Source organism: Cognatiluteimonas profundi (assembly GCF_009792795.1).
Lineage (GTDB): Bacteria > Pseudomonadota > Gammaproteobacteria > Xanthomonadales > Xanthomonadaceae > Cognatiluteimonas > Cognatiluteimonas profundi.
Genome location: NZ_VKHQ01000005.1, coordinates 170,117 through 227,787, shown reverse-complemented (window position 1 = coordinate 227,787; position 57,671 = coordinate 170,117). Strand labels below are relative to the sequence as shown.

At 65.9% G+C, this 57,671-nt stretch carries 47 protein-coding genes (2 of these 47 running past the window's edge); 25 read left to right on the top strand and 22 right to left on the bottom strand.

The annotated features are described in order from the left end of the window. The 3 genes from ftsA to lpxC form a co-directional block, all read left to right on the top strand. On the top strand, window positions 1-1,080 hold the 3' portion of the coding sequence (gene ftsA, locus GST15_RS10905; RefSeq protein ID WP_159017316.1) for a cell division protein FtsA. It extends 156 nt beyond the left edge of the window; only the last 1,080 of its 1,236 coding nucleotides appear in the window; its start codon lies beyond the left edge, outside the window; it ends in the stop codon at window positions 1,078-1,080. 122 nt (window positions 1,081-1,202) lie between these two features. After that, window positions 1,203-2,447, top strand: a complete 1,245-nt coding sequence (ftsZ, locus tag GST15_RS10900; RefSeq protein WP_159017315.1) for a cell division protein FtsZ — start codon at window positions 1,203-1,205, stop codon at window positions 2,445-2,447. Window positions 2,448-2,678: 231 nt separating this feature from the next. Beyond that, window positions 2,679-3,587: a UDP-3-O-acyl-N-acetylglucosamine deacetylase gene (gene lpxC, locus GST15_RS10895; RefSeq protein ID WP_159017314.1), complete on the top strand. Its 909-nt coding sequence runs from the start codon at window positions 2,679-2,681 to the stop codon at window positions 3,585-3,587. 157 nt (window positions 3,588-3,744) lie between these two features. On the opposite strand, the gene GST15_RS10890 is transcribed toward lpxC, so the two are convergent. Next, a complete protein-coding gene (locus GST15_RS10890) occupies window positions 3,745-4,215 on the bottom strand; it encodes a DciA family protein (protein ID WP_159017313.1) in 471 nt (156 codons plus the stop codon). Window positions 4,216-4,234: 19 nt separating this feature from the next. Between GST15_RS10890 and GST15_RS10885 the strand changes: the two genes are divergently transcribed. The 3 genes from GST15_RS10885 to GST15_RS10875 all read left to right on the top strand — a co-directional run bounded on the left by GST15_RS10885 (window position 4,235) and on the right by GST15_RS10875 (window position 9,358). Then, complete coding sequence (locus GST15_RS10885) at window positions 4,235-5,188, top strand: M23 family metallopeptidase (protein ID WP_425482238.1); 954 nt, start codon at window positions 4,235-4,237, stop codon at window positions 5,186-5,188. A gap of 260 nt (window positions 5,189-5,448) precedes the next feature. Next, window positions 5,449-8,187, top strand: coding sequence for a preprotein translocase subunit SecA (gene secA / locus GST15_RS10880; RefSeq protein ID WP_159017312.1), 2,739 nt, complete (start codon window positions 5,449-5,451; stop codon window positions 8,185-8,187). 208 nt (window positions 8,188-8,395) lie between these two features. Beyond that, a complete protein-coding gene (locus tag GST15_RS10875; RefSeq protein WP_159017311.1) occupies window positions 8,396-9,358 on the top strand; it encodes a Nudix family hydrolase in 963 nt (320 codons plus the stop codon). Between the two features lie 42 nt (window positions 9,359-9,400). Here the strand turns inward: GST15_RS10875 and coaE are convergent, their stop codons facing one another. The 4 genes from coaE to pilB all read right to left on the bottom strand — a co-directional run bounded on the left by coaE (window position 9,401) and on the right by pilB (window position 14,073). Then, window positions 9,401-10,024 carry a dephospho-CoA kinase gene (coaE, locus tag GST15_RS10870; RefSeq protein WP_159017310.1) on the bottom strand — a complete coding sequence of 208 codons (624 nt, stop codon included), beginning with the start codon at window positions 10,022-10,024 and terminating at the stop codon, window positions 9,401-9,403. Window positions 10,025-10,129: 105 nt separating this feature from the next. After that, the gene (locus tag GST15_RS10865; protein ID WP_159017309.1) at window positions 10,130-10,993 is read right to left on the bottom strand and encodes a prepilin peptidase; all 864 of its coding nucleotides are present in this window, start codon (window positions 10,991-10,993) and stop codon (window positions 10,130-10,132) included. A gap of 98 nt (window positions 10,994-11,091) precedes the next feature. Continuing rightward, on the bottom strand, window positions 11,092-12,342 hold the full coding sequence (locus GST15_RS10860) for a type II secretion system F family protein (protein WP_159017308.1): 1,251 nt from the start codon (window positions 12,340-12,342) through the stop codon (window positions 11,092-11,094). Window positions 12,343-12,345: 3 nt separating this feature from the next. Beyond that, window positions 12,346-14,073 (bottom strand): type IV-A pilus assembly ATPase PilB, encoded by a 1,728-nt coding sequence (gene pilB, locus GST15_RS10855; RefSeq protein WP_159017307.1) that lies wholly within the window; start codon window positions 14,071-14,073, stop codon window positions 12,346-12,348. A gap of 309 nt (window positions 14,074-14,382) precedes the next feature. Here pilB and GST15_RS10850 point away from each other — a divergent pair, with 309 nt between their 5' ends. Both GST15_RS10850 and GST15_RS10845 read left to right on the top strand, forming a co-directional pair. Further along, window positions 14,383-15,237, top strand: coding sequence for a glycosyltransferase family 2 protein (locus tag GST15_RS10850; protein ID WP_159017306.1), 855 nt, complete (start codon window positions 14,383-14,385; stop codon window positions 15,235-15,237). A 64-nt stretch (window positions 15,238-15,301) separates the two neighbouring features. Next, window positions 15,302-16,396 carry a glycosyltransferase family 4 protein gene (locus tag GST15_RS10845; protein WP_159017305.1) on the top strand — a complete coding sequence of 365 codons (1,095 nt, stop codon included), beginning with the start codon at window positions 15,302-15,304 and terminating at the stop codon, window positions 16,394-16,396. Between the two features lie 523 nt (window positions 16,397-16,919). Here GST15_RS10845 and GST15_RS10840 read toward each other — a convergent pair. The 11 genes from GST15_RS10840 to GST15_RS10790 all read right to left on the bottom strand — a co-directional run bounded on the left by GST15_RS10840 (window position 16,920) and on the right by GST15_RS10790 (window position 31,710). Continuing rightward, window positions 16,920-18,056, bottom strand: coding sequence for a glycosyltransferase (locus tag GST15_RS10840; protein ID WP_159017304.1), 1,137 nt, complete (start codon window positions 18,054-18,056; stop codon window positions 16,920-16,922). Further along, window positions 18,014-18,799, bottom strand: coding sequence for a glycosyltransferase family 2 protein (locus GST15_RS10835; protein WP_159017303.1), 786 nt, complete (start codon window positions 18,797-18,799; stop codon window positions 18,014-18,016). The genes GST15_RS10840 and GST15_RS10835 overlap by 43 nt, the downstream gene beginning before the upstream one ends. Before the next feature lie 6 nt (window positions 18,800-18,805). After that, complete coding sequence (locus tag GST15_RS10830; RefSeq protein WP_159017302.1) at window positions 18,806-19,537, bottom strand: FkbM family methyltransferase; 732 nt, start codon at window positions 19,535-19,537, stop codon at window positions 18,806-18,808. A 175-nt stretch (window positions 19,538-19,712) separates the two neighbouring features. Next, on the bottom strand, window positions 19,713-21,032 hold the full coding sequence (locus GST15_RS10825; RefSeq protein WP_159017301.1) for a lipopolysaccharide biosynthesis protein: 1,320 nt from the start codon (window positions 21,030-21,032) through the stop codon (window positions 19,713-19,715). 262 nt (window positions 21,033-21,294) lie between these two features. Continuing rightward, entirely contained in the window at window positions 21,295-22,404 is a 1,110-nt protein-coding gene (gmd, locus tag GST15_RS10820; protein WP_159017300.1) for a GDP-mannose 4,6-dehydratase, read from the bottom strand. Further along, window positions 22,401-24,368 carry a hypothetical protein gene (locus tag GST15_RS10815; protein WP_159017299.1) on the bottom strand — a complete coding sequence of 656 codons (1,968 nt, stop codon included), beginning with the start codon at window positions 24,366-24,368 and terminating at the stop codon, window positions 22,401-22,403. The genes gmd and GST15_RS10815 overlap by 4 nt, the downstream gene beginning before the upstream one ends. A gap of 68 nt (window positions 24,369-24,436) precedes the next feature. Further along, window positions 24,437-26,446, bottom strand: coding sequence for a tetratricopeptide repeat protein (locus GST15_RS10810; protein ID WP_159017298.1), 2,010 nt, complete (start codon window positions 26,444-26,446; stop codon window positions 24,437-24,439). Between the two features lie 99 nt (window positions 26,447-26,545). Then, window positions 26,546-26,980 (bottom strand): pilin, encoded by a 435-nt coding sequence (locus GST15_RS10805; RefSeq protein WP_325064774.1) that lies wholly within the window; start codon window positions 26,978-26,980, stop codon window positions 26,546-26,548. A gap of 248 nt (window positions 26,981-27,228) precedes the next feature. Next, window positions 27,229-28,512, bottom strand: a complete 1,284-nt coding sequence (locus GST15_RS10800; RefSeq protein WP_159017297.1) for a glycosyltransferase family 39 protein — start codon at window positions 28,510-28,512, stop codon at window positions 27,229-27,231. A gap of 100 nt (window positions 28,513-28,612) precedes the next feature. Then, complete coding sequence (locus tag GST15_RS10795; RefSeq protein WP_159017296.1) at window positions 28,613-30,028, bottom strand: sigma-54-dependent transcriptional regulator; 1,416 nt, start codon at window positions 30,026-30,028, stop codon at window positions 28,613-28,615. 68 nt (window positions 30,029-30,096) lie between these two features. After that, complete coding sequence (locus tag GST15_RS10790; RefSeq protein WP_233263161.1) at window positions 30,097-31,710, bottom strand: sensor histidine kinase; 1,614 nt, start codon at window positions 31,708-31,710, stop codon at window positions 30,097-30,099. A gap of 225 nt (window positions 31,711-31,935) precedes the next feature. Between GST15_RS10790 and sucC the strand changes: the two genes are divergently transcribed. The 4 genes from sucC to GST15_RS10770 all read left to right on the top strand — a co-directional run bounded on the left by sucC (window position 31,936) and on the right by GST15_RS10770 (window position 36,489). Beyond that, window positions 31,936-33,102 (top strand): ADP-forming succinate--CoA ligase subunit beta, encoded by a 1,167-nt coding sequence (gene sucC / locus GST15_RS10785; protein WP_159017295.1) that lies wholly within the window; start codon window positions 31,936-31,938, stop codon window positions 33,100-33,102. Window positions 33,103-33,199: 97 nt separating this feature from the next. Beyond that, a complete protein-coding gene (gene sucD, locus GST15_RS10780; protein ID WP_159017294.1) occupies window positions 33,200-34,075 on the top strand; it encodes a succinate--CoA ligase subunit alpha in 876 nt (291 codons plus the stop codon). Window positions 34,076-34,399: 324 nt separating this feature from the next. Continuing rightward, the gene (locus GST15_RS10775) at window positions 34,400-34,828 is read left to right on the top strand and encodes an endonuclease domain-containing protein (RefSeq protein ID WP_159017526.1); all 429 of its coding nucleotides are present in this window, start codon (window positions 34,400-34,402) and stop codon (window positions 34,826-34,828) included. Beyond that, window positions 34,825-36,489, top strand: a complete 1,665-nt coding sequence (locus tag GST15_RS10770) for an NAD+ synthase (RefSeq protein ID WP_159017293.1) — start codon at window positions 34,825-34,827, stop codon at window positions 36,487-36,489. Before GST15_RS10775 ends, GST15_RS10770 begins: the two co-directional genes overlap by 4 nt. 71 nt (window positions 36,490-36,560) lie before the next feature. Here GST15_RS10770 and GST15_RS10765 read toward each other — a convergent pair whose 3' ends face one another. After that, entirely contained in the window at window positions 36,561-37,427 is an 867-nt protein-coding gene (locus GST15_RS10765) for an outer membrane protein assembly factor BamD (RefSeq protein ID WP_159017292.1), read from the bottom strand. A gap of 121 nt (window positions 37,428-37,548) precedes the next feature. Between GST15_RS10765 and rluD the strand changes: the two genes are divergently transcribed. Next, complete coding sequence (gene rluD / locus GST15_RS10760) at window positions 37,549-38,532, top strand: 23S rRNA pseudouridine(1911/1915/1917) synthase RluD (RefSeq protein WP_159017291.1); 984 nt, start codon at window positions 37,549-37,551, stop codon at window positions 38,530-38,532. A 29-nt stretch (window positions 38,533-38,561) separates the two neighbouring features. Next, window positions 38,562-39,299, top strand: a complete 738-nt coding sequence (gene pgeF, locus GST15_RS10755) for a peptidoglycan editing factor PgeF (protein WP_159017290.1) — start codon at window positions 38,562-38,564, stop codon at window positions 39,297-39,299. 10 nt (window positions 39,300-39,309) lie between these two features. On the opposite strand, the gene otsA is transcribed toward pgeF, so the two are convergent. Genes otsA through otsB form a run of 3 tightly spaced genes read right to left on the bottom strand, consistent with a single transcriptional unit; the run spans window position 39,310 to window position 43,272 of the window. Continuing rightward, window positions 39,310-40,680, bottom strand: coding sequence for an alpha,alpha-trehalose-phosphate synthase (UDP-forming) (gene otsA, locus GST15_RS10750; protein WP_159017289.1), 1,371 nt, complete (start codon window positions 40,678-40,680; stop codon window positions 39,310-39,312). Window positions 40,681-40,726: 46 nt separating this feature from the next. Continuing rightward, a complete protein-coding gene (locus tag GST15_RS10745) occupies window positions 40,727-42,514 on the bottom strand; it encodes a glycoside hydrolase family 15 protein (RefSeq protein WP_159017288.1) in 1,788 nt (595 codons plus the stop codon). Between the two features lie 8 nt (window positions 42,515-42,522). Continuing rightward, on the bottom strand, window positions 42,523-43,272 hold the full coding sequence (gene otsB / locus GST15_RS10740) for a trehalose-phosphatase (protein ID WP_159017287.1): 750 nt from the start codon (window positions 43,270-43,272) through the stop codon (window positions 42,523-42,525). Window positions 43,273-43,436: 164 nt separating this feature from the next. On the opposite strand from otsB, the gene clpB reads away from it, so the two are divergent. After that, complete coding sequence (gene clpB / locus GST15_RS10735) at window positions 43,437-46,037, top strand: ATP-dependent chaperone ClpB (RefSeq protein ID WP_159017286.1); 2,601 nt, start codon at window positions 43,437-43,439, stop codon at window positions 46,035-46,037. Between the two features lie 31 nt (window positions 46,038-46,068). Here the strand turns inward: clpB and GST15_RS10730 are convergent, their stop codons facing one another. After that, window positions 46,069-46,317: a hypothetical protein gene (locus tag GST15_RS10730; protein WP_159017285.1), complete on the bottom strand. Its 249-nt coding sequence runs from the start codon at window positions 46,315-46,317 to the stop codon at window positions 46,069-46,071. 141 nt (window positions 46,318-46,458) lie between these two features. Between GST15_RS10730 and GST15_RS10725 the strand changes: the two genes are divergently transcribed. Then, window positions 46,459-48,339: an ABC-F family ATP-binding cassette domain-containing protein gene (locus GST15_RS10725; RefSeq protein WP_159017284.1), complete on the top strand. Its 1,881-nt coding sequence runs from the start codon at window positions 46,459-46,461 to the stop codon at window positions 48,337-48,339. 15 nt (window positions 48,340-48,354) lie between these two features. Here the strand turns inward: GST15_RS10725 and GST15_RS10720 are convergent, their stop codons facing one another. Beyond that, window positions 48,355-49,074, bottom strand: coding sequence for an SIMPL domain-containing protein (locus GST15_RS10720; protein WP_159017283.1), 720 nt, complete (start codon window positions 49,072-49,074; stop codon window positions 48,355-48,357). A 108-nt stretch (window positions 49,075-49,182) separates the two neighbouring features. Between GST15_RS10720 and GST15_RS10715 the strand changes: the two genes are divergently transcribed. The 9 genes from GST15_RS10715 to ruvB all read left to right on the top strand — a co-directional run. Further along, on the top strand, window positions 49,183-49,551 hold the full coding sequence (locus GST15_RS10715) for an FmdB family zinc ribbon protein (RefSeq protein WP_159017282.1): 369 nt from the start codon (window positions 49,183-49,185) through the stop codon (window positions 49,549-49,551). 75 nt (window positions 49,552-49,626) lie between these two features. Continuing rightward, complete coding sequence (gene aspS, locus GST15_RS10710) at window positions 49,627-51,414, top strand: aspartate--tRNA ligase (RefSeq protein WP_159017281.1); 1,788 nt, start codon at window positions 49,627-49,629, stop codon at window positions 51,412-51,414. 71 nt (window positions 51,415-51,485) lie between these two features. Beyond that, window positions 51,486-51,995, top strand: a complete 510-nt coding sequence (locus tag GST15_RS10705) for a GNAT family N-acetyltransferase (protein WP_233263178.1) — start codon at window positions 51,486-51,488, stop codon at window positions 51,993-51,995. Further along, entirely contained in the window at window positions 51,965-52,609 is a 645-nt protein-coding gene (locus tag GST15_RS10700) for an alpha/beta fold hydrolase (RefSeq protein ID WP_425482244.1), read from the top strand. Before GST15_RS10705 ends, GST15_RS10700 begins: the two co-directional genes overlap by 31 nt. Window positions 52,610-52,819: 210 nt before the next feature. Next, a complete protein-coding gene (locus GST15_RS10695) occupies window positions 52,820-53,551 on the top strand; it encodes a YebC/PmpR family DNA-binding transcriptional regulator (protein WP_159017278.1) in 732 nt (243 codons plus the stop codon). A 17-nt stretch (window positions 53,552-53,568) separates the two neighbouring features. Beyond that, the gene (gene ruvC / locus GST15_RS10690) at window positions 53,569-54,096 is read left to right on the top strand and encodes a crossover junction endodeoxyribonuclease RuvC (protein ID WP_159017277.1); all 528 of its coding nucleotides are present in this window, start codon (window positions 53,569-53,571) and stop codon (window positions 54,094-54,096) included. A 7-nt stretch (window positions 54,097-54,103) separates the two neighbouring features. Then, entirely contained in the window at window positions 54,104-54,688 is a 585-nt protein-coding gene (ruvA, locus tag GST15_RS10685) for a Holliday junction branch migration protein RuvA (protein ID WP_159017276.1), read from the top strand. Between the two features lie 23 nt (window positions 54,689-54,711). Continuing rightward, complete coding sequence (locus GST15_RS10680; RefSeq protein WP_159017275.1) at window positions 54,712-56,625, top strand: potassium transporter Kup; 1,914 nt, start codon at window positions 54,712-54,714, stop codon at window positions 56,623-56,625. Between the two features lie 781 nt (window positions 56,626-57,406). After that, window positions 57,407-57,671, top strand: the 5' portion of a protein-coding gene (ruvB, locus tag GST15_RS10675) for a Holliday junction branch migration DNA helicase RuvB (protein WP_159017274.1). The gene runs 788 nt beyond the window's last position; the window shows 265 of its 1,053 coding nt (coding positions 1-265); it begins with the start codon at window positions 57,407-57,409; its stop codon lies beyond the right edge, outside the window.

Sequence of the window (57,671 nt, the reverse complement as noted above, 5' to 3'; positions counted from 1 at the left end):
GACATCGAGTCGACCGTGCAGTCGATCCAGCGTGCCGTCGAGGAAGCCGAGCTCATGGCCGGTTGCGAGATCCGCTCGGTCTACGCGTCGATCTCGGGCAACCACGTGCAGTGCCGCAACTCGCCTGGCATCGTCCCGATCCGCGATGGCGAGGTGACGTGGTCGGACCTGGATCGGGTGCTGGAGGCGGCGAAGGCCGTCGCCATCCCCGCCGACCAGAAGATCCTGCACGCCATCCCGCGCGAGTACGTCCTGGATGATTCGCAGGAAGGCATCCGCAACCCGGTCGGCATGACCGGCGTGCGGCTCGAGGTGCACGCGCACCTGGTCGTGTGCGCGCAATCGGCCGCGGCCAACATCAGCAAGTGCGTGCAGCGCTGCGGCCTGCAGGTCGACGACCTGATCCTGTCGTCGCTGGCCTCGGCGACCGCGGTGCTGACGGCCGACGAGCGCGAACTCGGCGTGGTGCTGGTGGATATCGGGGCGGGCACGACCGACCTTGCGGTGTTCGTGCAGGGCTCGATCAGCCATACGGCGTCGTTGCCGATCGCCGGCGACCATGTCACCAACGACATCGCGCACATGCTGCGCACGCCGACGCCGGAGGCCGAGCAGATCAAGGTGCGCTACGCCTGCGCGCTGGCGCAGCTGGCGACGGCGGAGGAATCGATCCAGGTGCCGAGCGTCGGCGATCGCCCGCCACGTCGGTTGCCGCGGCACGCGCTGGCGCAGGCGGTGCAGGGCCGCTACGAGGAAATCTTCGAGATGGTGCAGGCCGAATTGCGCCGCTCGGGATTCGAGGAGCTCGTGCGCGCCGGCATGGTGCTGACCGGCGGCGCCTCGAAGATGGAGGGCGTGGTCGAGCTGGCCGAAGAGATGCTGCAGATGCCGGTGCGCATCGGCATCCCGCAGCACGTCACGGGCCTGGGTGAAGTGGTCGGCAACCCGGTGCATGCCACCGGCGTGGGCCTGCTGCTGATGGGCAGCCAGATCGAGCATCCGCGCCGCCCGGTGATCCCGGCCGGCCGCGCGGGAAGTTTCTTCAACAAGGTGAAGAACTGGTATCGCGGCGAATTTTGAGCTGATGAGGGCGACGTTGCGATGGCGCAACGGACGCTGCAGGCAGGCGAGGGACGGCGATTGTTGGCAACACAGAACCGACAACGAAGCGGCACATAGCAATTCATAACGGAGGACGTGTCATGGCGCATTTCGAACTCGTGGAAAAGATGGCCCCGAATGCGGTCATCAAGGTAATCGGCGTGGGCGGCGGAGGCGGCAACGCCGTCGCGCACATGGTCAACGGCAGCGTGGACGGGGTGGAGTTCATCACCGCCAACACCGACGCGCAGGCCATCAAGAACTGCGGCGCCAAGCTGCAGTTGCAGCTCGGCAGCAATGTCACCAAGGGGCTGGGCGCGGGCGCGAATCCCGAAGTCGGCCGCCAGGCGGCGCTGGAAGATCGCGAACGCATCATGGACGCGCTCAGTGGCGCGGACATGGTGTTCATCACCGCGGGCATGGGCGGCGGCACCGGCACCGGTGCGGCGCCCGTCGTCGCGCAGTTGGCCAAGGAGATGGGCATCCTCACGGTGGCCGTCGTCACCAAGCCATTCCCGTTCGAAGGCCGCCGGCGAATGCAGGTCGCGCTCAAGGGCATCGAGGAGCTGAGCCAGCATTGCGATTCGCTGATCACGATCCCCAATGAAAAACTGATCACGGTGCTCGGCCGCAACGCGACCATGATCCAGGCGTTCCGCGCCGCCAACGACGTGCTGCTCGGCGCCGTGCAGGGCATCGCCGACCTGATCGTGCGTCCGGGCCTGATCAACGTCGACTTCGCCGACGTGCGCACCGTGATGTCGGAAATGGGCCTGGCGATGATGGGCACCGGCAGTGCGCGTGGCGACGACCGCGCGTCCGCCGCCGCGGAATCCGCGATCCAGAACCCGCTGCTCGACGACGTCAACCTGTCCGGCGCCAACGGCATCCTGGTCAACATCACCGCGGGTCCGGATTTCACGATGGCCGAGTTCGACGAAGTCGGTCGCACCATCGAGAACTTCGCCGCCGAGGATGCGACCGTGGTCATCGGCACCGTGCTGGACCCGGACATGCAGGACGAGGTCCGCGTCACCGTGGTCGCGACCGGACTCAACCGTGCCGTCACCCGTCAGTCGATCCGTGGCAGCGAGCGCGACCATGGCCACGAGCCGATCCGCAAGCCGCAGGTGCAGCTGATCCACACCCAGGGTCGTCGCGACGGCACCACCGGGATGTTGATCGACGAAGTCGTCGATGCCTATGCGCCGTCGCCCAACCAGGGCATCGGAGCCAGCCTGCGCGGCCGCGGCGGCAGCGATGCCGCCACTCCTGCCGTCGCCGATTTCGGCAACGACAGCAGTTACCTGGATATCCCGGCGTTCCTGCGCCGGCAGGCCGACTGACCCGGCCAGGCACGTCCTCACCCGCCGGCCTGCGCCGGCATGGCGGGATTTGGGTCGGCTGGCTGCCTTGGCAGCCAGTCGGCCGTTTTATCGTTGTTCCAGCCGTGGAACGGGGTGTCACTTCCGTTCAGGTTCAGCCGGTCACGTGTTAATCTCACCGGTCTTCATGACCGCTACGGAGTCAACGGCAGGCGTCCATTGCCGGAGACCCGACGCATCCGACGACACCGAATGCCCAGGCAACGCACCCTCAAGAATGTGATCCGTGCGACCGGCGTCGGCCTGCACAGCGGCGAGAAGGTGTTTCTCACCCTGCGTCCGGCCGCCATCGATACCGGGATCGTATTCCGCCGCGTGGACCTGGATCCGGTCGTCGAGATTCCCGCCAGTGCCGAACTGGTGACCGAGACCATGCTGTGCACCGGGCTCTCGCGCGACGGCGGCAAGGTCATGACGGTCGAGCACCTGATGTCCGCGTGTGCGGGCCTGGGCATCGACAACGCCTACGTCGAACTGTCTGCGCCCGAAGTGCCGATCATGGATGGCTCTGCGGGTCCGTTCGTGTTCCTGCTGCAGTCGGCGGGCATCGTCGAGCAGGCGGCGCCCAAGCGATTCATCCGCATCAAGCGCGCGCTTGAAGTCCGCGACGGCGACAAGATCGCGCGCTTCGAGCCCTACAACGGCTTCAAGCTGGGCTTCACCATCCAGTTCGACCATCCGATGATCCCGTCCACGCTGTCGCGCGCCGAGGTGGAGTTCTCGACGGCCGCATACATCCGCGAGCTCAGCCGCGCCCGCACGTTCGGATTCATGCGCGACCTGGAGTTCATGCGCGAGCGCAATCTCGGCCTGGGCGGCTCGATGGACAATGCCATCGTGCTCGACGAGTTCCGCGTGCTCAATGACGACGGCCTGCGCTACGGCGATGAATTCGTGCGCCACAAGCTGCTTGACGCCGTCGGCGACCTGTACCTGGCCGGCCACCCGATCCTGGGGGCTTTCGAGGGCCACAAGTCCGGCCATGCGCTCAACAACAGACTGGTCCGCGCCCTGCTCGCCGACCAGACTGCCTGGGAAGAAGTGACCTTTCCCGAGGACGAGCGTCCGCCAATCGGCTATGGCGCCCCTTACCTGGCCTGAAAGCAGGCAGCGTTTCCCGAGTGAAACGTTGGTGAATCCTTCACGCGGATTTAACGAATTCTTTCGGTCTGCCTAGCGGACCCTTAACCCTTGGCCCGGAAGGCGTCGTTAGGATGCCTCTCCCCTCGGGGAGCCCGGCCGTGGCCAGGCTGCTCGATCAGGGAGCTTCGCCCTTTGGCTTGCGTGCCCCCGCCGCAGGTTCGATGGCCAGCGACGCCAATGCAGCCTGCAGGGCATCGCGCGAGGCGGCCGACATCGGTTTGGGTGGTCGCGGCGCGGGTGCCGGCGTTTCCGGCGGCCGGGTCGTCGTCCTGACAGCCACATCGGTGACCGCCAGACCGACGCGACGAGCGGCTTCGAGCAGCTCCGGCGCGGCAAGCCGCAAGCGGGCACGCCATACCGGTGAGTCCACGACGAACACCAGCTCCGCTCCATTCACGTTAGCCAGCCGCGCGTGCGCGGCCAGTGAAGGAGGCAAGTGCGATCGCAGTCGCTGTTCCAGCGCGTCGAGCCACAGGGCACGACGGACCGGATCGGCGGCAGTGCCCTCCATCAGCGCGTCCAGCGCAACACGTGGTCCCTTCGGAGCCTTCGGGCGCGGCGGACCGGATGAACGCAAACCAGACATTGCAGGACCTTTCCATCGCATGACTGCCTACAGCATGAGCTTCCGCGACAATCCCTTCCACCGCCTGCTCAGTCACGCGCGCGCACGCGTCAGCCATCTGGCGCGGCAGGCGGCGGCATCGGCGACCCAGCGGCCGACCAAAACCGCAGCAATGATCCTGGGCGTCGGCATGGCGCTGGGTGCAATGCTCTGCGCCGGTGCCGGTTATGCCGGGATGGCGCACCTGCGGACCCAGGCGGCAACCCAGCAGGCGCAGCTCGATGCGACCCGCGACCAGGCCCAGCGCGAAGTCAACGCACTGGCCGCGCGCCTGGGCGAATTGCAGGCCGAGGCCAACCGCCTCAATGCCCTCGGTGAGCGCCTGACCCGCACCGGCCAGCTGGCCGATGGCGAATTCGACTTCGACCAGCCCGTCGGCATCGGCGGCGCCGGGCCGGTCCACGACATGCCGCCGGCGCAGCTGCGCAGCGGCCTGGATCGCCTGGAGTCACAGTTCAAGGCCTCGGGCGAGCAGCTCTCGGTGCTCGAGTCGCTGCTGTTCAACCGCAAGCTCGACGCCGAGGCCACGCCCTCGCGCACCCCGATCGCCAACAGCTACATCACGTCCGGATTCGGCGGGCGCGCCGATCCGTTCGGCGGCGGCGCGGCCTTCCACAAGGGCATCGACTTCCACGCCGCGATGGGTGACCCGGTACTTGCGGTCGCCGACGGCGTGGTCAGTTATGCCGGCACGCGCTCGGGCTACGGCAACGTGGTCGAGATCGACCACGGCAACGGCTATGTCACCCGGTATGCGCACAATTCCCGCCTGCTGGTCCAGGTCGGCGACCTGGTCCGCAGCGGCCAGCAGGTTGCCAGGGCCGGCTCGACCGGGCGCTCCACCGGCGCGCACGTGCATTTCGAGGTCTGGGCCGACGGACGGGTGGTGAATCCGTCGAAGTTCCTGGGGCGGGCGGCGGTGACGCGCGGCTGAGGGTGTCGCTCCCGCACGGCGGGGAGGCGAGGCGCGTTGATTCACGACTGGTGATCCGGCCCTGCGCGGCGCAGCCGCTACGGGCGTTCGCCCCCGCACAAGGCGGTGCCTTGTGAGCGCGGGGGCTCACCCCCACGCTACAATGCGTGTTGCCAACAAAAAGGGCGCCCAGCGCCCTTTTTCATTGCTGGAGCCCGGCTTCGCCATTCCGATCCTGGCAAACCGCTCCGGCAATCCCATTACCCAGCTCCGGACCCTCAATGCTCAATCGTTTGCTCACCAGCGTTTTCGGCAGCCGCAACGAACGCCTGCTTCGCCAGCTCGGCGGCCTCGTCAAGAAGATCAACGCGCTCGAGCCACAGATGCAGGCGCTCAGCGACGCCGAGCTGCAGGCCAGGACCCCGGAGTTCCAGCAACGCATCGCCAAGGGCGAATCGCTGGACAAGATCCTCCCCGAAGCCTTCGCCGTCTGTCGCGAAGCCAGCAACCGCGTCCTTGGCATGCGCCATTACGACGTGCAGCTGATCGGCGGAATGATCCTGCACATGGGCAAGATCGCCGAGATGCGCACCGGCGAGGGCAAGACGCTCGTGGCCACGCTGCCGGTGTACCTCAATGCGCTCGAGGGCAAGGGCGTCCACGTCGTCACCGTCAACGACTATCTCGCGCGGCGCGATGCCGCGTGGATGGGCAAGCTCTACACCTGGCTCGGCCTGAGCGTCGGCGTGGTCTACCCGGGCATGCCGCATTCGGACAAGCACGAGGCCTACGGCAGCGATATCACCTATGCCACCAACAACGAGATCGGCTTCGACTACCTGCGCGACAACATGGCGCTGGCGAAGGAAGACCGCTTCCAGCGCGGTCTGAACTACGCGATCGTCGATGAAGTCGACTCGATCCTGATCGACGAGGCGCGCACGCCGCTGATCATTTCCGGCCCAGCCGACGAGTCGCCGGAGCTGTACATCAAGGTCAACCGCATCGTCCCGCAGCTCACCCGCCAGAAGGAAGAAGAAGGCGAGGGCGATTACTGGGTCGACGAGAAGGGCAAGCAGGTGCACCTGTCCGAAGCCGGCCAGCAGCACGCCGAGGACCTGCTGCGCGCCGCCGGGATCCTGGAAGGCGACGACAGCCTGTACGCCGCCCACAACATCCACGTCGTCCACCATCTCAACGCCGGGCTGCGCGCGCACGGCATCTACCAGCGCGACGTCGATTACATCGTGCGCGATGGCGAAGTCATCATCGTGGACGAGTTCACCGGGCGCACGCTCGCCGGACGGCGCTGGTCCGATGGCCTGCACCAGGCGGTCGAGGCGAAGGAAGGCGTGCCGGTGCAGCGCGAGAACCAGACGCTCGCCAGCATCACCTTCCAGAACCTGTTCCGCATGTACAAGAAGCTGTCGGGCATGACCGGCACCGCGGACACCGAGGCCTACGAATTCCAGTCCATCTACGGCCTGGAAGTCATCGTGATCCCGACCAACAAGCCGATGGTGCGCAAGGACCACTCCGACCAGGTGTTCCTCAACCGCGCCGGCAAGTACCGCGCGGTCGTCAACGAGATCAAGGACGCGCACGCGCGGATGCAGCCGGTGCTGGTCGGCACCACGTCGATCGAAGTGTCGGAAATGCTCAGCGACCAGCTGCGCGAGGCCGGCGTTCCGCACGAAGTCCTCAACGCCAAGCAGCACGAGCGCGAGGCGACCATCGTCGCCCAGGCCGGTCGCCCGGGCGCGGTCACCATCGCCACCAACATGGCCGGTCGCGGTACCGACATCGTGCTCGGCGGCTCGCTGGAATCCGAACTCGCCGCGCTGGAAGCCGAAACCGGCGCCCCGGTCGACGAAGTCACCAAAGCGCGCATGAAAGCCGACTGGCAGCAGCGCCACGATGCGGTCAAGGCCGCGGGCGGCCTGCACATCGTCGGCACCGAGCGCCATGAGTCGCGCCGCATCGACAACCAGCTGCGCGGTCGTTCCGGACGCCAGGGCGACCCGGGTTCGTCGCGTTTCTACCTGTCGCTCGAAGACAACCTGATGCGCATTTTCGCGGCCGACTGGGTGCAGCGCGTCATGGCGCGCATGGGCCTGAAGGAAGACGACATCATCGAAAGCCCGCTGGTGACCAAGCAGATCGCCAACGCGCAACGCAAGGTCGAGGCGCACAACTTCGACATCCGCAAGAACCTGCTCGATTTCGACGACGTCAACAACGACCAGCGCAAGGTGATCTACCAGCAGCGCGACGAGCTGCTCGAGGCCGAGTCGGTGCATGACAACATCGAGGGCATCCGCGACGACGTCGTCGCCGACATCGTCGCGCGCCACGTGCCGCTGAACTCCATCGACGAGCAGTGGGACCTGCAGGGACTCGACGCCGAGCTCGGCAGCGAGTTCGGGGTGCAGACTTCGGTCGCCGAGATGGTCAAGCAGAAGACCGAGATCGACGCCGAACAGATCGCCGCCGAGGTGCAGAAGCAGGTCGCGCGGCTGTTCGAGGAGAAGGAGGAGCAGGTCGGCGGCGAAACGATGCGCATGCTCGAGAAGCACATCATGCTCAACGTGCTCGACGACAACTGGAAGCAGCACCTGGCGCGCATGGACTACCTGCGCCAGGGCATTCACCTGCGCGGCTACGCACAGAAGCAGCCCAAGCAGGAATACAAGAGCGAGGCCTTCGAGTTGTTCGGCGAGATGCTGGACAAGGTCAAGCGCGAAGTGGTGACGCTGCTCGCGCGCGTGCGCATCCGCAACGAGGCCGAAGTCGCGGCGATGGAAGCCGAAGAGCGGCGCCAGGCGCAGGCGATCGCCGGCCAGCTGCAGTTCCAGCACGCCAACGTCGGCGGGCTCGGTGCCGACGAGGAAGCCGCGGAAGTCCAGGCGGCGGCGATGGCGACCGCACTGCAATCGAACATGCCCAAGGTCGGTCGCAACGATCCCTGCCCCTGCGGCAGCGGCAAGAAGTACAAGCACTGCCATGGGCAGCTTGCGTAGCTCTTTGCGCTGTTATCCCCTCTCCCGCTTGCGGGAGAGAGTTGGGGTGAGGCCAGCGGCAGGTAAGAGCGCCCTCGTTCGCCTTCGGCACCCCGCTCCGCGCCCCGGCCTTCGCGCCAGCGCCCAGGCGTTCATCGTCGCGCGAGCCGGTGGCTCGCGAGCGCTCCTCTTCACCCCGTAAACGGGAGAAGGGACGGCGTGCGCTGACGTGACTGCAACGGATGCCAAACCCGTCGACGTCGTCGCCGGCGTCCTGCAGGACGCGCGCGGCCGCATCCTCCTCGCGCGTCGCACCAAGGGCCGCGACCTGGCCGGCTTGTGGGAATTTCCCGGCGGCAAGCGCGAGCCCGGAGAAACATCCGAAGCAGCGTTGGCCCGTGAGCTGCACGAAGAACTCGGCATCGACGTCGAAGTCGGCGCGCCGCTGATCAGCGTTCCGCAGCAGTACCCGCACAAGCGATTGCGCCTGGACGTGCGCCGCATCGCCTCGTGGCACGGGACACCGCGCGGCCACGAGGGACAGGCCCTGGCCTGGGCGCCGCCGCACATGCTCGCCAGCTACGCGATGCCGCCGGCGGACCGCCCGGTCGTCGCCGCGCTGGTGCAGCCGGACCGTTACCTGGTGACGCCGGACCCTGGGCGGGATACCGCGTCCTGGCTGTCCACGCTGCAGGTCGCGCTGGACAGCGGCATCCGCCGCATCCAGCTGCGGCCGGCGCCGGCGCATGACCGTGAGTCGTTCCGCGCATTGGCGCGCATCGCGGTGGGGCGCTGCCGCATTGCCGGTGTCGACGTCCTGCTCAATGCCGATATCGAACTTGCGCTGGAACTGGGTGCTGGCGTGCACCTGCGCGACGCGCAGTTGCGCGAGCTGAGTCAGCGACCGCTGCCCGAAGGGCTTCCCGTGGCCGCGTCATGCCATGACGTCGAAGGCCTGTCGCGCGCGGAACGACTGCGCTGCGATTTCGTGGTGCTCGGACCGGTCGCCGCGACCACCACCCATCCGGGTGTTCCCGGCATGGGCTGGAACGCTTTTTCCGCGCTGCGGGAATCCGTCTCGCTGCCGATCTACGCCATCGGCGGCATGACATCCGACGACATCGCCATCGCACGGACGCATGGCGGGCAGGGCATCGCCGCGATCCGTGCGCTGTGGACGCAATCGCTGTAGGAGCGGGTTCAGCCGCGACCGCGTGCCAAGGACGAGCCGCTCTTACAAGGAGCCGATCGCGGAAGCGAGCAGGCGATATTGGTTGTCGAGCGCGCGGATCGGCCCGTCCAATGCGGCGATCTCCCCGTCGTTGACGAGGATGTCGTCGGCGATCGCCAGCCGATCGCGACGGCTGGCTTGCGCGGCGACCATGCGTTCGGCCAGCGCCACGTCGATGCCGTCGCGCTGCAGCAGCCGCGCCAGTTGCGTCGCGACCGGCGTGTCGACGACCAGGATCCGGTCCAGCCATGGATAGCCGTCGCGACCGCCGCCTTCGGCAAGCAGGGGGATTGCAACGACGACATAGGACCCCGGTGCCGCCGCACTGGCCGCCTGCAGTGCCGCGCGCACGCGTGGATGCACGATGGCTTCCAGCCGGCGTCGCGCGTCGGTGTCGGTGAAGACCCGCTGGCGCATCGCGACGCGGTCCAGCGCGCCATGGGCATCCAGCACTTCCACGCCGAATGCGCTCACCACCTCAGCAAGGCCATCGGTTCCGGGAGCCACTGCTTCGCGCGCTGCGATGTCGGCATCGACAACCGCCACGCCCAGGTCGCGGAAGGCCTGTGCGACGACGCTCTTGCCTGAGGCCACTCCGCCGGTCAGGCCGATGATGTAATCGCTCATTGATGGATTATGGCAAGTCGACGAGCCACCGGCATCGCCGCGCGCTTGTCCTCCGCGCGCGGCGGCGCTGTGGTCATTTCCGCGAACGGCTGCGATCGCGGCGCCTCAGCGCAGTCCGGACACGCGCAGGTAGGCGTCGACGAGATCGCCGCCCCAGAAGAAGACGATCCAGCCGGCAGCGGCGAGATACGGGCCGAAGGGAATTGGGGTGGCGCTGTCGCGGCCCTTCATCGCCAGCCAGATCGAACCAATGATCGCCCCGACCAGGGACGACAACAGGATCGTCGGAATGATGCCGCGCAGTCCCACCCATGCCCCGAGCGCGGCGAGCAGCTTGAAGTCGCCGTGGCCCATTCCCTCCTTGCCGGTCAGCTGCTTGAACAGCCACCACACCGACCACAGCGACAGGTAGCCGACGGCGGCGCCGACCACGGCCGGTTTGCTGGGCATGTACAGCCCGTCGATGCTTGCCACCAGGCCAAGCCACAGCAAGGGCAGGGTCAACTGGTCCGGCAACAGCTGCGTGCGCAGGTCGATGCCCGACATCGCGACCAGGAAACACGAAAGCAGGATCGCGCCGAAGCCCTGCCAGCCGAAACCGAATCGCCAGACGCTGGCCACCACCAGCACCATCGTCAACAACTCGACGAGCGGGTACTGGATCGAGATCGGCGTCCTGCAGTAGCGGCAGCGTCCGCGCAGCGCCAGCCAGCTGAGCAGGGGGATGTTTTCCCACCATGTCAGCTGGTGCTTGCAGGTCGGGCAATGCGAGCGCTCGACGACGATGCCCGGCGGCGGCGGATCGTACAGCTCCGGCTCGCCGAGCACCTCGCGGCTGTCGCGCTTCCATTCCCATTCCAACCGCTTGGGCAGGCGCAGGATCACGACGTTGAGGAAGCTGCCCAGCAGCAATCCCATGCCGGCCGCAAGCGGATAGCCCAGGCCGGTGTTCTGGTCAAGAAAAGACATGCAAGTCCCTGGTCACAGGCCGACAGTCCGCATGCGCTGCACCAGTGTGCGCGGCGGCGCGTTGCACACCATTGTCGGCGAATGCGGTCGCGGCGTCGTCAGATCGCTGCGGCCAGCTTGAAGATGGGCAGGTACATGCCGATCACCATGCTGCCCACGACGAGGCCGATGATGATCATGATCATCGGCTCGAGCAGGCTCGACAGCGCATCGACCGCGTTGTTGACCTCGCTTTCATAGAATTCAGCGACCTTGAACAGCATGGCATCCAACGCACCGGCTTCCTCGCCGATGGCGACCATCTGCACCACCATGTGCGGGAACAGGTTGACCTGTTTCATCGCCATGTTCATCGGGTAGCCAACCGAGACATCGTCGCGGATGCGCTTGACGGCCTTCTCGTAGACAACGCTGCCGGTGGCGCCTGCCACGATGTCCAGCGCCTCGACCAGCGGAACACCGGCCTTGAAGGTCACCGCCAGCGTCCGCGCGAACCGTGCGATCGCCGAGTTGTGCAGGATCTGACCCACCACCGGGATCTTCAGCATCATCCGGTCGAGGAAGTCGGCAAAACCCTGCGAGCGTTTCTTGAGCGCGATGAGCCCGAATATCGTTCCGACGACGACGCCCAGCACCAGCCACCAGTAGCCGATCATGAAGTCGCTGGCCGCAATGATCATCTTGGTGAATGCCGGCAGGTCCGCGCCGAAACTGGCGAACACCTGCTGGAACTGCGGCACCACGAAGACGAGCAGGATGGCGCTGACCAGGACGGCGACCGCGATCACCGTGGCGGGGTAGAACAACGCCTTCTTGATCTTGCCCTTCAGGCTTTCGATGTTTTCCTTGTAGCTGGCGATGGTGTCCAGCACCGTCTCCAGGACACCGGCCGACTCACCGGCCTTGATCAGGTTGCGGTACAGCATGTCGAACTGGACCGGATGCTTTCCGAGCGACTCATACATCGACGAGCCGCTTTCGATGTCCGAGCGCAGCGCATTGATCAGTTCCTTCGCCTTGGGATTCTTCTGCCCGCCGGCGATGATCTCCAGTGAACTGACGATCGGCACGCCCGACTTCATCATCGTCGCCAGCTGGCGGCTGAAGATGGCGATATCCTTGGGACTGACCTTCTTGCCGGCGCCGCCGAACAGCGCCTTGGGCTTGGGCTTGATGCCGGTGACCGTGATGCCTTGCCGCCGCAACTCGGCCTTGACCAGCGCGGCGTTCTTCGCGGGCTGCTCGCCCTTCATCTTGATGCCGCGCTTGTCCTTGCCCTCCCAGACGAAGATCTCCAGTGCATCGGCACGACGCGCGGTCTGCTTGGCTGCGGTTCGGGTGACGGCCATGGGTTAATCCTTGGTGACGCGGTTGATTTCGGCCAGGCTGGTCAGCCCGTTCTTGACCTTCAGCAAAGCCGACTGGCGCAGGTCGCGGACACCGGCGCGCTGGGCGGCCTCGCCGATCTGCTGCACGTTGCCGCCGGCCAGCACGATCTTCTGGATCTCTTCGCTCATGGGCAGCACCTGGTAGAGACCGGTGCGCCCCTTGTAGCCCTCGGTGCAATCAGCGCAGCCGACAGCTTCGTAGATCGTCAGGCCGGCATGGACCTCATCGGCCGTGAAGCCTTCGGCCAGCAGCGCATGCTCCGGCAGCACCTGCTGGCGCTTGCAGTCGTGCAGGCGGCGCGCCAGGCGCTGGGCGATGACCAGGGTCACCGACGAGGTGATGTTGAATGGCGCCACGCCCATGTTCATCAGGCGCGAGATGGTCTGCGGCGCGTCGTTGGTATGCAGCGTCGACAGCACCATGTGGCCGGTCTGCGCCGCCTTGATGGCGATCTCGGCGGTCTCCAGGTCGCGGATCTCGCCGACCATGATCACGTCCGGATCCTGTCGCAGGAAGCTGCGCAGGGCCGCGGCGAAGGTCATGCCGCGCTTGACGTTCATCTGCACCTGGTTGATGCCGGGCACGCGGATTTCGACCGGATCCTCGACGGTGGAGATGTTGCGGCTTTCGTCGTTGAGGATGTTCAGCGCCGTGTACAGCGACACGGTCTTGCCCGAGCCGGTTGGCCCGGTGACCAGCACCATGCCGTAGGGTTTCTCGACGGCGTCCAGGAACAGTTTCTTCTGGTCTTCCTCGTAGCCGAGCTTGTCGATGCCGAGCTTCGCCGCGCCCGCATCCAGGATGCGCAGCACGATCTTCTCGCCGAACAAGGTCGGCAAGGTGCTCATGCGGAAGTCGATCTGCTTGGTCTTGCTGAGGTTGAGCTTGATGCGCCCGTCCTGCGGGACGCGCTTTTCGGCGATATCCAGCTGCGCCATGACCTTCAGGCGCGCGGCGATGCGCGGGGCCAGCTTCACCGGCACCTTGGCGACCTGCTTGAGCAGGCCATCGATGCGCAGGCGCACCCGGTAGTCGGTCTCGTATGGCTCGAAGTGCACGTCGGACGCGCCCTTGCGGATGCCGTCGATCAACACCTTGTTGATGAACTTCACGACAGGCGTGTCGTCGCCCTTGGCGTCGACGCCGCTGTCGCCGGCGAGGTCGTCGTCGCTGCCGCCGCTGACCTCCAGCCCTTCCATGCCTTCGCTGTCGGCCACGGCGTCGGCCAGGGCGTCGGCGGTTTCCAGCCACAGGTCGATGGTGCGCTTGATGCGGTCTTCGTCGACCAGGATCGCTTCCACCACCAGGTTGGTGTGGAACTTGAGTTCGTCCAGCGCGCGGGTGTTGGTGGGATCCGAAATACCGACGAACAACTTGCCGCCGCGCTTGTACAGGGGCAGCGCCGAATGCTTGCGGACCAGGTCCTCGCTGACCAGCTTGATCGCCGATTGCGCGGGATCCAGCGCGGCGACATCGAAGAGCGGCATGCCGAACTCGATCGAGTTGGCGGCGGCCAGGTCGGCGGGCGCGATCAGCTTCTTCTCGAGCAGGTACCCGGCGAGCGGCCGGCGCTCCTGCGTCGCCGCGGCCATGGCCTCGCGCGCGACCGACTCGTCCAGCGCCCCGTCCAGCACCAGGCGCCGTGCGATGCCGGTGATGCCCACCAGGTTGGCGGTCGCCACGGTTGCCATGATCATCCTCTCGGTATTCCCCAGCCCGACTTTACCCCAAAGTCCGCGGCGCGCGAACGCAAGGTGAAACCCGGCGCCGCCAAACTGGAAGCGCCTTCGCATTCCCGATTCCGCCCGCCCCAAGCTGCGGAATCTGAATGCACGGCTCCCGCGGCCTTTGACTTGCTCCCGCTCCCTCCCTTCCCCTGCAAAGCAGGGGAAGGTGCCTAAGGCGGATGGGGGCACGCCAACCGATCTCCTCCATGGAGCACGACGTCCCGACCCCGCCATCCGCTTTCACGCTACGCTTCGCCCCGAAAGGGGAGTTCCATGCGCATCTCGGTCATCCTGCCCGCAAAGAACGAAGCCGAGGGCCTGCAGCGGACGCTGCCGGCCCTGCGTGCGCGGTTTCCCGACGCCGAGATCATCGTCGTGGACGACGGCTCCACCGATGCGACAGCGATGGTCGCCGCCGACAACGGGGTGCGGACGCTGCATTCCCCCTACTCGATGGGCAATGGTGCGGCGATCAAGCGCGGTGCCCGGGCCGCCACCGGGGATGTCCTCGTCTTCATGGACGCCGATGGCCAGCACGATCCGCAACTGATCCAGTCGCTGCTCGACAAGCTCGATGCCGGCTACGACATGGTGGTGGGCGCACGCAATGCCGATGGCCAGGCCAATCGCGGCCGTGGCGCCGCCAATGCCTTCTACAACCGGCTCGCCAGCTGGATGACCGGCCACCACATCGCCGACCTGACGTCCGGATTCCGCGCGGTCCGCGCCGACAAATTCCGTGAATTCCTGCACCTGCTGCCGAACGGCTTCAGCTATCCCACGACCAGCACCATGGCGTTCTTCCGCAGCGCCTATCCGGTTGCCTACGTGTCGATCCCGGTCGCCAGGCGCGTGGGCACGGGCAGCCACATCCGCCCGCTGCGCGACGGCGTACGCTTCCTGCTGATCATCTTCAAGATCGCGACGCTGTATTCGCCGCTGAAGTTGTTTGCGCCGGCGGCCTTCGTATTCGGCCTGCTCGGCCTGGGCTATTACGCGTATACGTTTTATTTCGAGCACCGCTTCACCAACATGAGCGCGTTGTTGCTCAGTGCGGCGGTGATCGTCTTCCTTATCGGACTGATCTCCGAGCAGATCACCAACCTGACGTATCGGCGCGATGGATAAGTCGGCAGATCCGCGGCCGAAGGCACTTCTAATCACCCGCAACTTGCCGCCACTGCGCGGAGGCATGGAACGTCTCGTCGAGCATCTGGCGCAGTCGCTGGCCAAGGTCTACGACCTGCGCGCAATAGGTCCGGAGGGGTGCGCGGTGTTCCTGCCCCGCGGAACGCGCACCCGCGAAGTCCCCCATCACCCGTTACTTCGATTCCTCCTGGCAGCCGCACACGCGACCGGGAATTTCACCAAGCAGGACCTTGCCTTGGTCGTGGCTGGCAGTGGGCTGACAGCGCCATTCGCGTGGTGGGCAGCCCGGCGCTCGGGCGCTCACTTCGCGGTCTACCTGCATGGGCTAGACCTGATCGCGCCAAGTGTCATCTATCAGCGCATCTGGTTGCCTTTCATCCGGCGCGCTGATCTCGTGCTGGTCAACAGCGCGAATACCCGACGTCTGGCAATCGAGCGTGGCGTTGCCGAAAATACCATCCGCATCCTGCATCCGGGCACGAAATTGCCGCCACTGGACAGTGATGCGGCGGTTCGCGAGCGAACGCAGCGTGGCTGGGGCGACCGGCCGCTGTTGCTGTCGGTGGGTCGACTCACCCGGCGCAAGGGGCTGGCGGAATTCATCCGCGAAGCATTCCCGGCCATCGTATCGCAGTGCCCGGACGTGCTTTTGCTAGTGATCGGGGCCGACGCGAGCGATGCCGTTCGGCCCGCCGCTGACTCCGAACACGCACGCATCCTCGGCCAAGCGGAGCTCGCGGGCGTCGCCTCTGCCGTGTGCATGCTTCCACATTGCGACGACGATGCGCTCGCGGCCGCTTATCGCGCCGCTAATGTCCACGTCTTCCCAGTCGTCGACCTGCCTGGTGATGTCGAGGGTTTCGGCATGGTCGCCATTGAGGCTGCAGCGCATGGACTGCCCACGGTCGCCTTTGCCGTTGGCGGCGTACCTGATGCTGTGGTGGACGGCGTCACGGGCAGCCTGGTGGCGGCAGGTGATTACACCGGATTTGCTACGCAAGTGCAGCGATGGATCTCCAAGCGAGGTGACGCGCAGATGCGGGCGCGTTGTGTGGGCGCTGCATCTGCGTATGGGTGGGATCATTTCTCGCAAAACTTGCATGTCGCTTTGCGCGACCTGGACCGGAGCAGGGCATGACGGAACTCGACCAGAGCGCTATCGGCCATGACCAAGTGCACAGGTCCACGATGAGAAGTACTACTCCGTGCAGGCTTCGACGAAGTGGTGTGCCATGGCAAGTCAAGCGAGCCGCCCATCGACTGGGCCGGCTGGACGGCCGCGCGGTGCTCACATCGCCTGCGACACAGGCGCGTGGCTTTCGGAACTGCAGCGTCGAGGTGCGTGTGCCTCCGGAATCGATATTTCCGTGAAAGCCATCGAATGCTGCCGAACGCTGATTTCCTCGCGCCGGTTGGGCTTATATGGCGGGGCAGTCAGACCGCGATCTGCGAAACCGTCCGCCCGCTGCACGAATGGATGGCACTGCCACGTGGCGCCGGCCTTGAGTGCGTGCGCGGTGGCGTGATCTGAACCCATTGAGCGTGGCGTGGATTGCGCAGGGGCCGGTGCTGGCCAAGCCCTTGCGCCTCGTACAGGCGCTGGCGCTTTAGTCGTTGCGCTGGCAGTACCAAGTGTATTTTGTCTGCAAGGCCTTCGCGACCTAGCGCAGCCCGGTCACGCGCTCGAGCGCCACCAGGGCATCGCCGGCAATTCGCGACCACGTGTGCTCGTCGGGTCGACTGACAAGTAGCTGGCGTTGCAGCTGCATAGCGATGGCGCGCGCCAGGTCTACCGGATCAGCGGGGCGACACAACGCCGCCCCCAACTCGCCGGCCTGCCGCGGAAAGTTCCTGACGAAGTTCGGGGTGTCGGTCGCTACCAGCGGCCGTTCACAGAGCAGGTATTCGGCGATCTTGCATGATGATGCCATGTCGATGATCGGTCCGCGGCGGTACGGCAGCACGACCACGTCGCACGCATTGATGAAGTCCGGAATCACCGCGTGCTCCACGGCGCCACGCCAATCGACCCATGGATGATCAATCGTCAGGCCTCGCCGCATGGGGCCGCAAAGCACCAGGCGTACGGATTGGCCATTCGCATTGAGAATGCCAACAGCCTCGACAAGGTCCTCGACGCCGCGTTCTGCGTCCATGCCACCGAAGTAACCGACCAACGCCGCATCGCCGTTGACCAGAGCCGCGCGCCCCCTCGAAACGTTGCGGTCGATGGGTCGGAATTGACCGGGATCGACCCCGTTGGGAACGACATGCACCGCTGCCGCTGCACAATGCTCATCCGCCAAGACCCTGCTTGCGTATAGGACCAGCGTCGAATGGCGACGCAGGTAACCGAATGCATCCCAACCGAGGAATGCGCGATACGCGCCAAACGTGCGGTAGTCGTCATAGGCGTCAAAGACGAACGATGCCCCGAACTGCTGTGCCAGCCGCAGCCCGGCAAGGCCAATGAAGCAGTCGCCACTGGCGACAATGACATCGGGCCGTAACTGGCGCGCCAACGACCGCAGGCGCAGGCACGTCATCGGAGTCAACATTGGCAGGGAGTGCACCGGGAAACCATCGACGTCAGTGTGCTCAGCCCGCACTCCGCGGTAATCGATCAACACTAGCTCAACGGATTGACCGGCGGCATGCCACCGAAACGGCAATTGATAGATACGCCCGTAGCGCTCGCGCAGCGCATCCTTGTTGGTGTAGTAGCGCTTGCCAAGGAAAAGAATTCGCATCGAAATCAGTGCTGCAATCCGAGCAGTCGCGCGATCGGCATGCGCCACGCCTTGTCCAGCCAGTAAAGGTCCGCACGGAAACGGCCGACGCGCGCGCATCGCGCATGGACCAATCGTCGCTCGCGCAAGCGGCACCAGAATTGCTTGCGGCTGACGCCATCATTCTGAACGTCAATTGAAACAAACGGAATGTGCAAGGTTCGAATGTCATCAGGCAGACGAAGCAGGAATTCGAGATCGCCAACGATCCGCAAGCTCGCGTCGAATTCGCCATATAGAGCGAATAGCTCTCTTCGATGCAAGAGCCCCGGGTGAGTGATGCCCATTCGCCGCGGCAGCCTCGCATGATTCCATGGCTTGCCTGCTTCACCCAGCGGATGCCAGTCAGCGTCACGCAGCAGGCAACGGGAACTCACCAAGTCGTACTGAGTGCTGCCAATGGCGGCGAACATTCGTTCGAGAACGTCTTCGGAATGAAGCGCGTCGTCTGCGCCAAGAAAAGTAACGTAATCACCGGTGGCGTGAACCAGAGCATGGTTCCAGGCATCGTAGATGCCGCGATCTTTCTCACTTCGCCACCACGCAATCCGATCCGTATTTTTGCGAATGATGTCAGTCGTGCCATCCGTCGATGCTGCATCTGCAACCAGCAGTTCCCACCGCGCAAAGCTTTGGCTGAAGAGAGAATCCAGGCAGCGTTCGAGCGTACGCGCCGCGTTCCACGTCGCGATAATGATCGATAGACGTGGTGTGGGATGGCGAGCTTCAGCAAGGCTGCGGTGGATTTCCATCGTTGATCAGTCGCGAAAAAAGGCGACGTCTACCTGGAGCATGCGTCCATTGGATGGATCGTAAAATCCTGGCCATACACCCCAGATCGAGAAGCCTAGAGCGTTCAGACGATTGACCAGGGTATCGAACAGTTGCTGGCCCTCATACAGTGGGACGAACGACAACTCCAGCTGCAGACCGGCAACGTTGCGAAGCAGTTCCGTTGCGCCAGCCAGAACCCGATCCTCATATCCTTGCGTATCGATCTTGAGAAACGGCACCGAGCCCGTACGAAGATAGTCACGCGACAGCACGTCCAAGCGCGATAGACGCGCGCGTTCCGTGCCGACGTAGGCCGAAGCGGGGTCGGCCTTGGCGTGGCTGCCAAGCATGCCCAGTGCGGAGCTACTCACCGAATTTCCGGCGATGTGCATCTCGACCTCGCCTTCGTGATCGCCGATGGCGGTGCGCGGAGCGACCTGCCATTGGACATCGCCTTCGCTTGCGCGCAGCAGCTGCGCGTGCGCGGCCGATAATGGCTCGAAGGACACCGTGCGGCCTTGATAGCCCGCTTCACGCAAGGATTGGGCGAATTGGCCGATATTCGCTCCGACGTCGAATACGACATCAACGCCATGGCAAGCCAGCATCATGGTCAGCCGCCCGACTTCCGAATTTTTGGGTCGGTGGCGGTGGACATCCACGCCGAGGCGATTAGCTGTTCGGCGGACCAATCGTTCGAGATCGAAAGTGCTCATGATTCAGTCATTTGAGTTAGAACGATCAACAGGTGTTCCGCGCTGGCCCCGTTTCCGGGGAGGGCAAACGATGGCCGTGCAAGAAATCTGCCTGCAACCCGCTGGATGTCGGACAACGTACCCGAGGTTTCGAAGTGACACTCCCCGCAGCGGGGACGGGCCGCGAGAAAGGCATTCACGGCAGATCCTCAATATCCGGTGCGGTGGGTTGTCCCGTTAGCCGGGCACTGCGTTCGCGCATGAAGTGCCGTGCCAAAGGAACTACCATCGCGAGCGACAGCACCGCATAGGCGCCCCTGCCTGCTGGTGCGCCAACCAGACCCGCGCGAGAGATGGCCATGTACATCGCAATCACGGCGACAGTACCGGCTGTTAGGGCGGTGAGACCGACGAATCGGATTCGACCCATTCCAAGCAAGACGTAATACGGCACGACGTTCAGCGCCAGCACCCAATAGGCAATGACCAGCCAAGGAAGAATTTGCGCGGTTGGAGCGGCACGCTCTGCGCCAATCCAGGTATTTAGGAGCATCGGGCCAAGAAGAACCAGGATTAAGGCAATAAAGGTGCTCAACAACAAATTGCCCGCCATAGTCAGTTTCGTAACGCGCCAAAGCGAAAATGACCCTCCATCTTGCAGCTTTCGGCTCACTTTAGGAAAGATCACACTCAAGCCAGCGGCTGTGACGGCATGGACCTGCATCGCCAATTGCGAAGCAATCGAAAAATAGGCAAGGCTGGCCGCGCCAAGTAGCGAGCCCACCAGCATGCGGTCCGCGACGCCGAATAGGACGCCGCCAACACCTTGCAGCCAGCCCCATTTGGCGAAGTGGAGTATTTCTCCCGTGCCTGACAACGAGGGATGTAGATCGGACAAGCCCAGTACCCGTTTCGCAATGATGGTTTTGGCGAGCAGTCGCAATATTGAGACGAGCAGTAGCGCTACATATAGCGCCCACAGATTAGGCCATGGCAGCAGTACTGCAGCGGCTGCAAGAATTTGCAGAGTCTTGCTGGCGATCTCCACGCGGGCGGCCTGCCCGAATTGTTCGGCGCCCTTCATTGCCGAGCTGAAGACATTGTCCAGTTGTTCGACCCAGATCAAGAGCGCCGCCGCGACGCCGGTCAGCTTTATGAGGATGGGGCTGCCCATTCTGCCAAGCAATTCGCCACCAGCCAGCCAAAATACGCAGAACACCAGCAACGCCAACCCGCCTCCGCCGAGCAGCGCGATTCCTAGTGCTGTCCTGACTGCGCGCTCGGCATCGTGGCTTGCGGCTCGGCCAACACCTGCAGAGACGGCTTTAATCGTTGCCGCTCCGGTGCCCGCATTAAGTACCCCACCGAAGCCGACAGTAGCCGTGAGCAACATCCAATTGCCGTATTGCTCCGTCCCAAGTCGATGCAGGAACCAAGGTGTTGCCATAAACAACAGCAGCGGATACCAGCCATATTCGAGCATCGCCCAAGCGGGACTGGCGAACTTCCTCAGCACGACAGTTGGTTCACGGAACCCGGATAATGGGCACGCCTTACCGCGGCGACGACCCAGCGGGTGGTATTTACCATTCCAGGTTCTGGGCCGACATGGCTGTTGCACCCGAGTTCGCAGAGCCTGCTTGCATATAGGGCACCCTCCGGCAATTGCGGTGTGAGCAAATTGCCAGCGGCCCCGGCGCCAAGCCCTCGCACGGATGCGTTTCCGATCAGCCCGCAATTATCGGCGAAATGGACATTGCGGTGTAGATCGAGTCCGCTCATTCCAGTGGCGGATGCTTTCGATATCCAGCATCGGCGACCAGCGCATCGCGTCGTGCCAATGCCATGTCGGCGCGCATCATTTCGGCCGCCAGTTCGGCGAAACTGGTGCGCGGCGCCCATCCCAAGCTCGCTCGAGCCTTGCTGGCGTCACCCAAGAGGGTGTCGACTTCAGCTGGTCGGTAATAGCGCGGATCGATGGCTAGGATCGTCTGCCCCGACGCGATTCTCGATTCCGTTGGGGCATTGGCCACGACGCCATGCTCATCGGCACCGTGGCCGCGCCATTCCATCCGGATACCGATCTCCGAGGCAGCCCGCTCGACGAAGTCGCGCACCGAATGCTGGACGCCAGTCGCGATCACGTAATCCTCGGCCGTCGGCTGCTGCAGCATCAACCATTGCGCTTCCACGAAGTCCCGTGCGTGTCCCCAGTCGCGGCGGGCATCGAGGTTGCCCAGATACAGGCAATCCTGCAGCCCCAGGTGGATGCGTGCCAGGGCGCGGGTGATCTTGCGGGTGACGAAGGTTTCGCCCCGGATCGGGGATTCGTGATTGAACAGGATTCCGTTGCAGGCGAACAGGCCATAGGCCTCGCGGTAATTCACCGTGATCCAGTACGCATACAGCTTGGCGACGCCATAGGGCGAACGCGGATAGAACGGCGTGGTCTCCCGCTGTGGGGTTTCCTGTACTTTTCCGAACAACTCCGATGTCGATGCCTGGTAGAACCGTGTCTTGTGTTCCAGGCCGAGGATGCGGATCGCCTCCAGGAGGCGGAGTGTTCCGATTCCGTCCGCATTCGCGGTGTATTCGGGTGTCTCGAACGACACCTGCACGTGGCTCTGCGCCCCGAGGTTGTAGACCTCGTCCGGCTGGACCTGCTGGAGGATGCGGATCAGGTTGGTCGCGTCGGTGAGGTCGCCGTAATGCAGCACCAGCCGGCGACCGCTTTCATGCGGATCCTGGTACAGGTGATCGATGCGTTCGGTATTGAAGGAAGAGGCGCGCCGCTTGATGCCGTGGACCTCATAGCCCTTGTCGAGGAGGAATTCGGCCAGATAGGCGCCGTCCTGCCCGGTGATGCCCGTGATGAGTGCGCGCTTCATGGGGGCAGTCTAGCTTCACCGGGAGTGCCGGTGTCCTTGCCCTGCTTCAAAGGCGCGCCCGCCGGTTCCGGTTGCATGGCTCGTTGCCGCATCATCCCAGCGAGCCGATCCAGTTCGCGCGCCACCGCCTCATTCTGGCCCATGCGGCCCAATTGCCGGACCTGCGCAATCTGCGCTCTTGCCGCATCAAGCTGGCCCTCGGCGATCAGCAGTCTCGCCAGGGTTTCCCGGTACTGCACCACGTTGGGCGCCTGCTCCACCGCGCCCTGCCATAGCCGCAGTGCAAGCCCCGGATCGTGCAGTACGTTGAGGGCGTAGTTGCCATAGATGTTCAGGACTTCCGCGTTGGGGCCGCGTTCCAGCGCCGCGAGAAACGTGTCGATCATGTCCCGCTGGGCCAATCGGCAGCCATCCTTCAACACGCAGTCCACCAGCGACGCCAGAGACGACGTCTGCTGGGGGCCGATCGGCTGGCTGCGCAATTTGCGTTGCAGGCCCTGCCACCACTCTGGGCGCTGCGGGGCACCGAGACGGGCGGCCAGGAAGATCAGCGCGGTTTCGGGCAGCGTATTTGCATTGGGCACGCGCGTGGCGCGGTCCAGCGCGGCGAACGCCGGTGCGACGAATGGTGAATCCGGCCGGTAGCGCGTCAGGATGACCAGGTTGCGCCCGAGGTCGTAGGCCGCGCGCGGCGACTGCGGGTGCTTGGCGGCCTCGGTCATGGAAAATCGCACGGGGTCGCTCCACTCGCGTGCGCGGAGCGACGTTTCGCCGGCGTACAACAGCAACAATCCAGCGGCTGCGAGCTTGCCCACCTTGCGCGCCAGGTCGCGCCTGGGAAGGCACAGCAGGATGTCGGCCATGACCAGGCACAGCCCCAACGAGGCGAAGTAGTTGCGGTGTTCGTACACAAGCTCCAGCGGAATGATCGTGGCCGTCAGCAGCTGCGCCGACAGGAACCACGCCAGTCCAAGTGCGGCCAACGGCCTTCGGCTGCGTAGCCAGGACAGTGCACCGATCAGCAGGGCGATCAGCGCGATCGCGGCCAGTGTCGATGGCGGATCGAGCAGGCCGCGGGAAATGGGATAGTCGTCGTGGTAGAGGCTGAGGCGGCCTAGGTTTGGCAGCAATGTCCAGTGCAGGTAATCGACGACCACGCGCGATTCCGTCAGCAGGCGTTCGGCCAGGCTGAAATCGCGAGAGGAATAGGCATTCTGCGCCAGCACCTTGGGCAACAGCCACGCCAAACCGGTCACCGCCGGCAGTGCCAGCAGGACACCAAAGACGCTGGCCACGCGACGATGGCCCAGGTGCCGGGGGCCTGAAAATCCGGATAGCGCCCATTCCAGTGCCAGCGCATACAGCGGCAGCAGGACGGCCGATTCCTTGGCGAGGGCGCCCAGTGCGGTACCGCCGATCAATCCGCCGAGCATCCGCGGCCAGCCACGGCCGTTTGCAAGCAAGCGCGAACGCCCGTCGAGGTACAGCCAGAGTCCGGCGAACACGAACATGTGGCACAGGCTCTCCATGCGCTGGACCACGAACAACACCGCCATCAGGTTGATGGGGTTCAATGCCCATGCCGCCGCAATCCAGAGCGCAATCCACTCACGGCGAAGATGTTGCGGCTGTTGGCTGTCAAATGCCTGCAGCAAGCGTCGGACCAGGCCGTACACCAGGCAGGTGTTGACCAGGTGGATGCCAAGGTTGGTGAGCTTCATCCAGAACGGATCAAGCCCAGTCAGCGCATGGTTGATCGCGAAGCTGAGCATCGCCAGCGGTCGCTGCAGATCGCTGGCTGGTGAGGAGAACATGGCGGCAAGCCATTGCGACGCAGTCGACTGGAGCGTCACATGCAGCGTGGGGTTGTCGACGATGTTGGGGAAATCATCGAAGACAAAGCCGCCGTGCAGGCCCGACCAGTACGCAAGCGCTACCAGTACCAGCACGCCTGCCAGCATCATTGGACTACTCCATCTCGCGGCAGTCTCCTGGTTGTCCCCCGACTGCGGGATTCGATCGGTCGCCATCGTCATCGTCGATCCTTGTCGTCGGGTTGCACTGCGGCGGCAGTCGACTTCGCCGCATCCGCGCGAAGGCGTTCGCGCAGGTTGGACAATTCGTCCGAGTAGTAGCCGTAATGGTGCAACAGCCAGACATGCGCCGAAGCCATGTCGCGCACCGGCGGCGTGGATCGTCGGGATTCGAGATGGGAATACAGGTCCAGATGGCGAATGCCCAGGGCTGGCATGCCGGCATCGCCCAACGCCGCCGCCTGGACCAGGGCGTATTCCGGATCGGGGGCGATCAGCAGCGCTGCATTGAACCAACGCAGGGCAAGCGCAGGATTCCCTGCGGCCAGCGCGATGCGTCCGCGCGCGTGCCACAGATCACGCCGCCGTCGCGGCGCAGCGTTCTGGGGGTTCCGCTCCGCTGCCGCGATCAGGTCGCCCAGGCCGGCCAAGCCCAGGCCGCGACACTGTCGCGTCGCAGGATCGACCGCGGCATTCTGCAGCCATTGATACAGGCGGTAATTCCACTTCGATGCCGTGGACAGGGTGCGCATCGATTGGTCCAGCGTCCGGGGCTGCAATGCACCTGTGGCCGCGCATTCCATGCCGATCACCGAGATCGCGATGTCGACCGAATCCTGCTGCGCGTGCTGCACGGCGCGGATGCGGTCCAGGCCAGCGGCGATGTTGCCCTGCCTGACCTGCTGCGCGGCGAAATCCACCTGCGCGCGTGCCGACTCGCTACCGTCGGTTGCCGACAGTGCACCCAACAACGCCGCGTCGCCCCAGACCAGCGCGCGCTGGTGTGTGAGCAGCAGCAGCGCCGCCAGCAACAAGGCCGCCGTGGCGGAGCGGTAACGACCGTAGGCGCCGGGACGCAACGCGGCGTGCGCCAAAGGCCAGCCGAGGAACATGGCCGGCAGGTAATTGCGATGCTCGAAATACAATTCGAGGGGGATCGTGGTGCCTTCGAGCAAATGGGCGGCGAGGTAGAACAACCATGCAAACGTCGCGATCGGGAAGCGCAGTCGCAAGGCAATCGCAGCCACCGCACTTCCAGCCAGCGCCAGCATGGCGGGCAAGGTGACCCAAGGCTGCAACCAGCCGCGGGACGGAACAAAATCGTCGACGAACAGCCCGCCTCCGCCCGCGCGCGGCAGCACGAGCCGCCATGCGTAGCTCCAGAGCGCGCGCGGTTCGCTCAGCAGGCGTTCCGACAACGACCACTCGCGGCCGGGGATTCGTGGCATTGGCCAAAACTTCCAGCCGACCATGGCCAGGTAGGCGAGTACCAACAGGCTCGGCACGCCGAGACACCACCATGCTGCGTGGTCCATCTGGCGCAGCTCCGCGGCCGGGCGTTCTCCCGGTCTCAGGAACCACAGGTACGCCAGGCCCACCAGCATCGGCGCGAGGAACCCGTTGGCCTTCGAGAAGCCGGCCAGCAGCGTCGCGCCACCCATTCCGGCGACGGCCCATGCCCATCCGCTACGTGCGCGGCCACGCTCGAAACACCACACCGCCCGTTGCCAGGCCAGCAACGCCAGCAACACGAAAATCATCGGCAGCATCGCTTCGCGCTGAACCACGTAGAGCGTCGTGGACACGAAAAGCGGGTGCGCACCCCACAGTGCAGCGGCCAACAAGGGCGTCAGCGGCGAAACCCGCAACGCTGGTCGCCGGCGCTGTGCTGCGGCCTGCAGTGTCGCGACCGTCCAGCCAAGCAGTGCTGTATTGACCAGGTGCACCACGAGGTTGGTGCGCTTGAACGGCCATGGCGGCGCAGGCCAGGTGTGGGCATCGAGCAGGAAGCTCAACATCGCAATGGGGCGGCCGGTGGGGTCGGCGATTCCCGAGCTGATGTAGTAGAGAAAATTGGCCCAATGGTCCATGCGGCCATAGGCACCCAATGCATCGAGGTTGCCGAGGTCATCGAACAGGAATGGGCCGCTCAACCCCGGCCAGTACGCCCAAGTGATCGCCAGCAAGGTCGCGCAAGTCGCAAGCAGCAAGGCGGGGCGGCGGGGCATGCGCATTCGAGAGCAATCACGAAGCTGGAATCCGCTGACGATACCCAAAAAAAGAGGGCCGCACGTGGCGGCCCTCTGGTAACGGATCGTGCTAGTCGATCAGCGGCATTCGGACGGCAGATACTTGGATGAGATGTTCGCGGATTTGCACTTCCACTTGATCGAACCCGCCTGGGTCGTTGCCGAAAGGAGCAGCGTGCTGCTCGAAGTGAGCTTCGGCTCGGTGCCGTTGTACGTGATCGTGACCACGCCGGAAGCGGTCGAAACGGACGCTACATACTTTCCGTTGATCGACGCTGCGGTGGGCATGCCTGCGCTGGTGTTGTTCGGAGGCAGACGACCGGTGGACGAGTACGTCTCGGCCGTCGCGAGCTTGGTGGCACCTGCCAGGTTGATGCCTTCCGCCGCCTTGGCGCGGACCGCGTAGTCCTGGTAGGCCGGGATCGCGATGGCCATCAGGATGCCGAGGATCGCGATGACGATCATCAATTCGATCAGGGTGAAGCCCTGCTGCAGTTTCTTCATGTTCTTCATGGTGTATCCCCTAGGAGTGTTGAACTTCACGTGCCCACGCGGCCGGCATTCCGGATCCGTCGGGTAGCCGTGCAACGATGCACGTGCAGGGAATCATACGCACGACGCGTGCCAATACGGCCAAGAGCGTGACGTCACTGCGAAAATGTGCGGAACGTCACTGAACGGCCCGCGTGGCCCAGGAGAACTGACGCAAGACGTCACCATGGCGCGGAAAGTGACGCGATGCGTCAGTTCCGCTGAGGCATTCACGCCCGCGCTGCGGCCCGACGAACCGCCTCGCCGCGAAGCGCGTTAGCCGTCCGCGTCGCGGCGACCGCCGCGGCCACGGCCAGAATGAATGCCAATGGCCGGAAGGGAATGCTGTAGCGCGGGAAGGGTGCCCCGATCATGTGCAGCAGGATGGCTGAGAGGAACATCAAGCCAGTCAGGCGTGCCGTTCCCAATGCTCCCGTCGACAGCCCCAGGGATTGCGGTCGCACCCAGGACAGCAATGCACCACCAATGCCGAACAGCATCAGCGGCCAGTGCAGTCCGACCATCAATGCGTGCATCAGTTGGAATGATGGGCGGCTGATGAACGGCGATGCATCCACCGGGTAAATGAAGATGTCGCTGGCAGCCGCAACCGGATACCACGAGAGAAAGTAACGCGGCTTTCCGATGAGGTACCACTGCAGGTAATGCAATGGTTCTGCGCGCACCCTTGCGCCGACCCATTTCTCCAGGCCGGCATAGCTCGCCATGATCTCCGCCGCATGCGGATCGTCGCGGTAGGGGTAGCCGAAGTTCAGCTTTTGTCCCTCATACATGAAGTCGGGGAATGACCCGTGGTACAGCGACGCGCGCAACAGGTTCGGGTTTTCCTGGCTGGTCGGTATCGACTCCTTGTAGGCAAACCACGGGAGCAGCAACACGACCCAGCATGCAGTGGCCAAGGCGACGGGGCGGATCAATCGGCGCCAGCCCTTGACCAAAAACATGAGGACAAGGGTAAGCGGCAACAGTAGTTGCAGGGTCGGCCTCACCAGGCAGCACAGCGCAAAAACGGTCCCCGCCAACGCCCATTGCCACGGCCTGCGAGATCGGATCGCTGCTGCAAACAGCAGCGTTGAAAGCACGAGCAGTGCGGTGAAGAGAGATTCGGTCAGCAGGTAGGTACTGATGGTTTCCATCTGCGGAGTCAGCGCCGTCAACAACGCCGGGACGCAGGCGAGCGGCGGTGTCAACACCATTCGGGCAAGCAGGAAGACGAGCAGTGTCGTCAAGACGCCAAGGATGGCCTGCGCGGTGACAACGCGATACATGAAGCCAAGATCCGGTTTGTCGCGCATGAACGCGGTCAGGAACAACGGGTATCCGGGCGTGCTGACGGCGTCTGCAGCGGGAATGCCGGGTGCCTTCTCCAGCCACGTGTGCGCGCGGGAATACACTGAAAACGTGCGCAGGTTGTAGGCATACGATACGTAGGACGCCGCATCGGGCCGGGCCGGCGCCACCACATGCGTCTCTCGAATGGTCGTCCACTGCAACCATGCGGACAGGGCCAGGATGCCGGCAAGGACGGCGTACGCCAGCCAGGTGCGGGAACGTGCGCTGGGTTGAATTGGAGACACGCTGAGAGCCGGCCCGCTACTCGATCCCGAGCTTCTTCAACTTGTATCGCAGCGCGCGGAACGTGATGCCCAGTGCCGAGGCGGCGCGGGTCTTGTTGTAGCGGTTCTCGACGAGTGCCTGCTGGATCTGGGCGCGCTCGATTTCCTCGATGAAGGAGGGCAGCGCGCTGGTGGCGCTCTCGCGCGGGCTCATCGTGCGCGGGTCGCGGGGCTCGGCGGGGGCCGCGGCCGGGCGTGCGCTGGGCGCGACCGGAGCAGCGGTGGGCAGGCGCAGGTCGGCCACGTTGATGACGTCGCCATCGGCCAGCGCCAGCGCGCGCTCGAGGATGTTCTCCAGCTCGCGCACGTTGCCGGGGAAGGCGTAGGCCTGCAGTGCGGCCAGGGCATCGCTGCCCAGCGACGGCGGGGTCCGGTGCTGTCCGGCCGAGAGTCGCACGAGGATGGTCTCGGCCAGGATCGGCAGGTCCTCGATGCGCTCGCGCAAAGGCGGCACGCGCAGTTCGATGACGTTGATGCGGTAGTACAGGTCGTGGCGGAAGCGGCCATCGGCGACCAGCCCCGCAAGATCCTTGTGGGTCGCCGACAGGATGCGGACGTCGACCGACAGTTCCGTCGATGCACCGACCGGGCGGATCGATTTTTCCTGGATCGCGCGCAGCAGCTTGACCTGCATCGGCAGCGGCAGCTCGGCGATTTCGTCGAGGAACAAGGTGCCGCCATCGGCTGCCTGGAACAGCCCGGCCTTGTCGACGTGGGCGCCGGTGAAGCTGCCCTTCTTGTGGCCGAAGAATTCGCTCTCCATCAGGTCGGCCGGGATGGCGCCGCAGTTGACCGGCACGAAGGGCCCGCCGGCGCGGCCGCCCTCGGCATGGATGGTGCGCGCGACGAGCTCCTTGCCGACGCCGGACTCGCCCGAAATCGAGATGGGAGCCTGGCTGCGCGCGACCTTGGCGACGGTCTCGCGCAGGGTCTGCATGGCCGCGGAATTTCCGCCAAGCCGCCCCAGGCCGGCATCGGCGCGGATCTTGCCCAGGCCCTCGCGGCGGCGCTGGTTGAGCTCGAGCGCCTGCTTGACCAGGCCACGCAGCACGGCGAGGTCGACCGGCTTGCTGACGAAGTCGAACGCGCCGGCCTTGAGGGCCTCCACGGCGGCGTCGACATTGCCGAACGCGGTGATCATCGCAACCGGGGTGTCGGGGTGGTTGGCTGCGATCGTCGCGATCACGTCCATGCCGGTGCCGTCGGGCAGGCGCATGTCGGTCAGGCACAGGTCGTAGTTGCCCTGCGCCAGTTGCGCGCGGGCCATGGCGACGGTGGCGGCGGTATCGGTGCGCAGTCCCATCCGGCCCAGGGTCAGCACCAGCAACTCGCGGATGTCGTGCTCGTCGTCGACGATCAGTGCGCTGGGGGAAGCGCTTTGGGGATCACTCATCGGGGCACCTTAGCGGATGCGCGGCGGAGGAGCCAATGCTCCTGGTCATTTCACCTGAACGTGAATCGTCATGCCCGGAGCAAGGCATGCGGAGCCGGAAGGATGACGCGAAAGCAACTGCCGCCTCCCGGGACCGGGACATGGTCCAGGGTCGCCTCGTTGGCGACGCAGAGTTCGCGGGCGATATACAGGCCAAGGCCGGTGCCGTGCTCGGACGTCGTATAGAACGGCCGGAACAATCGTGGCCGCAGTGCCTCGGGAATACCCGGGCCGCGATCGACCACATCGATCGCCGGCTTGCCGCCCAGTGAGTGGACGACCAGGGTGACCCGTGCGGGATCGCTGGGAAGGCGGCCGTAGTGCAGGGCGTTCTGCAGCAGCACGGTACAGACCTGTTGCAGGTGGCGCGGATCGACCAGCGCCGGGATCGCGGCGGTCGCGTGCGTCGCGTGCACCGTGCCCGACTCGGGCGGCAGCATCTGCTGGTAGTCGTCGATGAACCGGCGGACCCAGGCGACGAGGTCGACGTGCTCGGGATTGGCGCGTTCGCGCCGGGCGATGCCCAGCACGCTTTCGACGATGCCATTGGTGCGCGCGCACTGCTGGCCGACGATTTCCAGCAGGCGCCGGTCGCCGTCGACGATGTCGCGCGATTCCTCCAGCAGTTGGGTCGCGTAGCTGATCGCGGCCAGCGGATTGCGGATCTCGTGGGCCAGGCTGGCCGAAAACCGGCCCAGGGTCGCCAGCGTCATCGACTCGGCGCGACGCGACACCATCGAGGTGTCGTCCAGGAACACCAGCACCGCATCGCTGTTGGCCAGCAGCCGGGCAAATCGCGGCAGGACTTCGGACTCGGCCCCCAGCCGCAGCGGGGTATCGTCGTTTTGCCCGTCTTCCCGCCATTTCGCCAGCCGGCGCGCCAGCTCCGGCGCGGCCACCGCCAGGTTGCGTTCGCCTTCACCGGCTTCACCGAGCAACTGCAGGGCCGCCTCGTTGGCCAGCCGCAGACGGCCTTCGCCATCGACCACGACCACCCCGTTGCGCATGCGCCGGATGATCAGTTCGTTGATTTCCGCCAGGTCGGCCAGCTCCAGGCCGCGGCGCTCGGCCAGCGCCTGGCTGGCCCGCATCTGCCGTCCGAGCAGGTAGGTCAGCATGGCGATGGCGAGGAAGCTGACCGAAAACATGATGCGCTCGGCGAACGAGATGGCGCTCTCGTTGCCGTGCAGCGAGGTCCAGACCAGCTCGCCGATCATCGCCAGGGCCGCCAGCGCCGCCCCGCCAAGGCCGTAGCGCAGCGGCAGCAACAGGGCAGCGGCGCCGATATTGAACAGCAGCATCAGCGCGATGCCCGGCGAGGCCAGGGGCAGCGCGTGGATGGCGAGCGTCGCCACGGTGATGTCGATGAGGGTGGCGACCATCACCTGCGCGCGCAGTGCGCGCTGGCGTTGCGCCCAGCCGAGCAGGAGCACGCTGGCGACCAGGTAGAAGACGGTCGTGGCCTGGCCCAGCCGCGAACGCTCGGCGACGCCGATCCAGGCCCCGACCGGGCTGAAGACCATCAGCGCCAGCAGCGACGCCTCCAGCATCCGGTACAAGCCGAAAAAGTACAGCTCGCGGCGCAGGGCGGCGTCGGCGGACAGCGGCGGTGCCGCGATCGCGGGGTCGGGACGGGTCGGCAAGCGGGCGGCCGGATCGGGGGAAATCCCGCCGAGTATAGGCACACGCGCGCTGCCGGAGCCGGCGCGACGCAACGCCAATCGCGGGGTTTTGGCGGCGGGACGGGACCGGGCGTTTTGTCCCCGGCCGGCGCATCGGCGACAATGGCGGGCTTCGCGCCGCAGGCTTCCGGCGGCCCAGGCGGCCCGCATGGCTTGCGCGAACGACTTCTCCCCATCTGGTGACCCATGAATTTCCACGAATATCAGGCCAAGCAACTCTTTGCCGGCTACGGCATCGCCGTTCCCACGGGGCGCGTCGCGCGCACCGCGGACGAGGCCGTCGAGGCCGCCAGGACCATCGGTGGCGAGGCGTGGATGGTGAAGGCGCAGATCCATGCCGGCGGGCGCGGCAAGGCGGGCGGCGTCAAGTTCGCCAGGACGCTGGCCGAGGTGAAGGAGTACGCCAAGGCCATGCTCGGCACGCGCATGGAGACCTACCAGTCGGCTGGCGTGGCCCTGCCGGTGGATTGCGTGCTGGTCGCGCAGGCGACCGACATCGCGCGCGAGCTGTACCTGTCGATGCTGGTGGACCGGTCGAGCAAGACGCTGACCTTCATCGCGTCCTCCGATGGTGGCGTGGAGATCGAGAAGACCGCGGTCGAGAATCCCGACGCGATCAAGACGCTGCACGTGAGCTACGTGCAGGGACTGCAGCCCTACCAGTGCCGCGAGCTCGGCTTCGCGCTTGGCCTCAACGCCAAGCAGGTCAACCAGCTGACGAAGATCATGCTGGGCCTGTACAAGCTGTTCAACGAGAAGGACCTGGCGCTGGTCGAGCTCAACCCGCTGGCGATCCTCACCGACGGCAACCTCGCGGTGCTCGACGGCAAGGTCAACTCGGATGACAACGCGACGTTCCGGCATCCGGATCTCGCCGCGATGCGCGACATCCGCCAGGAAGACCCGACCGAAGTCCTCGCCAGCCAGCACGACCTCAACTACGTGACCATGGACGGCAACATCGGCTGCATGGTCAACGGCGCCGGGCTTGCGATGGCGACGATGGACGTGATCGCGCTCAACGGCGGCACGCCGGCGAACTTCCTCGATGTCGGCGGCGGCGCCACCAAGGAGCGCGTCACCGAGGCGTTCAAATTGATCCTGTCGAGCGACAAGGTCCGCGCGATCTTCGTCAACATCTTCGGCGGCATCGTGCGTTGCGACATGATCGCCGAGGGCATCATCGCCGCGGTCAAGGAAGTCGACGTCAAGGTGCCGGTGATCGTGCGCCTGGAAGGCACCAACGTCGCCGAGGGCAAGGCGCTGCTGAAGTCCAGCGGCCTGGCCATCACGGCGGCCGACGACATCAACGATGGCGCGAAGAAGGCGGTCGCCGCCGCGAAATCCGTGTGATTTCGTAGGGCGGGTTTCAACCCGCCGGCTCTTCGTACGCCAGCGTCAACCAACCATTTGGCGGCGGGTTAAAACCCGCCCTACAGGACTCAACGCAATGTCCGTTCTCGTCAACAAAAACACCAAGGTCATCGTGCAGGGATTCACCGGCACGCAGGGCACTTTCCACGCCGAGCAGATGGTCGACTACGGAACCCAGGTCGTCGGCGGCGTGACCCCGGGCAAGGGCGGCACCACGCATCTCGGCCTGCCGGTGTTCGACACCGTCGCCGATGCCGTCGCTGCAACCGGCGCCGACGCATCCGTCATCTACGTGCCGCCGGCATTCGCGGCCGACGCGATCATGGAAGCTGCCGATGCCGGCATCAGCGTCATTGTCTGCATCACCGAAGGCATCCCGGTGCTCGACATGCTGCGCGTCAAGAACGTGCTCGCCGGTTACGACGACGTCGTGCTGATCGGCCCGAACTGCCCCGGCGTGATCACGCCCGGTGAATGCAAGATCGGCATCATGCCCGGCCATATCCACATGCCCGGCAAGATCGCGATCGTGTCGCGATCCGGCACGCTGACCTATGAAGCGGTCAAGCAGACGACCGATGTCGGGCTGGGCCAGTCCACCGTCATCGGCATCGGCGGCGACCCGATCAACGGCATGAACTTCATCGACTGCCTGCGCCTGTTCCAGGATGACCCGCAGACCGAAGGCATCATCATGGTTGGCGAGATCGGCGGCAGTGCGGAAGAAGAAGCAGCGGCGTTCATCGCCGAATTCGTCACCAAGCCGGTGGTTGGCTTCATCGCCGGCGCCAGCGCGCCCGCGGGCAAGCGCATGGGCCACGCCGGCGCGATCGCGTCGGGTGGGCAGGGCACCGCCGCTGGCAAGTTCGCCGCGATGGAAGCCGCGGGCATCACCACGGTGAAGTCGCCCGGCGACCTGGGTGCGGCGATCGCCAAGCGCCTCGCGCGGTAAGAGCGCCCTCACCCCAACCCCTCTCCCGCAAGCGGGAGAGGGGCTAGTCCCTCGCGACCGTGGCTCTTGTCTCCCTTCTCCCGCCTGCGGGAGAAGGTGCCCGCAGGGCGGATGAGGGCGCTCTTGATCAAATCCTTTAGCAAAGAGCGCCCTCACCCCAACCCCTCTCCCGCAAGCGGGAGAGGGGCTAGTCCCTCGCGACCGTGGCTCTTGTCTCCCTTCTCCCGCCTGCGGGAGAAGGTGCCCGCAGGGCGGATGAGGGCGCTCTTGATCCGCCGCATCAAGGCTGCGAGCCTGCATGTTGAGGGCCGCAGGGACGCAAGGATGCGTACGGGACAGAAGAAGGATTTCGCCCGTCGCCTGCGCGGTGGGCTCACGGATGCCGAGCGAAACCTATGGCACCACCTCAGGAACCGTTCCTTGATGGGCTGGAAATTCCGGCGACAACACCCGGTTGGCCCGTACATCGCGGACTTCGCCTGCGTCGAGAGCAAGCTGATCGTCGAACTGGACGGCAGCCAACACCTGTCGGATCCACGGGATGCCGTCCGGACGTCCCAACTCGAATCGCACGGCTATCGCGTCCTGCGATTTTGGGACAATGACGCATTGACCAACACCGAAGCCGTGCTGGCAGTCATTTACGATGCACTCGCGGCAGTTGATGGTCCTTGCCCCGATCCTTCCCTCGACAGTGTGGGAGGCAGAATGGCGAACACCGTCTGCAGGACGACGAACACGGAACCAACATGACCCTACGCATCGCACTCGCCCAGTTCGACTTCCCCGTCGGTGCGGTCGAATCCAATGCCGACCGCATCGCGGAGATGATCGTCCAGGCGCGCGACGACCTTGGCGCCGGCCTGGTGCTGTTTCCCGAACTCGCGCTCAGCGGCTATCCGCCCGAGGACCTGCTGCTGCGGCCGTCTTTCCTGTCGGCGTGCGAGGCTGCGTTGCAGCGCATCGCCGCGCAGACGCGTGGGATCGTCGCCATCGTCGGCTGGCCGCAATCGGCCGGGGCGGTCGTGTACAACGCCGCCAGTGTCCTGCGCGACGGACAGGTGGAGCAGACCTATCGCAAGCGTGAGCTGCCCAACTACGCGGTCTTCGACGAGCGGCGGTATTTCGATGTCGATCCCGACGGCGGCATCTGCGTGTTCGACGTCGACGGCAGTGTTCCCGGCGAAAGCGTGAAGGTCGGCCTGGTCATCTGCGAGGACATGTGGTTCCCGGAACCGCTGGCGCAGACGGTCGCGGCTGGCGCGCAACTGGTCCTGGTGCCCAATGCATCGCCTTATGAGCGCGACAAGCATGCGCAGCGCGATGCGCTGATCGCGCAGCGGGTCAACGAATCCATCGTGGATGGCCGCGGCGTGGCGCTGGCTTATCTCAACCTGGTCGGCGGGCAGGATGCGCTGGTGTTCGATGGCGCTTCGGTGCTGGCCGATGGCGACGGGATCGTGCATCCGGCCGCGTCGGCCTTCCTCGATCAATGGCTGGTCGCCGATTTCGACATCGCGTCGCGCCGCTTCTCGCCGGTCGACTGGATGGTCGATTCGGATGAAAGTCGCGATGCGCTCGCCTGGCGTGCGGTGGTGCGCGGCACGCGCGACTACTGCCGCAAGAACGGTTTCGAAAAGGTGTGGGTGGGCTTGTCCGGCGGGATCGACTCGTCGGTGGTGCTGGCGATCGCGGTGGATGCGCTGGGCGCGGAGAATGTCACCGCCGTCAGCATGCCGTCGCGCTACACGGCCGGACTGTCCAACGCGCTTGCCGCCGAACAGTGCGCGGCGCAGGGCGTGAAGCTGGTCACCTTGCCGATCGAGAAGCCCTTCCAGGGCTACCTGGATACATTGGCCGGCTTGTTCGAGGGACAGCCGTCCGACGCCACCGAGGAAAACCTGCAATCGCGCACGCGCGGCGCGCTGCTGATGGCCCTGTCCAACAAGTTCGGCGGCATGCTGCTGACGACGGGCAACAAGAGCGAATACGCAGTCGGCTACGCGACGATCTACGGCGACATGTGCGGCGGCTACGCGCCGATCAAGGACCTGTACAAGACCGAAGTCTTCGAGCTGGCGCGCTGGCGCAATACCGTCGGCGGCAATCCCGTGATTCCCCCGGCGGTGATCGAGCGTCCGCCGTCGGCCGAGTTGCGCGAGAACCAGCGCGACCAGGATTCGCTGCCGCCCTACGACGTGCTCGACGCGATCCTGCTGCGCCACGTCGACCAGGAGCAGTCGCGCGCCGAAATCGTCGCTGCCGGCTTCGACGCCGAGACCGTCGACAAGGTGCTGCGCCTCGTGCGCATCGGTGAATGGAAGCGGCACCAGGCCGCGCCCGGACCCAAGGTGTCGCGTCGCGCGTTCGGACGCGAGCGCCGCTACCCGATCAGCAACGGGTATCGGGAATAGCGCCGACGTTTTCGGGCTCGCCAAACAAAAACGCCGCCCAGAGGCGGCGTCTTTGCATGGGGCCCACCCGCTTACTTCGCAGCGGGCGCGTCACCGGCAAACGGATTGAGCGTGCGGATCTTCGAGGGGTAGTTCGGCCAGTCGCCGCGCAGCCACGGATGGTTGGGGTCGTTCTGCTGCAGGACGCGCTTGGCGTCGGCCGCGAGCGTCTGGTTGCCCATGTGGGTGTAGGCCGCGGCGAGGACGGCAACCGCATCGTTCTGGTGCGATGACTGCGGATAGGTCTCGAGCAGGTACTTGGCGCGGTCCACCGCCGCCACGTCGGCGCCACGGCGCAGGTAGTACAGGGCTGTTTCCAGCTCGTGGCGCGCGAACAGGTCGCGCAGCGTCGCCATGCGGGCGCGTGCATCGGTGGCATAGCGGCTGTTGGGGTAGCGCTCGGCGACGGTCTTGAAGTCGTTGTAGGCCTGCATTGGCGTGGCCAGGTCGCGGCGGCTGGAATCCAGCTTCCACACCCGCTGCAGGAAGACCGTGTCGCGGTTGGAGTCAACCAGCCCGCGCAGGTAGTACATGTAGACCGTGTTGCGATGGGTCGGATAGGTGCGGATGAAACGGTCGATCGTGGAGATCGCGTCATCGTTGCTGCCGGCCTTGTACTGCGCGTAGGCCGTCTCGACCAGCGCCTGCTCGGTATACGCCCCGTACGGGTACTGGGCGACCAGGCGCTTGTAGACGATGATCGCGCCGTTCCAGTTGGCGCGCTCGATCTGCTTGTGGCCCTTGGCATACAGCTGTTCGGCCGGCACGCCCTCGTTGGCGTCCTTGCGGTCGTGCTTGAAGATGCCCTTGACGGAGGAGCACCCGGAAACGGCAAACGCCGCCACCAGGGCCAGCAGCAACAGCGACGACAGGCGACGCGCGAACGGCAAACGCTGCATGGGCATGCTCGGGGAAGACAAACGTGGGGTCATGGGGCTGGGACGAAGGCGCCGGAGGCACGAAGCGCCGATAATAGCAGCCGGAGGCCCGCCTCCCTTAACCTCCCGGAGTTCCCCCGCAATGCCCGCATCGTCGCCCGACGCCACCGAAACCCGCGCAGCCTGCGTCCCTGACGCCGCGGCCGGCCGTCGGTTCGATGCGGTCGTGGCCGAACTCTTCCCTGAATTCTCGCGGTCCCGGCTGAGCCTGTGGATCAAGTCCGGCGACCTGCTGCTCGACGGCCGGACGGTGCGCGGCCGCGAACTCGTCCGCGGCGGCGAGGCGGTGTCGCTCACCGCCGTGCTCGACGTCCAGACCCGGGCCGAGCCCGAGGACATCGCCCTGGACGTCCTGTACGAGGACGCCCAGGTCATCGTGTTGAACAAGCCAGCCGGACTGGTGGTGCACCCGGGCGCGGGCAATCCCACCGGGACGCTGGTCAACGCGTTGCTGCACCGGGACCCGTCGCTGGAGGCGCTGCCGCGCGCCGGCATCGTCCATCGCCTGGACAAGGACACGTCGGGCGTCATGGTGGTCGCGCGCACCTTGCAGGCGCACGCCGCGCTGGTGGCGCAACTGTCCGCGCGCGGCGTGCATCGCCAGTACCTGGCGATCGTGGTCGGCGCACTGGTGTCCGGCGGCACCGCCACCGGGGCGATCGAGCGCCATCCGCACGATCGCATCCGCATGGCGGTGCGCGACGACGGCCGCGATGCCGTCACCCATTACCGCCTGCGCGAGCGATTCCGCGCACACACGGCGCTCGAATGCCGGCTGGAGACGGGACGCACGCACCAGATCCGCGTGCACATGGCGCACCTCAAGCATCCGATCGTGGGCGACCCGGTGTACGGCGGCTCGCTCAAGTTGCCCAAGGGCGCGACGCCCGAGCTGATCGAGGCGCTGCGCGGCTTCCGGCGCCAGGCGCTGCATGCCGAGACGCTGGAATTCCAGCATCCGACAACCGGCGAGCCGGTGCGCTGCAGCGCGCCCGTGCCGGAGGACATGCTGAACCTGCTCAAGGCGCTGCGTGATGACGCCGCCGCGGCGGCCGCACGCCGCTGACCGGCCGTGCCGGTGCCGGTGAGCCGTCGATGAACGACACCGCGGTGCTGCAGGCCGAGCTCGGTGGCATCGCGGGCGTCGCTGCGCTCACCACGCTGCGCCATGGCGCCGGCGTGTCGCAGGCGCCATTCGACGACTTCAACCTGGGCACGCGTTGCGGCGATGCGCCCGATGCGGTGGCGCGCAATCGCGACGAACTGGCCGCCCGCTTTGCGCTTCCCGGAGTGCCGCGCTGGTTGCGGCAGGTGCACGGCAACCGCGTCGCCGTCGAACCCGCGGGCGACGAGCCCGAAGCCGATGCCGCCATCAGCCGCACCCGCGGCCTGGTCCTGGCCATCCTTACCGCCGATTGCCTGCCGGTGGTGCTGGCGGCGCGCGATGGCGGCGAAGTCGCCCTGGCCCACGCCGGCTGGCGTGGACTGGCGGGCGGCGTGCTGGAGGCGACGATCGCCGCGATGTGGTCATCGCCACGGGACATCGTCGCGTGGATGGGCCCGGCCGCGGGGCCGCGGGCCTACGAGGTCGGTGAGGACGTGTACGACGCGTTCGCAGCAGGCGAGCCGCGCGCGGCATCGGCATTCGTCGCGACACGCCCGGGACACTGGCTCGTCGACCTGCCTGCGCTGGCTCGCCGCCGTTTGCTGGCTGCCGGCCTGCAGCACGTGCATGGTGGTGACCTGTGCACGATCTCGGACCCCGCGCGTTTCTTCTCGCATCGGCGCGACCGTGTCACCGGTCGCATGGCGACGCTGGCCTGGTTGAAGTGAACGCGTTGCGTCAGGCCGCCGAGAGCGCGCCAAGATAACTGCGACGCCAGGCGTTGATGTCGTGCCGCTCCAGTGAATCCATCATCGCGCGCCAGCGCTGCCTGCGCTCGGCCAGGGGCATTTCGAATGCCTGGGCGATGGCATCGGCGACGCCATCGAGGTCGTAGGGATTGACCTGCAGCGCTTCGGTCATTTCGCTGGCGGCGCCGGCAAAACGCGACAGCACCAGCACGCCGGGATTGTCCGGATCCTGCGCGGCGACATATTCCTTGGCGACCAGGTTCATGCCATCGCGCAAGGGCGTCACCAGCCCGATGTTCGCGATCCGGAAAAAACCAGTCAGCACGTCGTGCGGGAAATTGCGATTGACGTAGCGCACGGGTGTCCAGTCGGGCGCGGCATGCAGGCCATTGATGTGGCCGGAGAGGCCTTCGAGTTCGCGGCGCAGCGCCTGGTACTCCGGCACCTCGCCGCGGGACGGCGGCGCGATCTGCAGGTAGGTCAGCTTGCCGCGCTGGTCGGGATGGCGTTCCAGGTGGCGCTCGAAGGCGCGAAACCGCTCCGGCAAGCCTTTCGAATAATCGAGCCGGTCGACGCCGATCGCCAGTTGCCGGCCGGTGAGGCTGGCACGCAGCGTCTGCACCGCCGAACGTCTCCATGCGACGGCCGCCTGCCGCGCGATGGTTTTGGTGTCGATGCTGATCGGGAAGGCGCCCGCGCGGAAACGTCGGCCCCCCGCGGTTTCCAGCTGGCCCGGGCCGATCAGGCGGCCGCCACCGAACAGGCGCACGTAATCCTGGAATCGCTCGAGGTCCCGCGTGGTCTGGAAGCCGACGAGGTCGTACGACGACAGCGCGGCGAACACCTCGCGGTGTGCCGGCAGCGCCGCCAGCAGGTCGGACGATGGCATCGGCACATGCAGGAAGAAGCCGATGCGGTTGTCGACGCCGCGTTCGCGCAGCTCCTGTGCCAGCGGGATGACGTGGTAGTCATGCACCCACAGCACGTCGTCCTTGCGCAGTTCGGGCACCAGGCGCTCGGCGAACAATGCATTCACGCGCCGATAGGCCGCCCAGGTCTCGCGGTTGTAGTCGACCAGGTCCATGCGGAAATGCAGCAGCGGCCACAGCGTGCGGTTGGCGAAGCCGTTGTAGTACGCATCGAAATCGCGGTAGGACAGGTCCACCGTGCAATAGGTGATGTTGCCGTCCTGCTCGACATGGCGCTCGCCCGATTCCCCGCGGATGCGTCGCCCGCTCCAGCCGAACCACATGCCGCCACGCTCGGCCAGCGCCGCCCGCAGCGCCACCGCAAGGCCACCGGCGCGATCGTTGTTATGCGGGAGTGCGACGCGGTTGGAGACGACGACAAGCCGACTCATCGGCCGCATCCCATGCTGGGACCGGGTCGGATATGCGCGGTTGCGATCACGTCGCGTCCTGCCAGGGCCGGCTCAGGCGCATCGCCGCGATGATGAGGCCGACGTGCGAATACGTCTGTGGAAAATTGCCCCAGGCCTCGCCGTTGTCGAAGGCGAGGTCCTCCGACAGCAGGCCCAGGTGGTTGCGACGCGTGAGCAGTCGCTCGAACATCCCCCGCGCCTCGTCGCGACGTCCGATCGCGGCCAGCGCATCGATGTACCAGAACGTGCAGATGGTGAAGCTGGTCTCCGGCATGCCGAAATCATCGGCGGCGATGTAGCGGAACAGCGCATCCCCGCGTCGCAGGTCGCGGCCGATCGCCTCGACCGTCGCGATGAAACGCGGGTCGTCCGCGGCGATGAAGCCCAGGTCCGCCAGCAGCAACAGGCTCGCATCCAGTCGCTCGCCACCGAAGGCGTCGGCGAAGTGACCGTGCGCCTCGTTCCAGGCTTCGCGCAGCACGCGCTCGCGGATGATGGCCGCGCGATCACGCCAGTAGGCGACGCGGTCCTGCAGCCCGAAGCGCAACGCGATCCGGGCCAGGCGATCGCAGGCGGCCCAGCACATCACGCTGGAATAGGTATGCACGTGCGCGCGGCCGCGCAATTCCCACAGCCCGGCATCGGGCTGGTCGTACAGGGCGAATGCGCGCTCGCCGAGTGGCTCGAGGCGCTGGAACATCGCGACGTCGCCGCAATTCTCCAGGCGCTGGTCGAAGAACAACTGCGTCGACGCCAGCACGACGCTGCCGTAGACGTCGTGCTGCTTCTGCAGCCACGCCAGGTTGCCGCGCCGGACCGGGCCCATGCCGCGATACCCGGCCAGGCTGTGCACTTCATCCTCGGCCAGCGTCGGCTCGAAGCAGATGCCGTACACCGGTTGCAGTTCGCGGTCCTCGCCCGCCACCAGGTTGGTGATGTAGCGGATGTATTCCTCCATGGTGCGGGTCGCGCCGAGCCGGTTGAGCGCGCGCACCACGAAGGCCGAGTCGCGCAGCCAGCAGTAGCGGTAGTCCCAGTTGCGCACGGTGTGCGGCGCCTCGGGAATCGATGTCGTCATCGCGGCGACGATCGCCCCGGTGTCTTCGTACTGGCACAGCTTCAGCGTGATCGCGCTGCGGATGACGGCGTCCTGCCATTCCAGCGGGATCGACAGCGAGCGCACCCATTCGCGCCAGTAATGGACCGTCTGCTGCTCGGCGCCGCGCACGAAGACGTCGATCGGCTGCGTCAACGTCTCGTCGGGGCCGAGGATGAAATGCAGGTCGCGGTCCAGCAGGAACGGCAATTCATCGCGCACCATCCGCAGCGGCGCATCGCAGGTCAGGCGCCAGGTCATGCCGGGCAACAGGAACCGCAGGTGGTTGCTGCCCCAGGTGCGCTCGGGAACACGCGCGCCCCAGTCGCACAGCGGGCGCAGGCGCACGCGCACCCGCGGGCTGCCGGCCAGCGGACGTACTCGCCGCAGCAACATCACCGGCCGATAGAAACGCCCGAGCTGGCGCCAGCGCGGCGCGAAGTCGATCAGTTCCACGGCGCCGCCGCGGCGGTCGAACAATACCGTGCGCAGCACCGCGGTGTTGCTGACGTAGTGCTGCTCGGCGTGGTCGAAGTCCTCCAGTTCCAGCGTCCAGTCGCCGCCGTCGATGTGCGGCTGCAGCAGTGCGCAGAACGCCGGGTCGCCATCGAAGGTTGGCACGCAGCCCCAGACGACCCGTCCGCACGCATCCACCAGCGCGCCGAAACTGCAATTGCCGATCAACCCCAGGTCCAGGTTGGGCGTCGTGGGAGTCATTGCTCCTCCTATGGATGTTGGCCCGCCAGCCAGGCGCGCACCGCGGTCGGGTCGCGCAGTGCGTAATGCGCGCAAGTGGGTTCGCGCTTGCCGACCACCACGCTCAGGCCGGCGCGCGCGTTGACCACGGCAAACCCGGCTTCGTCGGTGACGTCATCACCGGCAAACACCGGCATGCGTCCGCGAAATGGCGGCTCATCGAGCAGGGCGACGATGGCGGTGCCCTTGTCGCCCGTGGCCGGGCGCAATTCGACCACGTGGTCGCCGTGCTGCAGGCGGTAACCCGGCAGGCGTGGCAACGTCGCTTCTGCAAAGGCGAGCAGTTCGCCGGCGGCGCGTGGCGCATTGCGCCAGTGCAACGCGAGTGCAACCCCCTTGTCTTCCAGCAAGGTGCCGGGATGACTGGCGACGACGCTCGCGGCGGCCTCGCGCACCACGTCCCACGTCGGCGGCATGGGCAGCATGGGTGCGACACCGGCCGCGCTGCGCCGCTCCAGGCCATGCAGCCCCGCGATCGGCAGCTGCAGCGGCACGAACAAGCGCTCGACGTTCTCCAGCGCGCGCCCGCTGATCAGGGCCACCGCGCCATCCAGGCGCTGCGACAGCGCGGTGAGCACGGCCGGCAACTTCCTCGGCATCACCACCGCATCCGGAGCCCCGGCCAGGTCCAGCAGGCATCCGTCCACGTCCAGGAACAGCGCCCAGTCTTCGGCGGGCGCGGGAGGCGGCGGACGCTGCGGCGTGCGACGGGATGGCATCGTGCCAGTCTGCCGTCCGACCCGTTAGCGCCGGGTCACAAGGCAGGCCCCGGACCCGGGGTGCATGCGCCGCCCACGCCGGCTGGTGCCTTGCATCATCGCTTCACGCCCGCATCTTCGGGATATGGCGACCATCAGGGTTGCCGGTCTCCGGAGAAGATCCAATGCGGATGGACAAGCTCACGTCGCGATTCCAGCAGGCGCTCAGCGATGCGCAATCGCTTGCGGTCGGCCGCGACAACAACCTGATCGAACCGGCGCACCTGCTGGTGGCGCTGCTCGACCAGCAAGGCGGTGGGACGCGCCCCTTGCTGGCGCAGGCCGGCGTCAACGTGCCGGTGCTGCGCGAGCGACTGGGCGAGATCCTCGACCGCTTGCCGAAGGTGTCCGGGCAGGAAGGCAACATCAGCGTCGGCAACGACCTGGGCCGCCTGCTCAACGTGACCGACAAGCTGGCGCAGCAACGTGGCGATGCCTTCATCGCCAGCGAATTGTTCCTGCTGGCCGCGGTCGACGACAGTGGTGATGCCGGGCGTGCGCTGAAGGCGGCCGGCGCCAGCAGGCAGAAACTCGAGACGGCCATCGAAGCCATGCGCGGAGGCGAGAAAGTGCAATCCGAGAATGCCGAGGAACAGCGCCAGGCGCTGGAGAAATACACGATCGACCTCACCGCGCGATCGGAGAAGGGCAAGCTCGACCCGGTCATCGGTCGCGACGAAGAGATCCGCCGAACCATCCAGGTGTTGCAGCGTCGGACCAAGAACAATCCCGTGCTGATCGGCGAGCCCGGCGTCGGCAAGACCGCGATCGTCGAAGGCCTCGCGCAGCGCATCGTCAACGGCGAGGTTCCCGAAGGCCTCAAGGGCAAGCGCGTGCTGTCGCTGGACATGGGCGCGCTGATCGCGGGCGCCAAGTTCCGCGGCGAGTTCGAGGAACGACTGAAGGGCGTGCTCAACGACCTGGCGAAAAACGAAGGCCAGATCATCCTCTTCATCGACGAGCTGCACACCGTCGTCGGTGCCGGCAAGGCCGAGGGCTCGATGGATGCGGGCAACATGCTCAAGCCGGCGCTCGCGCGCGGCGAGCTGCATTGCATCGGCGCGACCACGCTCGACGAATACCGCAAGTACATCGAAAAGGACGCCGCGCTGGAGCGGCGCTTCCAGAAGGTGCTGGTCGGCGAGCCGAGCGTGGAGGACACCATCGCGATCCTGCGCGGGCTCAAGGAGCGCTACGCGGTGCACCACGGCGTTGAGATCACCGATCCGGCCATCGTTGCCGCGGCCACGCTGTCGCATCGCTACATCGCCGACCGCCAGCTGCCCGACAAGGCCATCGACCTGATGGACGAGGCCGCGTCGCGCATCCGCATGGAGATCGACTCCAAGCCCGAGGAACTCGACCGCAAGGAGCGGCGCCTGATCCAGCTGAAGATCCAGCGCGAGGCGCTCAAGAAGGAGAAGGACGTCGAGTCGAAGAAACGGCTGGCCGACCTGGAAAGCGACATCGCCACCCTGGAGCGCGAGTTCAACGACCTGGAGGAAGTGTGGAAGGCCGAAAAGGCGATGCTGCAGGGCGCGACCAGGCTCAAGGAACAGATCGAAGCCGCCAAGCTCGAACTCGAGGCCGCGCAGCGCCGCCAGGATTACGCGCGCATGAGCGAGATCCAGTACGGCACGCTGCCGGAGCTGGAAAAGCAGCTCAATGCCGCGCAGGAAGCCGAGCACAAGGGTTTCACCCTGCTGCAGGACAAGGTCACCGCGGAGGAAATCGCGCAGGTGGTCTCGCGCTGGACAGGCATCCCGGTCAGCAAGATGCTCGAGGGCGAGCGCGAGAAGCTGCTGCAGATGGAAACGCACCTGCACCAGCGCGTGGTCGGGCAGGACGAAGCGATCAAGGCGGTGTCCGATGCGGTGCGGCGTTCACGCGCCGGCCTGAGCGATCCGAACCGGCCGTCGGGCTCCTTCCTTTTCCTCGGCCCGACCGGTGTCGGCAAGACCGAGTTGTGCAAGGCGCTGGCCGAATTCCTGTTCGATTCGCCCGACGCGATGATCCGCATCGACATGAGCGAATTCATGGAGAAGCATTCGGTCGCACGCATGATCGGCGCGCCTCCGGGCTACGTCGGTTACGAGGAAGGCGGCTACCTGACCGAAGCGGTGCGACGCCGGCCGTACTCGCTGATCCTGCTCGATGAAGTCGAGAAGGCGCATCCGGATGTGTTCAACATCCTGCTGCAGGTGCTCGATGACGGGCGCCTCACAGATGGCCAGGGTCGCACGGTGGATTTCCGCAACACCGTGATCGTGATGACGTCCAACCTGGGCTCGCACCAGATCCAGGCGATGTTCGACGAAAGTGGCACCGACGCCGATTCGCCCGAGGCCTACACCCAGATGAAGGCCGCGGTGATGGGCGTGGTGCAGGCGCATTTCCGGCCCGAGTTCATCAACCGGCTCGACGACATCGTCGTGTTCCACCCGCTGGACAAGGCGCAGATCCGCGACATCGCGAAGATCCAGCTGCATGGGCTGGAAAAGCGGCTGGCCGAGCGCGGCATCCGGATCGCCCTGTCCGACGACGCACTGACCCTGCTGGGGAACGTCGGCTTCGATCCGGTCTACGGTGCGCGCCCGCTGAAACGCGCGATCCAGGCGCAGATCGAGAATCCGCTGGCCTCACGCATCCTGTCGGGTGAATTCGGCAATGGCGACCTCATCCAGGTCGACGCCAGCGCCGGGCACCTGGTGTTCCACAAGGGTTGAGCACGGGCCGTCGCCGCGGGGCGACGGCCGTTCAGATCACGCCGCCGCCAAGGTGCAGGCGGACCACCGCCACCACGATGACGATGGCATTGAGCAGCAGGCCGGTCTTCGCGCGGCCGCGGTTGGCCGGCGCGGTGACCACCATGCCGACCGCCGCGATGATCGCGCCCACGGCGGCAAAGGGGATCAGGAACCAGTTTCCCCAGCCCAGCAGCGGCACCAGCGCCAGCAGCATCCACAGCATGGCGAAAATGCCCCACAGCACGCTGATCAGGCCCATCACACGCTCCATCCCGTCGCGCCCGGCGGCGCCCCGGGGACAACGCTAACCGATTGCCTGAACCGCGACCATCGCCGTGACGCCCATGATTTCCCGCCCGACAACGCCGGGAGGCCGGCCTTTTTCCCGTAAAATCAGCGGATGATCTCTTTTCGCAATTTCGCCCTGCGTCGCGGCGAACGCCTGCTGCTGTCCGATGTCGACCTGACCCTGCAGGCGGGCTGGCGCGTGGGCGTGGTCGGCCGCAACGGCACCGGCAAGTCTTCGCTGTTCGCCGCGGTTCGCAATGAAATCGAGGCCGATCGCGGGGACCTGGACCTGTCCAACCGCGTGCGCATCGCCAGCATCGCGCAGGAGATGCCGTCGCTGCCCGATGCCGCGATCGATTTCGTGCTGTCCGGCGACGTGGTCGTGCATGCGGCCTTGCAGGCCGAGGCCAATGCGTTTGCCAACGAAGACTGGGAGGCCGTCGCCGAAGCGCATCACCGGCTCGAGGAAGTGGGCGGTTACGACGCCAGCGCGCGCGCCGGAAAGCTTCTGCACGGCTTGGGATTCCCCGCGGAAACGCATTCACGCGCGGTCAGCACGTTTTCCGGTGGTTGGCGGGTGCGGTTGAACCTGGCGCGGGCCCTGATGACACCGTCGGACCTGCTGCTGCTCGACGAGCCCACCAACCATCTGGACCTGGATGCGGTGTTGTGGCTGGAGCAATGGCTGCTGAAATATCCGGGCACGTTGCTGCTGATTTCGCACGATCGCGAATTCCTCGACAACGTCTGCACGCACACGCTGCACCTGCACGGTGGCAAGGCCAAGCTCTACACGGGCGACTACACCGCGTTCGAGCGGCAGCGTTCCGAACAATTGCGCCTGCAACAGATCACCCATGAAAAGGCGCAGGCCGAACGTGCGCACCTGCAGAGCTTCATCGATCGCTTCAAGGCCAGCGCGGCGAAGGCCAAGCAGGCGCAATCGCGGGTCAAGCGCCTGGCCAAGATGACGGGCACCGAAGCGGTGCGTGCCGAGCGCGAAGTCCGCATCGATTTCCCGCAACCGCTGAAACTGCCGAATTCGTTGCTGCGGTTGAACCACGTGGATTGCGGTTATCACGCTGCCGGAGCGGATGCGATCACCATCCTCCACGACGTCAATTTCGGCCTGGAAGCCGGGGATCGCGTCGGATTGCTCGGCATCAACGGCGCGGGCAAATCGACGCTGGTGAAAACCCTCGTCGGCGAACTCGCGCCGCTGGCCGGCGAGCGCAACGCGCATCCGGACCTGCGCATCGGCTACTTCGCCCAGCACACGGTCGAGTCGCTGAAAGCCGGCACGTCGGCGATCGACCACCTGCGCGACATGGCGCCGAATGGATCGACCCAGGCGTTCCGGGATTTCCTCGGCAAATGGAATTTCGCCGGCGAGCGCGCGTTCGAAAGCATCAACGGATTCTCGGGCGGCGAGCGCGCGCGCCTGGCATTGGCATTGATCGCGTGGCTGCAACCCAACGTGCTGTTGCTGGATGAACCCACCAACCACCTTGATCTGGAGATGCGCGAGGCACTGGCAGAAGCCTTGTCGGTATTCGAAGGTGCGATCGTCATGGTCTCGCATGACCGGCACCTGATCGGCCTGGTCTGCGAAACCTTCTGGCGCGTCGCCGACGGCCGGGTCGAACCGTTCGATGGCGACCTGGACGAATACGCCGCGTGGCTGCGTTCGCGCGCCGGCAGCGAATCGGGCAAGGCCGAGAAGCCGGCGAAAGCGGCGCCTGTTGCCGTGCCCATCGCACCGCCCAAGCCCGCCGTGCGCATCAATCCGCACAAGCTGGCCAAGGCCGAAGCGCGGGTCGCGGACCTGGAGCAGCGCATCGCCGCCATCGAAGCCGAGCTGGAGAGCCCGGCCGTGTATGCCGACGGCGGCGCGCGTGCCGCGTCGCTGGGCAAGCAGGTTGGCGAGTTGCGGGCGTCGCTGGAAACCGCGGAACTCGAATTGCTCGCGCTGTACGAGGCCACCGCCGCCTGACGCCGCGGCCGCCGGTCAATCCTTCAGGAAATATTCCACCGTCGTCACCACCCGCACCTTCTTGACCTGCGGGCTGCCCTGGTCGCGGTCGCTGATGTCGACCACGCCCTGGTTGGCGCTGCGGATACCGCCGATCGCCGCGCCGGAATCCTTGGCGAACTGCTCGGCCGACCTGCGCGCATTGGCCGTGGCCTCGGCGATCAGTGCCGGCTTGATCGCGTTCAGGCGCGTGTACTCGAAGTCCGGCCGGCTGCCTTCGCCGCCTTCGCCGGTCCCCAGCATCACCCCGCCCGACACCAGCTCACCGCTGCGATCCAGCACCGCCAGCGCCTTGGCCACGTCGGTGGTGCGCAGGATGACCGTCGTCGAGTAGCGGAATCGCTCGGCTGGCCGGTTCTCGCCCGAGGACCACGCCCAGCGGTCTTCCAGCCGCGGCGGCGACATCACGATTTCCTGCGGCTTGAAGCCGGCCCGGCTGAAGAACGCACGGATGGTGGCGTTGTTGGCGTCCAGCTTGGCCTGCACATCGGCCAGGTCGTTGCCCCCGACCGAATGCGGCAAGGGCCAGACGACGAGGTCGGCATCGACCATCTTCTCGGCCGATCCCTTGACGGTGACGTAGCGATCGGCGGTTTTCAGGCGCGCCATGCCGCGTGCCGCGAACCAGCCGGCGCCAACCAGGCCCAGGGCGATCACGAGGGCCGCGACGACGGAGCGGGAGTCGGATGTGGGCATGGTTGTCGACCTTCCTGCATGGCTGGCATCGCAGTCTGACGCCATGGCGGCTTGAAAGCGGCCACGCAGGCCTCACACTGGTAGCGGTTTCCAGTCCGTATTCCTGCCATGCCGATCTACGCCTTCGCCTGTTCCGCCTGCGGCCATCACTTCGATCGGCTGCAGAAGCTGTCCGATCCCGATCCGACCGCCTGCCCGGTGTGTGGCGTGGACGCGATCAAGCGCCAGCTCACCGCGCCCAGCTTCCGCCTGTCCGGCAGCGGCTGGTACGAAACGGACTTCAAGAAGGACGGCGACAGGAAGCGCAACCTGACCGAAAAGTCCGAGACGGCCAGTGCCGGCGGCGCCAAGGCCGAGCCCGCGCCCGCCAAGCCGGTCGAGGCCAAGGGCGGCGACGCCAAGGTCGCGACCAAGCCGGCAACGCCGGCGCCAAGCACGGCGGCGCCCGCCGCGAAGCCGGCCAGCGGCACCGCCTGACCGCGCCCGGCGCGCCCCAGCCGGTAAACTAGCCGGCTTTCCGGCCCTGCCGGACCCGATCCGGAGTTGCCCGCGATGCGTACCCATTTCTGCGGCCTGGTCAACGAAGCGTTGATCGGCCAGACCGTCACCCTGTGCGGCTGGGCCGATGTCGCCCGCGACCTTGGCGGGCTGTGCTTCATCGACCTGCGCGACCACGAGGGCATCGTCCAGATCGTCGCCGAGCCCGATGCCGCCGTCGATGGCAATGCCGACGTCATCGCGACCGCCGCGAAGGTCGGTTACGAGGATTGCCTGCGCGTGACCGGCGTGGTGCGCCGGCGCCAGTCGGTGAACCCGAAGATCCCGACCGGCCAGGTCGAGGTCGTCGCCACGCGCATCGAGGTGCTGAACAAGGCCGAGCCGCTGCCCTTCCACGCGCACGAGAATCCAGGCGAGGACATCCGCCTCAAGTACCGCTACCTGGACCTGCGCACGCCGAAGATGCAGCAGATGATGCGCACCCGCATCAAGCTGGTGCAGGCGCTGCGTCGCTGGCTGGATGCGCGCGGCTTCCAGGACATCGAGACGCCGATCCTGACCAAGGCGACGCCAGAGGGCGCGCGCGACTTCCTGGTGCCGGCACGCATGCACCCGGGCGAGTTCTACGCGCTGCCGCAGTCGCCGCAGCTGTTCAAGCAGATCCTGATGGTCGCGGGCTTCGACCGCTATTACCAGATCGCGCGCTGCTTCCGCGACGAAGCCCTGCGCGCCGACCGCCAGCTCGAATTCACCCAGCTCGACATGGAATTCGCCTGGGTATCCGAGCGCGACGTGCAGGACACGACCGAGACGCTGATCCGCGACGTGTTCCGCGAGGTGATGGGTGTCGAACTGGAGAATCCCTTCCCGCGGCTGACCTACGCCGAGGCGATGCGCCGCTATGGATCGGACAAGCCCGACCTGCGCATCGCGATGGAATTCACCGACATCGCCGAGTTGGTGAAGGGCTGCGAGTTCAAGGTGTTCAGCGACTGGGCCAACCACGCCGACGGTCGCGTGGTCGCGCTGCGCGTGCCCGGCGGCGCAACGCTCTCACGCAAGCAGATCGACGACTACGGCCTGCATGCCGCCAAGTTCGGCGCCAAGGGCCTGGCGTGGATGAAGGTGGACGACGCCGGCAAGGGACGCGACGGGATCAATTCGCCGATCGCCAAGTTCCTCGATGACGCCGCGCTGGCCTCGATCCTCACCGCGACCGGCGCGCAGTCCGGCGACCTGGTGTTCTTCGGCGCGTCGACCTGGAAGGTCGCGTCGGATTTCATGGGCGCCTTGCGGGTGAAGCTTGGCAAGGATCTGGGCCTCGTGACCGACAGCTGGGCGCCGTTGTGGGTGACTGACTTCCCGATGTTCGAATGGGACGAGGAGGCGAATCGATTCGTCGCCCTGCATCACCCGTTCACGGCGCCCGCGGTGGATGACGTCGCCGACCTGCGCGCGAATGCGATGACCGCGGTATCGCGCGGCTACGACATGGTCCTCAACGGCAACGAGATCGGCGGCGGCTCCATCCGCATCCACAATTCCGCGATGCAGTCGGCGGTGTTCGAACTGCTCGGCATCGGCGCGGAAGAGGCCGAGGCGAAGTTCGGCTTCCTGCTCGACGCGCTGAAGTTCGGCGCGCCGCCGCACGGCGGCATCGCCTTCGGCATCGATCGCATCGCCGCGCTGATGGCCGGCACCGAATCGATCCGCGACGTCATCGCCTTCCCCAAGACGACCACCGCGCAATGCCTGATGACCGGCGCGCCGTCGCCGGTTCCGGATGTACAGCTAGCCGACGTGCACGTGTCGATCCGGCCGAAGGAAAAGGGGTCAGAGTGAAGTTTCGCTCGGGCCAGGCAGGCGACGGAAGGAAATCGGGCGAAATTCACTCTGACCCCCTTTCCCCGGCGATCCGTCGTGCCGTCCCCGCCGATGCCGAAGCGCTCAGTCGCATCGGCCGGCGCACGTTCGCCGACACCTTCGGGCACCTGTATCCGGCCGAAGACCTCGAGGCATTCCTCGACGACAGCCATGCACCGCAGGCGTATGCGCGCTACCTGGCCGACGACGCCTACGCGTTGTGGCTGCTGGAGGACGGCGACGACGCGGTCGGCTACGCGCTGGCTGGCCCCTGCGGGCTGCCACTGGCGGACGTCTCGCCGCAGGATGGTGAGCTCAAGCGCCTGTACGTGCTGCCCGGCATGCAGAACAGCGGATGGGGCGGCAGGCTGTTCCAGGCGGCGATGGACTGGCTGGAGCGCAATGGCCCGCGCACGCTGTGGATCAGCGTCTGGTCGGAGAACGTCGGCGCGCAACGCTTCTACGCGCGGCACGGGTTCGAGAAGGCGGGCGAGTACGAATTCCCGGTCGGCCGCGTGCGCGATCGTGAATTCATCCTGCGCCGCGGCGCCGACCGGTGAGCCGCCGCGTCATCCTGCTGCACGGCCTGTGGATGCCCGGTGCCTCGATGCACTGGTTCGCCGCGAAGCTGTCCGCAGCCGGATTCACGCCCGAGATCTTCTCCTACCACAGCGTCACCGACGGCCCGGATACCGCCGTTCCGCGCCTGGTGCAGCGGCTCAGGGACAGCGGCGCGGACGTCGTCGCGCACAGCCTGGGCGGCCTGATCGCGCTGCAGGCCTTGTGCGATGCGCCGCAGGTGGCGGTGCGGCGGGTTGTCTGCCTGGGCTCGCCGCTCAAGGGCAGCGGCGCGGTCAGCGGCATGATGATGCGCTGGGCGCCGGCGGCCGCGATGTTCGGCCGGAGTGCCGCGCTGCTGCAGCAGGGCGTGGATTGCTGGGAGGGCGAGGCCGAGGTCGGCGTGATCGCCGGTCGCGTCCCGCATGGCCTCGGGGCGCTGTTCGCCGGCTTCGATGGCGAACATGACGGCACCGTCGCCGTCGCCGAGACCGAGCTTCCCGGGCTGGCCGACCACGTCATCGTCGATGCCAGCCACAGCGGCCTGTTGTTTTCGGCCGAGGCGGTGGAGCAGGCGATCGCCTTCCTGCTGGAAGGCCGGTTTCGGCGGGTATGACGGGAGCGGAGCGTGGTTGGGCCAGGTTCCTTGAACCGCTCGTTGACGGGATTCCGCTGCGCGCGGCGGCGCGGCGGGGCGGGCGGCTCCTGGAACCGCTCGTTGACGGGATTCCGCTGCGCGCGGCGGCGCGGCGGGGCTGGTTCGGATGTGTGTGCTCTCGCGGCGCGGTAAAATTTCCGGCTCTGGTTGCATCACTCGAGGATCTGCATGGGTAGGGGACCGTCCATCGAAGGCCGCAAGAACGCCGAGGATGCGAAGCGCGGCAAGATCTTCACCAAGATCATCCGCGAGATCAGCGTCGCGGCGCGTGCCGGCGGGGGCGACCCCGGCGGCAATCCGCGCCTGCGCACGGCGATCGACAAGGGCCTGGGCGCGAACATGTCCAAGGATGTGATCGAACGCGCGGTCCGCAAGGCCACCGGCGAGCTGGAGGGCGTCGAATACGAGGAAATCCGTTACGAAGGCTATGCGCCTGGCGGCGTCGCCGTCATCGTCGATTGCCTCACCGACAACAAGGTGCGCACCGTCGCCGACGTCCGCCATGCATTCGGCAAGTTCGGTGGCAACCTCGGCACCGACGGCTCGGTCGCCTTCATGTTCAGGAAGCTCGGCGTGCTGTCGTTCGCACCGGGGGCCGACGAGGCCCGCATCACCGACGTGGCGATCGAGGCCGGCGCCGATGATGTCGTCGTGTATCCCGAGGATGGCGCCATCGACGTGCTGACGACGCCGGATGCCTTCGTCGACGTGAAGGCCGCGATGGAGGCTGCCGGCCTGCCTGTCGGGCACGCCGAAATCACCTATCGCGCCGACAATGACGTCCCCGTCGCCGGGGAGACGGCGCAGCAGGTCGCCAAGCTGCTCGACTGGCTCGACGACCTGGATGACGTGCAGAACGTCTATTCCAATGCCGACCTGGGCGAGGGTGCCTACGCCTAAGCGCGTAAGCTGACGCCGTGACAAGAATCCTCGGGATCGATCCGGGCTCGCAGCGGACCGGCGTCGGTGTCATCGACGTCGCCGTCGACGGCCGCTGCACCTACGTCCATGCGCAGGCACTGGTGCTGCTCGACGCCGCCGATTTCCCGTCGCGGCTGGGGCTGCTGTGCGAGGGGCTGGACGCCTTGCTCGACGAATGGCAGCCGCAGCAGGTCGCGATCGAGACGGTCTTCATGGACAAGTCGGCGATGTCCGCACTGAAGCTTGGCCACGCGCGCGGCGCCGCCCTGGCGACGGTCGTGCGACGCCGGATCCCGATCAGCGAATACGAGCCGCGCGTGATCAAGCAATCGCTGGTCGGTCGCGGGGCGGCGGACAAGACCCAGGTACAGCACATGGTGCGGTTGTTGCTGAATGTCCCGGCGATGAAGTTGCAGGCCGATGCCGCCGACGCGCTTGCCGTCGCGCTGACGCACGCGCACATGAGCGCGACGGCCATGCGCAGCGGCCTGAGCACCGACCAGTTGCGGAGGCGTCGCGGATGACACGCCCATGATTGGCCGCCTGAAAGGCATCCTCGCGCACAAGCAGCCGCCCTGGCTGGTGATCGACGTGCACGGCGTCGGCTACGAACTCGAAGCGCCGATGAGCACCTTTTACGACCTGCCCGATGTCGGGCGCGAGGTGTCGCTGTTCACCCATTACGCGCAGAAGGAAGACAGCGTGTCGCTGTATGGCTTCCTGCGCGAATCCGAGCGGCGCCTGTTCCGCGACGTGCAGAAGGTCACCGGCATCGGCGCGAAGATCGCGCTGGCCGTGCTGTCCGGCACCAGCGTCGACGAATTCGCGCGCCTGGTGCAGTCCAGCGACGTGACCGCGCTGACGCGCATCCCGGGCATCGGCAAGAAGACCGCCGAGCGCATGGTGGTCGAACTGCGCGATCGCGCCGCCGATTTCGGTGGTGGCGGTCCGATCGGTTCGGGCCAGCCGGGGGATCCGCAGTCCGAGGCGGTGAGCGCATTGCAGCAACTGGGCTACAAGCCGGCCGAAGCCGTGCGCATGGCGCGTGAAGCCATGGCCGAGGGCGACGACACCGCCGCCATCATCCGTCGAGCGCTACAGTCCGCGCTGCGTTGAGCCGTACGTCCTCCAGGAATCCCATGCAACGCCCCAATCCCACGCCCGCCAATGCCGAGCATCCCGGCCACGGCAAGATCGGTCTGACCGGGCTCATCGTCGGGGCCGTCGGCGTGGTCTTCGGCGACATCGGTACCAGCCCGCTCTACACGCTCAAGGAAGCGTTCCTGCCCCATTACGGCCTGACGCCCGATCACCCGACGGTGCTCGGTGTGCTGTCGCTGATCTTCTGGGCGTTGATGATCGTGGTGACGCTGAAGTACGTGACGATCATCATGCGCGCCGACAACGAGGGCGAGGGCGGCATCATGGCGCTGATGGCGCTTGTGCAACGCAGCCTGCCGAGGACGTCCCGCACCGGCTATATCGTGGGCATCCTCGGGATTTTTGGCGCTTCGCTGTTCTTCGGGGACGGCGTGATCACGCCTGCGATCACCACCTTGTCGGCGATCGAAGGTCTCGGCGTCGCCGCGCCACAACTGCACCACTGGATCCTGCCGCTGACCATCGGCGTGCTGGTCCTGCTGTTCATGACCCAGCGTTTCGGCACGGCAAGGGTCGGCAAGGTCTTCGGCCCGGTCATGCTGTTCTGGTTCGTGTCGCTGGCGGCGATCGGCGTGTACAACATCATCCAGTACCCCCAGGTCATCCAGGCGCTCGACCCGCGCTGGGGCATTCGATTCTTCGCCGAACGCGGCATGCATGGCATCTTCATCCTCGGTGCGGTCGTCCTCGCCGTCACCGGTGGCGAGGCGCTGTACGCGGACATGGGCCACTTCGGCGCCAGGCCGATCCGCTACGGCTGGTACTTTTTCGTGCTGCCGGCATTGATGCTGAATTACCTGGGGCAGGGTGCGCTGGTGCTCGGCCATCCCGAGGCGGTTGTGAATCCCTTCTACCTGTCGGTGCCGGAATGGGGGCGCATCCCGATGGTCGTGCTGGCGGCGGCCGCGGCGATCATCGCGTCGCAGGCGGTCATCACCGGCGCGTATTCGGTGACCCGCCAGGCGATGCAGTTGGGATACATCCCGCGCATGGTGATCCAGCACACGTCGCACACGACCATCGGCCAGATCTACATCCCGTGGATCAATCGCGTATTGATGGTGTCCGTCATCACGGTGGTGCTGCTGTTCCGCAGTTCGAACGGGCTGGCATCGGCATACGGCGTATCGGTGTCCGGCACGATGTTGATCGACACCCTGTTGCTGGTGATGTTCGCCAGGGCCAGTTGGCCGCAGTGGCGCCGCCTGGTGCTGCCGCTGTGCGCGATCTTCGCCATCGTCGAAATCGCGTTCCTGGTCGCCAACGGCGTGAAGTTCCTCGACGGCGCCTGGTTCCCGCTGGCGCTTGGCGTGCTCGTGTTCACCCTGATGCGCACGTGGCGGCACGGCCGCGTGCTGTTGCACGCCGAGATCCGCAAGGAAGGCCTGCAACTGGACAGCTTCCTCCCGGGGCTGATGCTGGCGCCGCCGACGCGCGTGCCCGGTACCGCCATCTTCCTGAGCGCGCAGTCCGGCGTGGTCCCGCACGCGTTGCTGCACAACCTCAAGCACAACAAGGTGCTGCATGAGCGCAATGTGTTCCTGACGGCCGAGACCCTCAACGTGCCCTACGCGCCGAAGGACAAACGCCTGAAGATTTCCGCGATCGGCGACAACTTCTACCAGGTGCTGGTCCGCTTCGGATTCATGGAAGTGCCGGACGTGCCGCTGGCGCTGATGCGCTCGTGCGACCAGGGCGGCATCTACTTCGACCCGATGGACACGACGTATTTCGCCAGCCGCGAAACCATCGTCGCCACCAAGCACCGCGGCATGCCGGTGTGGCGCGACAAGCTGTTCGCGGTCATGCACCGCAATGCGGCGCCGGCGACGAACTTCTTCCGGATTCCGGGCAATCGGTTGGTGGAGCTGGGGGCGCAGGTCGAGATTTGATGTCTGTTCGCCTGCGGCGCGATTAAACGCTTTCGCCGTTGGCGAGTTACTTTTCTTTGAGAGCCGCAAAGAAAAGTAACCAAAAGAAAGCGGCTTTCCCCGATCAAGGCTGACTCGCCTGGCGAGTCTCCCGGGCCATTTTCAGACTCGCCATCCTAGCTCGACTGAAAACGGCGCACATCCATGTGCGCCGCCCTCCGGGTGGGCGTAACGCGCAGTGCGATGGAAATCTTTAGCAGACAGAGCAAGAACGATGCTGTCCGCGCAATTCCTCGCAGCATCGGCAAAGGGCTCGCCCCGGCAGGATCCGCGAGTTCGCAGCGACGGGATCTGGTGGGTTGCGGCCTCCATGAACATGGAAGCGCACGGTCGCAGCTCACGCAGCGCCTACGAAGAGCGAGCACCCGGTCCGGCCTGACAACGACGCACAATCGTTCGCCGTTGACGCTAAAAATGTACAGGCACTGCTGCACCCCGCAGACCCGGAGGGCGGCGCGCAGGACGCGCGCCGAGCACTCATATAGGTGCGCCGATCGAGCCAGGATGGCGAGTCGGAAAATCACGACTGCTTCCGCCAAATTAAGTGAGCTCTGATCGGGGAGGCGCCCTTTCTTTTGGTTACTTTTCTTTGGGCGCCTGCAAAGAAAAGTAACTCGCCAACGGCGAAAGCGTTTCAGCGCCGCAGGCAAGGCAGTGCGGGTCCGACCGTCACCGCGCCAGAGCCGGCAAAACAGGGCATCGGGCCATGCACAGGCCCCCGCCCCGTGCGACCATATCCACGATGGATGAAGACCGCATCATCGCCACCGCCGCCACCCGCGAGGACGACGCGATCGAGGCTTCGATCCGGCCCAGGCGGCTGGATGAATACCTGGGCCAGCAGCCGGTCCGCGAGCAGTTGTCCATCTACATCGAGGCGGCGAAACAGCGCGGTGAAGCGCTCGACCACGTCCTGATCTTCGGGCCTCCCGGCCTTGGCAAGACCACGCTGGCGCATGTGATCGCCAACGAACTCGGCGTCGGCCTGCGCCAGACCTCCGGACCGG

Excerpts from the sequence above, each read along its gene's own strand:
- ftsZ (WP_159017315.1), top strand. The coding sequence starts at position 1,203 with ATGGCGCATTTCGAACTCGTGGAAAAGATGGCCCCGAATGCGGTCATC.
- lpxC (WP_159017314.1), top strand. The coding sequence starts at position 2,679 with ATGCCCAGGCAACGCACCCTCAAGAATGTGATCCGTGCGACCGGCGTC.
- GST15_RS10890 (WP_159017313.1), bottom strand. The coding sequence starts at position 4,215 with ATGTCTGGTTTGCGTTCATCCGGTCCGCCGCGCCCGAAGGCTCCGAAG.
- GST15_RS10885 (WP_425482238.1), top strand. The coding sequence starts at position 4,235 with ATGACTGCCTACAGCATGAGCTTCCGCGACAATCCCTTCCACCGCCTG.
- secA (WP_159017312.1), top strand. The coding sequence starts at position 5,449 with ATGCTCAATCGTTTGCTCACCAGCGTTTTCGGCAGCCGCAACGAACGC.
- coaE (WP_159017310.1), bottom strand. The coding sequence starts at position 10,024 with ATGAGCGATTACATCATCGGCCTGACCGGCGGAGTGGCCTCAGGCAAG.
- GST15_RS10865 (WP_159017309.1), bottom strand. The coding sequence starts at position 10,993 with ATGTCTTTTCTTGACCAGAACACCGGCCTGGGCTATCCGCTTGCGGCC.
- GST15_RS10860 (WP_159017308.1), bottom strand. The coding sequence starts at position 12,342 with ATGGCCGTCACCCGAACCGCAGCCAAGCAGACCGCGCGTCGTGCCGAT.
- pilB (WP_159017307.1), bottom strand. The coding sequence starts at position 14,073 with ATGGCAACCGTGGCGACCGCCAACCTGGTGGGCATCACCGGCATCGCA.
- GST15_RS10850 (WP_159017306.1), top strand. The coding sequence starts at position 14,383 with ATGCGCATCTCGGTCATCCTGCCCGCAAAGAACGAAGCCGAGGGCCTG.
- GST15_RS10845 (WP_159017305.1), top strand. The coding sequence starts at position 15,302 with ATGGAACGTCTCGTCGAGCATCTGGCGCAGTCGCTGGCCAAGGTCTAC.
- GST15_RS10835 (WP_159017303.1), bottom strand. The coding sequence starts at position 18,799 with ATGGAAATCCACCGCAGCCTTGCTGAAGCTCGCCATCCCACACCACGT.
- GST15_RS10830 (WP_159017302.1), bottom strand. The coding sequence starts at position 19,537 with ATGAGCACTTTCGATCTCGAACGATTGGTCCGCCGAACAGCTAATCGC.
- gmd (WP_159017300.1), bottom strand. The coding sequence starts at position 22,404 with ATGAAGCGCGCACTCATCACGGGCATCACCGGGCAGGACGGCGCCTAT.
- GST15_RS10815 (WP_159017299.1), bottom strand. The coding sequence starts at position 24,368 with ATGATGCTGGCAGGCGTGCTGGTACTGGTAGCGCTTGCGTACTGGTCG.
- GST15_RS10810 (WP_159017298.1), bottom strand. The coding sequence starts at position 26,446 with ATGCCCCGCCGCCCCGCCTTGCTGCTTGCGACTTGCGCGACCTTGCTG.
- GST15_RS10805 (WP_325064774.1), bottom strand. The coding sequence starts at position 26,980 with ATGAAGAACATGAAGAAACTGCAGCAGGGCTTCACCCTGATCGAATTG.
- GST15_RS10795 (WP_159017296.1), bottom strand. The coding sequence starts at position 30,028 with ATGAGTGATCCCCAAAGCGCTTCCCCCAGCGCACTGATCGTCGACGAC.
- sucC (WP_159017295.1), top strand. The coding sequence starts at position 31,936 with ATGAATTTCCACGAATATCAGGCCAAGCAACTCTTTGCCGGCTACGGC.
- sucD (WP_159017294.1), top strand. The coding sequence starts at position 33,200 with ATGTCCGTTCTCGTCAACAAAAACACCAAGGTCATCGTGCAGGGATTC.
- GST15_RS10775 (WP_159017526.1), top strand. The coding sequence starts at position 34,400 with ATGCGTACGGGACAGAAGAAGGATTTCGCCCGTCGCCTGCGCGGTGGG.
- GST15_RS10770 (WP_159017293.1), top strand. The coding sequence starts at position 34,825 with ATGACCCTACGCATCGCACTCGCCCAGTTCGACTTCCCCGTCGGTGCG.
- GST15_RS10765 (WP_159017292.1), bottom strand. The coding sequence starts at position 37,427 with ATGCAGCGTTTGCCGTTCGCGCGTCGCCTGTCGTCGCTGTTGCTGCTG.
- rluD (WP_159017291.1), top strand. The coding sequence starts at position 37,549 with ATGCCCGCATCGTCGCCCGACGCCACCGAAACCCGCGCAGCCTGCGTC.
- pgeF (WP_159017290.1), top strand. The coding sequence starts at position 38,562 with ATGAACGACACCGCGGTGCTGCAGGCCGAGCTCGGTGGCATCGCGGGC.
- otsA (WP_159017289.1), bottom strand. The coding sequence starts at position 40,680 with ATGAGTCGGCTTGTCGTCGTCTCCAACCGCGTCGCACTCCCGCATAAC.
- GST15_RS10745 (WP_159017288.1), bottom strand. The coding sequence starts at position 42,514 with ATGACTCCCACGACGCCCAACCTGGACCTGGGGTTGATCGGCAATTGC.
- otsB (WP_159017287.1), bottom strand. The coding sequence starts at position 43,272 with ATGCCATCCCGTCGCACGCCGCAGCGTCCGCCGCCTCCCGCGCCCGCC.
- clpB (WP_159017286.1), top strand. The coding sequence starts at position 43,437 with ATGCGGATGGACAAGCTCACGTCGCGATTCCAGCAGGCGCTCAGCGAT.
- GST15_RS10730 (WP_159017285.1), bottom strand. The coding sequence starts at position 46,317 with ATGGGCCTGATCAGCGTGCTGTGGGGCATTTTCGCCATGCTGTGGATG.
- GST15_RS10725 (WP_159017284.1), top strand. The coding sequence starts at position 46,459 with ATGATCTCTTTTCGCAATTTCGCCCTGCGTCGCGGCGAACGCCTGCTG.
- GST15_RS10720 (WP_159017283.1), bottom strand. The coding sequence starts at position 49,074 with ATGCCCACATCCGACTCCCGCTCCGTCGTCGCGGCCCTCGTGATCGCC.
- GST15_RS10715 (WP_159017282.1), top strand. The coding sequence starts at position 49,183 with ATGCCGATCTACGCCTTCGCCTGTTCCGCCTGCGGCCATCACTTCGAT.
- aspS (WP_159017281.1), top strand. The coding sequence starts at position 49,627 with ATGCGTACCCATTTCTGCGGCCTGGTCAACGAAGCGTTGATCGGCCAG.
- GST15_RS10695 (WP_159017278.1), top strand. The coding sequence starts at position 52,820 with ATGGGTAGGGGACCGTCCATCGAAGGCCGCAAGAACGCCGAGGATGCG.
- ruvA (WP_159017276.1), top strand. The coding sequence starts at position 54,104 with ATGATTGGCCGCCTGAAAGGCATCCTCGCGCACAAGCAGCCGCCCTGG.
- GST15_RS10680 (WP_159017275.1), top strand. The coding sequence starts at position 54,712 with ATGCAACGCCCCAATCCCACGCCCGCCAATGCCGAGCATCCCGGCCAC.